51 protein-coding genes and 2 tRNA genes (2 of these 53 running past the window's edge) are annotated in these 56,810 nt (G+C 57.4%); 30 read left to right on the forward strand and 23 right to left on the reverse strand.

The window, feature by feature from the left end; genetic code table 11:
• On the reverse strand, window positions 1-97 hold the 5' portion of the coding sequence (locus tag Q0Y21_RS17830; RefSeq protein WP_008170311.1) for a 2Fe-2S iron-sulfur cluster-binding protein. Its footprint begins 224 nt before the window's first position; only the first 97 of its 321 coding nucleotides appear in the window; its start codon is at window positions 95-97; its stop codon lies off the left edge, out of view.
• Between the two features lie 129 nt (window positions 98-226).
• On the opposite strand from Q0Y21_RS17830, the gene Q0Y21_RS17835 reads away from it, so the two are divergent.
• The gene (locus Q0Y21_RS17835) at window positions 227-1,294 is read left to right on the forward strand and encodes an AraC family transcriptional regulator (protein WP_014422290.1); all 1,068 of its coding nucleotides are present in this window, start codon (window positions 227-229) and stop codon (window positions 1,292-1,294) included.
• Between the two features lie 45 nt (window positions 1,295-1,339).
• On the opposite strand, the gene Q0Y21_RS17840 is transcribed toward Q0Y21_RS17835, so the two are convergent.
• On the reverse strand, window positions 1,340-1,954 hold the full coding sequence (locus Q0Y21_RS17840) for a TetR/AcrR family transcriptional regulator (protein ID WP_014422289.1): 615 nt from the start codon (window positions 1,952-1,954) through the stop codon (window positions 1,340-1,342).
• A 258-nt stretch (window positions 1,955-2,212) separates the two neighbouring features.
• On the opposite strand from Q0Y21_RS17840, the gene Q0Y21_RS17845 reads away from it, so the two are divergent.
• The 5 genes from Q0Y21_RS17845 to Q0Y21_RS17865 are packed head-to-tail and all read left to right on the forward strand — an operon-like array spanning window position 2,213 to window position 8,203.
• A complete protein-coding gene (locus Q0Y21_RS17845) occupies window positions 2,213-2,698 on the forward strand; it encodes a PaaI family thioesterase (RefSeq protein ID WP_014422288.1) in 486 nt (161 codons plus the stop codon).
• Window positions 2,695-3,186 (forward strand): PaaI family thioesterase, encoded by a 492-nt coding sequence (locus Q0Y21_RS17850; protein ID WP_014422287.1) that lies wholly within the window; start codon window positions 2,695-2,697, stop codon window positions 3,184-3,186. Before Q0Y21_RS17845 ends, Q0Y21_RS17850 begins: the two co-directional genes overlap by 4 nt.
• Window positions 3,176-4,078, forward strand: coding sequence for an alpha/beta hydrolase (locus Q0Y21_RS17855; protein WP_014422286.1), 903 nt, complete (start codon window positions 3,176-3,178; stop codon window positions 4,076-4,078). Before Q0Y21_RS17850 ends, Q0Y21_RS17855 begins: the two co-directional genes overlap by 11 nt.
• 46 nt (window positions 4,079-4,124) lie before the next feature.
• A complete protein-coding gene (locus Q0Y21_RS17860; protein ID WP_227510245.1) occupies window positions 4,125-5,168 on the forward strand; it encodes an efflux RND transporter periplasmic adaptor subunit in 1,044 nt (347 codons plus the stop codon).
• Window positions 5,165-8,203, forward strand: coding sequence for an efflux RND transporter permease subunit (locus Q0Y21_RS17865; RefSeq protein WP_058091239.1), 3,039 nt, complete (start codon window positions 5,165-5,167; stop codon window positions 8,201-8,203). The genes Q0Y21_RS17860 and Q0Y21_RS17865 overlap by 4 nt, the downstream gene beginning before the upstream one ends.
• 281 nt (window positions 8,204-8,484) lie before the next feature.
• On the opposite strand, the gene Q0Y21_RS17870 is transcribed toward Q0Y21_RS17865, so the two are convergent.
• The 6 genes from Q0Y21_RS17870 to Q0Y21_RS17895 form a co-directional block, all read right to left on the reverse strand.
• The gene (locus Q0Y21_RS17870; protein ID WP_058091238.1) at window positions 8,485-9,570 is read right to left on the reverse strand and encodes an aldo/keto reductase; all 1,086 of its coding nucleotides are present in this window, start codon (window positions 9,568-9,570) and stop codon (window positions 8,485-8,487) included.
• Window positions 9,571-9,654: 84 nt separating this feature from the next.
• Complete coding sequence (locus tag Q0Y21_RS17875; RefSeq protein ID WP_008170335.1) at window positions 9,655-10,461, reverse strand: dienelactone hydrolase family protein; 807 nt, start codon at window positions 10,459-10,461, stop codon at window positions 9,655-9,657.
• Window positions 10,462-10,539: 78 nt separating this feature from the next.
• Window positions 10,540-11,106: a TetR/AcrR family transcriptional regulator gene (locus tag Q0Y21_RS17880; RefSeq protein ID WP_008170337.1), complete on the reverse strand. Its 567-nt coding sequence runs from the start codon at window positions 11,104-11,106 to the stop codon at window positions 10,540-10,542.
• Between the two features lie 43 nt (window positions 11,107-11,149).
• The gene (locus tag Q0Y21_RS17885; RefSeq protein WP_297798308.1) at window positions 11,150-11,818 is read right to left on the reverse strand and encodes a cupin domain-containing protein; all 669 of its coding nucleotides are present in this window, start codon (window positions 11,816-11,818) and stop codon (window positions 11,150-11,152) included.
• A gap of 63 nt (window positions 11,819-11,881) precedes the next feature.
• The gene (locus Q0Y21_RS17890) at window positions 11,882-12,502 is read right to left on the reverse strand and encodes a glutathione S-transferase (RefSeq protein ID WP_041654905.1); all 621 of its coding nucleotides are present in this window, start codon (window positions 12,500-12,502) and stop codon (window positions 11,882-11,884) included.
• Between the two features lie 316 nt (window positions 12,503-12,818).
• The gene (locus Q0Y21_RS17895) at window positions 12,819-13,817 is read right to left on the reverse strand and encodes a lipid A deacylase LpxR family protein (RefSeq protein WP_058091237.1); all 999 of its coding nucleotides are present in this window, start codon (window positions 13,815-13,817) and stop codon (window positions 12,819-12,821) included.
• Window positions 13,818-14,436: 619 nt separating this feature from the next.
• On the opposite strand from Q0Y21_RS17895, the gene Q0Y21_RS17900 reads away from it, so the two are divergent.
• Window positions 14,437-14,558, forward strand: a tRNA-OTHER gene (locus tag Q0Y21_RS17900).
• A gap of 263 nt (window positions 14,559-14,821) precedes the next feature.
• On the opposite strand, the gene Q0Y21_RS17905 is transcribed toward Q0Y21_RS17900, so the two are convergent.
• Both Q0Y21_RS17905 and Q0Y21_RS17910 read right to left on the reverse strand, forming a co-directional pair.
• Window positions 14,822-17,308, reverse strand: a complete 2,487-nt coding sequence (locus Q0Y21_RS17905) for a neutral/alkaline non-lysosomal ceramidase N-terminal domain-containing protein (protein WP_297798313.1) — start codon at window positions 17,306-17,308, stop codon at window positions 14,822-14,824.
• Between the two features lie 29 nt (window positions 17,309-17,337).
• Complete coding sequence (locus tag Q0Y21_RS17910) at window positions 17,338-18,645, reverse strand: hypothetical protein (RefSeq protein ID WP_297798315.1); 1,308 nt, start codon at window positions 18,643-18,645, stop codon at window positions 17,338-17,340.
• 213 nt (window positions 18,646-18,858) lie between these two features.
• Here Q0Y21_RS17910 and Q0Y21_RS17915 point away from each other — a divergent pair, with 213 nt between their 5' ends.
• From Q0Y21_RS17915 to Q0Y21_RS17960, 10 genes are all read left to right on the forward strand, one after another.
• Window positions 18,859-19,146 carry a HipA domain-containing protein gene (locus Q0Y21_RS17915; RefSeq protein WP_297798317.1) on the forward strand — a complete coding sequence of 96 codons (288 nt, stop codon included), beginning with the start codon at window positions 18,859-18,861 and terminating at the stop codon, window positions 19,144-19,146.
• A gap of 31 nt (window positions 19,147-19,177) precedes the next feature.
• Window positions 19,178-19,245 (forward strand) — tRNA-OTHER (locus tag Q0Y21_RS17920).
• A 191-nt stretch (window positions 19,246-19,436) separates the two neighbouring features.
• Window positions 19,437-20,444, forward strand: a complete 1,008-nt coding sequence (locus tag Q0Y21_RS17925) for an AraC family transcriptional regulator (protein WP_297798319.1) — start codon at window positions 19,437-19,439, stop codon at window positions 20,442-20,444.
• A gap of 49 nt (window positions 20,445-20,493) precedes the next feature.
• Window positions 20,494-21,816, forward strand: a complete 1,323-nt coding sequence (locus Q0Y21_RS17930) for an amidohydrolase (protein WP_297798321.1) — start codon at window positions 20,494-20,496, stop codon at window positions 21,814-21,816.
• A 241-nt stretch (window positions 21,817-22,057) separates the two neighbouring features.
• Window positions 22,058-23,575, forward strand: coding sequence for a malate dehydrogenase (quinone) (gene mqo / locus Q0Y21_RS17935; protein ID WP_297798323.1), 1,518 nt, complete (start codon window positions 22,058-22,060; stop codon window positions 23,573-23,575).
• Complete coding sequence (locus Q0Y21_RS17940; RefSeq protein WP_297798325.1) at window positions 23,572-24,741, forward strand: Re/Si-specific NAD(P)(+) transhydrogenase subunit alpha; 1,170 nt, start codon at window positions 23,572-23,574, stop codon at window positions 24,739-24,741. The genes mqo and Q0Y21_RS17940 overlap by 4 nt, the downstream gene beginning before the upstream one ends.
• Window positions 24,741-25,028 (forward strand): NAD(P) transhydrogenase subunit alpha, encoded by a 288-nt coding sequence (locus Q0Y21_RS17945; RefSeq protein ID WP_297798326.1) that lies wholly within the window; start codon window positions 24,741-24,743, stop codon window positions 25,026-25,028. Before Q0Y21_RS17940 ends, Q0Y21_RS17945 begins: the two co-directional genes overlap by 1 nt.
• Window positions 25,029-25,030: 2 nt before the next feature.
• The gene (locus tag Q0Y21_RS17950; RefSeq protein ID WP_297798328.1) at window positions 25,031-26,428 is read left to right on the forward strand and encodes an NAD(P)(+) transhydrogenase (Re/Si-specific) subunit beta; all 1,398 of its coding nucleotides are present in this window, start codon (window positions 25,031-25,033) and stop codon (window positions 26,426-26,428) included.
• Window positions 26,429-26,515: 87 nt separating this feature from the next.
• The gene (locus tag Q0Y21_RS17955; protein WP_297798330.1) at window positions 26,516-27,616 is read left to right on the forward strand and encodes a PilT/PilU family type 4a pilus ATPase; all 1,101 of its coding nucleotides are present in this window, start codon (window positions 26,516-26,518) and stop codon (window positions 27,614-27,616) included.
• Between the two features lie 152 nt (window positions 27,617-27,768).
• Window positions 27,769-29,364, forward strand: coding sequence for a choline dehydrogenase (locus tag Q0Y21_RS17960; protein WP_297798332.1), 1,596 nt, complete (start codon window positions 27,769-27,771; stop codon window positions 29,362-29,364).
• An 8-nt stretch (window positions 29,365-29,372) separates the two neighbouring features.
• On the opposite strand, the gene Q0Y21_RS17965 is transcribed toward Q0Y21_RS17960, so the two are convergent.
• The 5 genes from Q0Y21_RS17965 to Q0Y21_RS17985 all read right to left on the reverse strand — a co-directional run bounded on the left by Q0Y21_RS17965 (window position 29,373) and on the right by Q0Y21_RS17985 (window position 34,340).
• Window positions 29,373-30,683, reverse strand: coding sequence for a PAS domain-containing methyl-accepting chemotaxis protein (locus Q0Y21_RS17965; RefSeq protein ID WP_297798334.1), 1,311 nt, complete (start codon window positions 30,681-30,683; stop codon window positions 29,373-29,375).
• Between the two features lie 164 nt (window positions 30,684-30,847).
• On the reverse strand, window positions 30,848-31,552 hold the full coding sequence (locus Q0Y21_RS17970; protein ID WP_297798336.1) for a hypothetical protein: 705 nt from the start codon (window positions 31,550-31,552) through the stop codon (window positions 30,848-30,850).
• A complete protein-coding gene (locus Q0Y21_RS17975; RefSeq protein ID WP_297798338.1) occupies window positions 31,549-32,313 on the reverse strand; it encodes a hypothetical protein in 765 nt (254 codons plus the stop codon). The genes Q0Y21_RS17970 and Q0Y21_RS17975 overlap by 4 nt, the downstream gene beginning before the upstream one ends.
• 24 nt (window positions 32,314-32,337) lie before the next feature.
• A complete protein-coding gene (locus tag Q0Y21_RS17980) occupies window positions 32,338-33,561 on the reverse strand; it encodes a DUF445 family protein (protein WP_297798340.1) in 1,224 nt (407 codons plus the stop codon).
• Window positions 33,562-33,581: 20 nt separating this feature from the next.
• A complete protein-coding gene (locus tag Q0Y21_RS17985) occupies window positions 33,582-34,340 on the reverse strand; it encodes an Abi-alpha family protein (RefSeq protein ID WP_297798342.1) in 759 nt (252 codons plus the stop codon).
• 117 nt (window positions 34,341-34,457) lie between these two features.
• Here Q0Y21_RS17985 and Q0Y21_RS17990 point away from each other — a divergent pair, with 117 nt between their 5' ends.
• A complete protein-coding gene (locus Q0Y21_RS17990; protein ID WP_297798344.1) occupies window positions 34,458-34,664 on the forward strand; it encodes a hypothetical protein in 207 nt (68 codons plus the stop codon).
• 5 nt (window positions 34,665-34,669) lie between these two features.
• On the forward strand, window positions 34,670-36,112 hold the full coding sequence (locus Q0Y21_RS17995; protein ID WP_297798346.1) for a hypothetical protein: 1,443 nt from the start codon (window positions 34,670-34,672) through the stop codon (window positions 36,110-36,112).
• A gap of 4 nt (window positions 36,113-36,116) precedes the next feature.
• Here the strand turns inward: Q0Y21_RS17995 and Q0Y21_RS18000 are convergent, their stop codons facing one another.
• Genes Q0Y21_RS18000 through Q0Y21_RS18010 form a run of 3 tightly spaced genes read right to left on the reverse strand, consistent with a single transcriptional unit; the run spans window position 36,117 to window position 39,063 of the window.
• Window positions 36,117-36,788 (reverse strand): lactate utilization protein C, encoded by a 672-nt coding sequence (locus Q0Y21_RS18000; protein WP_297798348.1) that lies wholly within the window; start codon window positions 36,786-36,788, stop codon window positions 36,117-36,119.
• Window positions 36,785-38,245, reverse strand: coding sequence for a LutB/LldF family L-lactate oxidation iron-sulfur protein (locus Q0Y21_RS18005; RefSeq protein ID WP_297798350.1), 1,461 nt, complete (start codon window positions 38,243-38,245; stop codon window positions 36,785-36,787). Before Q0Y21_RS18005 ends, Q0Y21_RS18000 begins: the two co-directional genes overlap by 4 nt.
• Window positions 38,242-39,063, reverse strand: coding sequence for a (Fe-S)-binding protein (locus Q0Y21_RS18010; RefSeq protein ID WP_297798352.1), 822 nt, complete (start codon window positions 39,061-39,063; stop codon window positions 38,242-38,244). The genes Q0Y21_RS18005 and Q0Y21_RS18010 overlap by 4 nt, the downstream gene beginning before the upstream one ends.
• Before the next feature lie 210 nt (window positions 39,064-39,273).
• On the opposite strand from Q0Y21_RS18010, the gene Q0Y21_RS18015 reads away from it, so the two are divergent.
• Window positions 39,274-40,050: an FCD domain-containing protein gene (locus Q0Y21_RS18015; RefSeq protein ID WP_297798354.1), complete on the forward strand. Its 777-nt coding sequence runs from the start codon at window positions 39,274-39,276 to the stop codon at window positions 40,048-40,050.
• Between the two features lie 51 nt (window positions 40,051-40,101).
• Entirely contained in the window at window positions 40,102-40,878 is a 777-nt protein-coding gene (locus Q0Y21_RS18020; RefSeq protein ID WP_297798356.1) for a crotonase/enoyl-CoA hydratase family protein, read from the forward strand.
• Here the strand turns inward: Q0Y21_RS18020 and Q0Y21_RS18025 are convergent.
• On the reverse strand, window positions 40,844-41,716 hold the full coding sequence (locus Q0Y21_RS18025) for a hypothetical protein (RefSeq protein ID WP_297798358.1): 873 nt from the start codon (window positions 41,714-41,716) through the stop codon (window positions 40,844-40,846). The genes Q0Y21_RS18020 and Q0Y21_RS18025 overlap by 35 nt on opposite strands.
• A 103-nt stretch (window positions 41,717-41,819) precedes the next feature.
• On the opposite strand from Q0Y21_RS18025, the gene Q0Y21_RS18030 reads away from it, so the two are divergent.
• From Q0Y21_RS18030 to Q0Y21_RS18040, 3 genes are read left to right on the forward strand one after another with little or no spacing between them, the layout of a single operon-like run.
• Window positions 41,820-42,449, forward strand: coding sequence for a metallophosphatase domain-containing protein (locus Q0Y21_RS18030; RefSeq protein WP_297798360.1), 630 nt, complete (start codon window positions 41,820-41,822; stop codon window positions 42,447-42,449).
• Between the two features lie 30 nt (window positions 42,450-42,479).
• Entirely contained in the window at window positions 42,480-43,463 is a 984-nt protein-coding gene (locus Q0Y21_RS18035; RefSeq protein WP_297798362.1) for an LLM class flavin-dependent oxidoreductase, read from the forward strand.
• A gap of 36 nt (window positions 43,464-43,499) precedes the next feature.
• The gene (locus Q0Y21_RS18040; RefSeq protein WP_297798364.1) at window positions 43,500-44,024 is read left to right on the forward strand and encodes a YqiA/YcfP family alpha/beta fold hydrolase; all 525 of its coding nucleotides are present in this window, start codon (window positions 43,500-43,502) and stop codon (window positions 44,022-44,024) included.
• On the opposite strand, the gene Q0Y21_RS18045 is transcribed toward Q0Y21_RS18040, so the two are convergent.
• Window positions 44,008-44,457: an META domain-containing protein gene (locus Q0Y21_RS18045; RefSeq protein ID WP_297798366.1), complete on the reverse strand. Its 450-nt coding sequence runs from the start codon at window positions 44,455-44,457 to the stop codon at window positions 44,008-44,010. The two genes, Q0Y21_RS18040 and Q0Y21_RS18045, sit on opposite strands and share 17 nt — an antisense overlap.
• 169 nt (window positions 44,458-44,626) lie before the next feature.
• Here Q0Y21_RS18045 and dctP point away from each other — a divergent pair, with 169 nt between their 5' ends.
• From dctP to Q0Y21_RS18075, 6 genes are all read left to right on the forward strand, one after another.
• Window positions 44,627-45,655 (forward strand): TRAP transporter substrate-binding protein DctP, encoded by a 1,029-nt coding sequence (dctP, locus tag Q0Y21_RS18050; RefSeq protein WP_297798368.1) that lies wholly within the window; start codon window positions 44,627-44,629, stop codon window positions 45,653-45,655.
• Window positions 45,656-45,763: 108 nt separating this feature from the next.
• The gene (locus Q0Y21_RS18055) at window positions 45,764-46,357 is read left to right on the forward strand and encodes a TRAP transporter small permease (protein ID WP_297798370.1); all 594 of its coding nucleotides are present in this window, start codon (window positions 45,764-45,766) and stop codon (window positions 46,355-46,357) included.
• Between the two features lie 34 nt (window positions 46,358-46,391).
• Window positions 46,392-47,675 carry a TRAP transporter large permease gene (locus tag Q0Y21_RS18060; RefSeq protein ID WP_297798372.1) on the forward strand — a complete coding sequence of 428 codons (1,284 nt, stop codon included), beginning with the start codon at window positions 46,392-46,394 and terminating at the stop codon, window positions 47,673-47,675.
• Window positions 47,676-47,707: 32 nt separating this feature from the next.
• Window positions 47,708-48,148: a universal stress protein gene (locus tag Q0Y21_RS18065; RefSeq protein ID WP_297798373.1), complete on the forward strand. Its 441-nt coding sequence runs from the start codon at window positions 47,708-47,710 to the stop codon at window positions 48,146-48,148.
• 87 nt (window positions 48,149-48,235) lie between these two features.
• A complete protein-coding gene (locus Q0Y21_RS18070) occupies window positions 48,236-49,819 on the forward strand; it encodes a hypothetical protein (protein ID WP_297798375.1) in 1,584 nt (527 codons plus the stop codon).
• 118 nt (window positions 49,820-49,937) lie between these two features.
• Window positions 49,938-51,350, forward strand: coding sequence for a sodium:alanine symporter family protein (locus tag Q0Y21_RS18075; RefSeq protein ID WP_297798377.1), 1,413 nt, complete (start codon window positions 49,938-49,940; stop codon window positions 51,348-51,350).
• Between the two features lie 94 nt (window positions 51,351-51,444).
• Here the strand turns inward: Q0Y21_RS18075 and Q0Y21_RS18080 are convergent, their stop codons facing one another.
• From Q0Y21_RS18080 to Q0Y21_RS18090, 3 genes are all read right to left on the reverse strand, one after another.
• On the reverse strand, window positions 51,445-52,515 hold the full coding sequence (locus Q0Y21_RS18080) for a TRAP transporter substrate-binding protein (protein ID WP_297798521.1): 1,071 nt from the start codon (window positions 52,513-52,515) through the stop codon (window positions 51,445-51,447).
• Between the two features lie 123 nt (window positions 52,516-52,638).
• The gene (locus Q0Y21_RS18085) at window positions 52,639-55,125 is read right to left on the reverse strand and encodes a penicillin acylase family protein (RefSeq protein WP_297798379.1); all 2,487 of its coding nucleotides are present in this window, start codon (window positions 55,123-55,125) and stop codon (window positions 52,639-52,641) included.
• Between the two features lie 95 nt (window positions 55,126-55,220).
• Window positions 55,221-56,810, reverse strand: the 3' portion of a protein-coding gene (locus Q0Y21_RS18090) for a methyl-accepting chemotaxis protein (protein WP_297798381.1). 87 nt of this gene lie beyond the right edge of the window; 1,590 of the gene's 1,677 nt are visible here — the last part of the coding sequence; its start codon lies off the right edge, out of view — the gene reads right to left on this strand; its stop codon occupies window positions 55,221-55,223.

The raw sequence follows: 56,810 nt of genomic DNA on the forward strand, positions 1-56,810 counted from the left end.
TCAGATTGTCAACGGCGATTTGCATTACCGAGGAACCAGCTTTGAATTCAGCAACATGTTCAGTTTGATCATGTTCTATAAAAGTAATCTTGCCCATTATTGTTCTCCTGCCAGTAGTGTTCAGTAATAGATATTGTCTGTCTGACGACACTCCTGTCAGGTCATTTCTTGACAAGCTGAGGTCATTTAAAGACAAAATGACGATCATTTAGGACGGGGAAGATCGATGATGACGACGCAGAAGACGGGTGATTTGCAAAAATCCGGTCCCGGTATTCCATCGAATTACTCACGGCTCATTGCACGTGAGCTCGATTTAACAGCCAAACAACTGCCACGTCTGCTGCTCGGCACCGGGCTTGGTGTGACGCAATTCCTGAGCGAGGAAAGCCTGCTTACCGCAGCGCAGCAGGTGCGGATTCTGCGCAACGCACTGGATTTGTCCGGCCAGCCGGAATTAGGGTTATGGCTAGGCAAGCGACTGACCCCGGCAACCCATGGTGCGATGGGATTCGTGGCCTACAGCAGCCCCGACTTTCTCACTGCGCTGCAAGCGATTCATACTTTTCTGCCCACGCGCGCGAGCTTCATCCAACTGCATTTGCGGCAAGTCAACGAGCGCCTGGAATGTATTCTGGACTACCAGGAGTCGCTGGACGATGACATACAGCGGTGCCTGTCGGATGCGATGGTTAAGGCCCTTTTTGAATTTGGCGAGTTTATAATTGGTCGCCCTTTGCATGAGGCTGAAATATGCTTCGCTCATCCTGAACCCCCGTATCAGGCAATGTATGCCGATTTTTTGCCCGGGCAGATTCGCTTTGATTGCGACCAGTTAAAACTTACGTTGCCGATGTCGTTGTGTCAGGAACCGAATGCCTCCGCCAATCACGAAAACTATCGTCTGGCCTTGCAACAGTGTGAATCGATGCTTGCGCAACTTCAGTCGGATAAACCGAGCTATCAGACCCAGCTGAAGATGATGATGTTGTCCCGACCGCCCGGAACGCTCAGTGAAGACGAAGCAGCAGCCTCGTTGTTCATGAGCAAACGCACCCTGGCACGCAAACTCAAACAGGAACGCAGCGGTTTTCGGAAAGTTCGCGACGAGATTCTGTCCCAGCAGACAGCGACCTACTTGCGTGACAGCCAGCTGTCAATCGAGGCCATTGCCGCGTTGATGAACTATCACGACAGTGCCAATTTCAGACGCGCCTTCAAGCGCTGGTTTGACCAGTCGCCTGAGCAGTTCAGGCAAAATGTCAGATCACAAACCGTGCATCCGCATGATTAGCGATCATAAACAGAGGCTACTTGCTTGCGTTTGTGAAGCCAGAACCTATGCCTGCCCCCCTTTATTGATCACACCGTCCATAGCGATCTGCCAGATCAAGTCGCCAATGGTGTCGAGTGAATGAGCCCCGTTCGGGTCGAACCAGGTTGCAACCCAGTTGAGCGCCCCAAGGCCGATCAGGCGAAGCAGGCGGCCATCAATATTCTTGCGGACCACGCCCTGCGCAATCATTGTTTCGAGGATACCGGCCCACAGGGACTCGTACTGGTCACGCAGTTCGATGATTTCCTCGCGAGCCTCCGGGCCCAGCGCCCGCCATTCAAACAGCAGCACGTAAACCGCGTCCGAATCGACCAACAGGGCTCGCAGATGCGCGTTGATACAAAGACGTAAACGCTCAACCGGGTCATCCGAACTGGCGTAAGCCGACTCGACCTCTGCGGTAACCAGGTCCACCCCCCGGCGCATCAGCTCGACAAGCAGCGCTTCCTTGCTGTTGTAACGATAATACAGACTTCCGGGCAGCATATTGCAGGCCTCGGCAATCTCCTTGAGCGACGTCCTTTCAAAGCCTTTCTCACGAAAAAGCCTGGCTGCGTTAGACAAAACGTCGCCCTGGTCGCCCAGTTTGCTTGGAGGAGCCATCTGTCTGTTAACCATCGCTTAAGTATCTCCTCAGCAAGCCAGTTCGTTATTCATCAGAGCGGCCACCACCTGACTTGTTACACTGATCGTACGCCATTGCACGGGTGGCGTGCCATTTGCCTCAACAGATTCTTGACTTTTGGTTGGTTAACCAACCAAAATCCAGCAACAATGTTATTCGGAAGAAACTGACATGGCAATGACATATGACAATCAGCTGTTTCCCGCCACTTCCGCCCCTGTGCGAAATGCAAACCGGGGTGGGCAGATCTGATGACGGAGTCGAACAGAGCTCAGCACAGTGACGCTGTGACGACGGCGTGGCAGTTCACCGAACAGGTTCCCCACGGCAGGGATCTGGGTATGCAGGTTGTCTCTGTGAACGGAAACCAGGTCTGCATGCGCCTGACCCCACAGCCGTGGATGTTCGCCGAAGAGGATACAAAAGAAATCTGCACCAGCGTGCTCTACTCGCTGGCCGACTCCGCCGGAGGCTTGGCGGTATTCGCGGGGGCCCTGGAGTTGATGCCCATTGCCACGCTGGATCTGCGCATGGATTATCTGCGGCCCGCCATCGGCGACCGTGCCCTCTTGGCGGTGGCCACCTGTCGTCATTTAACGGACGAGGTCGCGTTCATCCATTGCGACATCCTCAGCGAGAGCGATAGTGCACTGTTAGCGACGGCAAACGCCACCTTCATGCGCAACACCCAGGGCCAGCGATTCCAGGCCGGTGGACGAAAAAAGGAGGGCGCATGAGCACGACTGGCGATTCGGCACAACCCATCTCAGGCCCTACCGAAAGCGGGAAAGAATGTTCCGACTGGCAGGCTCTGCTGGAGCGCATTCCCTACGCACGGCACCTTGGGCTTGAGGTTCAACGCGACGATGTAGGTCTAGTGGTTCATATGCCGTGTCGTGAAGCGCTCATTGGCAACTTTATGCTACCCGCCCTCCATGGCGGCGTGCTTGGCGCCCTGATCGAACTCACCGCGCGGGTCGCTGCGCAAAGCCAGGATACCGACAAACGTTGCCCACGCATTCTCGACAGCCACATTAACTACCTCCGTTCCGCGCAGGCCCGATCGACGTTCGCCAGCGCCGAAATTGTTCGACAAGGCAGGCGGAGCAGCCTGGTCCGGGTGACCTGCTGGCAGGGCGATAAGCGCAAACCGATCGCCAGCGGTCAGGTTCAGTTGTTGCTCCCGACAGTGGCGGCCAAAGAAGCAGATCTTCATGAACAATAAGCACAACAACCCTGAACGCGACCAATTCCAGGCGCCGGATGGCGCGGAGATCGCACTGTGGCGCTGGCCGCAATCCAAAGCGCGCCCCACGGTGCACTGGGCGCATGCAACGGGTTTCCATGGCCGCCTGTACCGCCCCCTCCTTGATGGGCTTGCCACGGACGTCAATGTCCTGGCCTGGGACATGCGGGGGCACGGGGCCAGCGCCGGTGCGGCGAACTTTTCGACATTCCGGGGCTGGGAAACCTACTATCGCGACATGACCGCTCTGCTGGGTAGCCTGGACGAGCCGGTCTGGCTCGCCGGCCATTCTATCGGTGCCACCACCAGCATCATGGCCGCTGCCCGACGGCCAGACAAAGTGCTGGGCCTGATTCTGGCGGAACCGGTGATCATGGATCCGGGGCAGGGCCTGAAGTTGTGGCTGGCCAAGCTGCTACGCCAGTCACATCGGTTGTCACTGGCCGCCGGAGCCGCACGTCGGCGCCGGGTATTCGACTCGCACGCTGCTGCGCTGGACAACTATCGGGGCCGCGGTGGCTTCAAGACCTGGCCCGATGCATGGCTGGAGGCCTACATCCAACACGCTTTTCTGCCGCAGGACGATCAAGTTCGCCTGGCGTGTGCGCCGGAGTGGGAGAGCACCACCTTTGCCCATACCGAACACAACCCCTGGCCCGGTATTCGTCAGTTGCGGTGCCCGGTTATCGCGCTGGCGGCGGAACGCGGGTCAACCTTCTCGCCGGCGGCGCAAAAACGTCTGCAGACCTTGTTGCCCTCGGCTGACGTGAGGGTTCTTGAGGGTACGACTCATTTTCTGCCCATGGAACAGAAGGAAGCCGTTCGCGATGCCATCCTGCAACTTGCTTTGTCCAGACACCGCGAGAACTGATACCCACACCTTGATTTTGCCAATCGGGACACCTGCCATGCGCTGTATGCTGACACTGTTTATCTCGCTGCTCATTCTGTCTGGTTGTCAGCAGTCTTCGGAACCGCCCCCAGAGGCCCGCGCCCCTATCCCCTGGGTAAAAACAGTTGAACTAAAGGACGCCGGCCCAACAACGCACAGATTTTCAGGAACCCTGCGAGGCCGCCACGAAGTTCCTCAGGCCTTTCAGATCGCCGGTCGGATTCAACATCGTTACATTGATGCCGGTCAACGCGTGGAAAAAGGCGACTTACTGTTCAAACTCGATACACGAGACCTTGTAGCAACGGCGGAGGGAGCCGCCGCGGATCTGAAGCGTGCAGAAGCGGCCCTGGCAATTACCACCAATGAGCTCCAGCGCCAACAGCAACTTGTGGGGCGTCAGTTTGTCAGCGAACAAACCCTGCAACGCCTTGAATTGGCAGAGCGTGAGGCGCGCAGCCAGGTGCAAACGGCTTCTGCACGCAATCAGCAGGCTCAGAATGCCCTGGGGTATGCGGAACTGAAAGCCGCCCATGCAGGCGTGGTCACTGAGGTCATCGTTGAACCCGGCCAGGTTGTGGGTGTCGGTCAAACCCTTGCCGTTCTGGCCGAAGATCAATCGCTGGAAGTCGAGGTTTTTTTGCCAGAGGGCAGTAGCCCGCCCAGGCGCGGTTATGTTCCTTTACCCAATGGCGAACAGCTTGCTGTGAGCCTGAGAGAGATTGCCGGGGCTGCCGACCCGGCAAGCCGGAGCTGGCGTGCCCGATACAGCCTGGAGGGGCCCTACCCCTCATCTTTAACCCTGGGTTCGGTGGTGAGTGTCCAGTTAGCACAGAAGCAAACCGCGCCCAGCCATCGCGTACCGCTGGGTGCCCTCGATGAGAGAGGGCAAACGCCGCAGGTCTGGTTGGTCTCCGATGGCACGGTGAAGCCCCTTGCGGTCGAGGTGATCGATCTGGGTGAAGAGTATGCGCAGATCAAGGCCGATATCAACGCGGGAACGCCCATCGTCGCGTTGGGGACACACCTGCTCACGCCTGGCATGGCGGTGCGGGAGCTGGCTCAATGAGCTTACCGAATCTTTCCGCGCTGGCAGTGCGCGAGCGTTCGGTCACCCTCTTTTTTCTTTTGCTGTCCGTTGTTGCCGGTTTCTACGCGTTCTCCTCCCTTGGTAGGGCGGAAGACCCTGCGTTCACCGTCCGGGCGATGGTGGTTTCTGTCGTCTGGCCAGGAGCAACCCCTGAGGTGCTGCAGAATCAGGTCGTGGATCGTCTGGAAAAGCGAGTTCAGGAGGTGGCGTATACCGATACCATTGAAACAACCATCCGGCCCGGGCAGGCCGCCATGGTTATCCGATTCCAGGATTCTACGCCCAGCGAAAAAGTGCCGGACCTCTTCTATCAAGTCCGCAAACGCATGCTCGATGAGAGGCCCAATCTGCCCCGGGGTGTGATCGGCCCCATCGTCAACGATGATTTCGCGGATGTGTATTTCTCCCTGCTGGCGCTGACGGCACCCGGGATGCCAATGCGTGAACTGACCCGAGAGGCAGAATCGATACGGGATCGCTTGCAACGGCTGCCCGGCTTGCAAAAAGCACAGCTCCTGGCGGAGCGTCCTGAGCGGGTGTATCTCGAATTTGATCAGGACCGGCTCAACAACCTCGGTTTGTCGGCAGAAGAGGTGTTGCAGGCGATAGAGGCCAACAACCGTCTTCAGCCTCTTGGCTTTGTTGATCTTGCCGGCCCGCGGGTTTATGTCCGCAGCAACATCGACCTGTCTGACCTTGAGCGCCTCACCTCAGTACCTCTGCGTATCGGAGACCAGCTTATCACCGTGTCTGATCTGGCCGAGGTGCGTTTAGGTTATGAAGATCCTTTGAGCTACATCGTCCGCTCCAACGGTGAGGATGCGATCCTGTTAGGTGTCGTCATGCGCGCGGGTGAAAATGGCCTGGAGTTTGGTGAGCGGCTGCGCGAGTTTGTCAGTGCCGAACAGGGCAGGCTGCCGCTGGGAATGTCAATACAGACCCTGACCGATCAGGCGGAAGCCATCACTCAGGCGGTTGATCTTTTTCAGGTCAAGTTTCTGGTTGCGTTGGTCGTGGTGATGGGGGTTAGCATACTGGCGATCGGTCTGCGCGCGGGTTTGGTGGTGGGCATTGCGATTCCTGTGACCCTCGGCCTGACTTTCTTGTTGATGAAAATGGCGGGCATAAACCTGGACCGCATCACCCTGGGTGCGTTGATTATCGCACTGGGTCTGTTAGTGGACGATGCGATCATCGCCATTGAAATGATGATTGTGAAGATGGAGAGCGGCTGGGACCGGGTACGGGCAGCCAGTCATGCCTGGAGCGTAACAGCCGCGCCCATGCTGTTTGGAACGCTGGTGACGGTGGCCGGATTTGTTCCCATCGGATTTGCCCAGTCCGGAGTGGGAGAATACACCGGCAACATCTTCTGGGTGCTCGCTTTTTCGTTGTTGATTTCCTGGGTGGTGGCGGTAACTTTTACGCCTTATCTGGGCGTCAAGCTCTTGCCCGATTACACCGGGCATACGGGCCAGGACCTCTACCAAAGCGCGTTTTATCAGCGGTTGCGTAGAGTGATCACAGCGTGTGTACAGTACCGGAAAACCGTCGTTTTTATCACAGTGGGTTTGCTGGCGATCAGTGCTTTCGGGATGGCAACCCAGGTGCAGAAGCAATTTTTCCCCAGTTCTGATCGCCCCGAAGTTCTGATCAGTGTCTACGCTCCGCAGGGGAGCGCTATTGCCACCACGGATCAAAGTGTCAGACGCCTGGAAGCGATTCTGATGGACATGCCGGAGGTGAAAAGCCTTTCCGCTTACATCGGTGCCGGTGCACCCCGATTCTTCGTATCGGCCAACCCCGAGCAGCCGGACCCGGCATTTGCCAAGTTGATTGCCATTGGGCAGGACGTTGAAGGGCGCGATCGCATCATCTCGGCGCTGGAAACCAGAATCGCGGCGGGTGAATTTCCGGAGGCACGAGTGCGGGTGACGCGTTTGCTGTACGGTCCCCCGGTGGTCTGGCCGGTCAGTTTTCGTGTGCTGGGTCCGGAATCCGATCAACTCAGAGAGATCGCGCACCAGATCCGCACTCTCATGACCGGGCATCCGAATATCGTCATGCCGCATCTCGAATGGGATGAGCGTGTGCCCACTCTCTATCTTGATATGGACCCGGAAAACCTGGGTTGGATGGGCCTGACCCCGGCGGAAGTTGCCCGGCAACTGCAGTTCCAACTCCGCGGAGTGGCCGTCACCGAACTGCGCCAGGGCATAAGGAGCGTTCAACTGGTGGCGCGTAATGCCCGTGGCGAAGTGATCATGCCGGAAGATCTTGAGATCAAAACCCGCGACGGCCGCAAACTTTCCGTACAGCAACTGGGCAAGTGGCAGGTTCGTTACGAGGACCCCGTCATAAAGCGTTACAACCGTGACCCCTTCCTGGCCGTTCAGGCCGATGTAGAAGGTGCCCAGCCACCGGATGTTACCAAGGAGATATGGAGTGCGATGACGGGCCTGCGCGAACAGTTGCCGGAGGGTTACCGTATTGAAATCGGCGGTACGGTGGAACAATCAGCCAAAGCCAATGCTTCAATCCAGACATTACAACCGGTGATGTTGGCGTTGATGCTGATCTTTATCATGCTTCAGATGCGTTCCTTTATCGGCACATTGACTGTTCTTGCCACCGCGCCACTGGGTCTGATCGGGGCTGTGCTGGCTTTGCTGCTGTTTAATCAACCCTTTGGCTTTACCGCGCTGCTGGGGCTGATTGGCCTGGGCGGCATCCTGATGCGAAATACCATGATTCTGACGCAGCAGGTGCAGGACAACTTCAAAGCAAGGATGGCTGCCCGGGAAGCCGTTGTCGAGGCGGCAGTCCAGCGTGCCCGACCCGTGGTACTCACCGCCCTGGCGGCCGTTCTGGCGTTTGTTCCTCTGACCTTTGACCTGTTCTGGGGGCCGCTGGCTTATGTCCTTATCGGTGGCGTGGCGGTCGGCACTCTGATCACGCTATTGTTTGTGCCGGCGCTTTATGCTCTTTGGTTTCGCTTACAGATGGAAGATTGAGGTAGGTTTGAATGAGCGCCAATTTTGTTAGCAATTACATTTCACTTAAGTCTTCCAGGAAGGTGATTGAGTTCTGAAATAACCCTTAGACACGACCTGTTTTGCCGCCAACACCAGAACCGGTAAAGTCAGGTGTTGAAGCAGCCAGGAGAGTCGTCGAAGTGGCCAGTAGGCACGGACGTCTAAGTTTTGACAGCATTAACGGTTTTTCCAGCATAGCGGCTGCGCCGTCGGGGCGCAGCACGATGTGAAGGTTGGGTTGGGTTGGGTCGGTTTTGGAATCAGGACTCGGTAGAGTTTCGGTACCCGGCCATCATTGCCATCATCCAGCCCGGGTACTCCTCGGGCAGGCGGCTGACTTCATCCAGGGCTATCAGTTCATCGTCGGACAAGCGGATTTGGGCCGCGCGGATATTGTCCCTGAGCTGCTCGGGCCGCTTGGCGCCAACGATGATGCTGGTCACAGGCTTCTGGTGTAGCAGCCATGACAGGGCAATCTGTGCCACATTGACCGGTTCGCCGTCGATCTGTTTGCCATCGGCAATCTCCCGCATAACCTTGATGACTTCGCTGCCCCGCTCGCGGTTGACGGGTGGAAAGTCAAACTTGGCGCGCCGGTTTTCTTCGGAAACGTCCGGCCCCTCGTATTTACCGGACAGGTAACCCCCGGCCAGTGGGCTCCACACCATCAGACCAACGTTCTCAGATTTCAGCATCGGAATAATATCCCGCTCCAGATCGCGACCTACGAGGGTGTAGTAGGCTTGCATGGATATGATCGGGCACAGGTTGCGGGCCCGGGTGATGCCGATGGCTTTCATCACTTGCCAGGCGGCCCAGTTGGACAGGCCCACGTAACGCACATGGCCTTGCTGCACCAGGGTGTTCAGTGCCTCCAGAGTTTCCTCGATCGGCGTGGCCGGGTCAAAACCGTGGATCTGGTACAGGTCAATATAATCCGTTTGCAGGCGCGCCAGGCTCGCCTTGCATTCGCTCATTATATGGCCGCGGGAAGCACCACGGGCATTGGGGCTTGCGCCCATGGGGCCGAGCACCTTGGTCGCCAGCACCACATCTTCGCGGCGAACGCCGAGATTCTTCAGGGACTGGCCGACGATGCGCTCACTGGCGCCGAAACCATAGATGTTGGCGGTATCGATAAAGTTGACCCCCGCCTCCAGGGCGATCTTCACGAGTTCGTCGGCCTGTTCCTGCTGCAACTGGCCGATCAGGCCCCAGATGTCCTCATCGCCGCCGAAGGTCATGGTGCCCAGGCACAGTTCGGATACGAACAGCCCCGAGTTGCCCAGCGACTTGTAGCCTGGACGATTGTCTCCATCGAACAGTGGTAAACTCTCAGTTGCCATGTTGCACCTCATCATGCTTTTCGGTTGGTGTTCCAGAATTCACTGTAAATACTGCCGGTTTCGGTTTGTTTGCACTCGCTTGTGTTACTGGGTGAAGATGGCCTTGTAGAAACGCATGGTGCCATCCCAGGAACGGCTGGCAGCCTCTTCATCATAACCAACCGGCATGCCGAACTCCTCGGCGATCTTGTCGGCGCCTGGGTTGGTGAATGAGTGCAGTACTCCGGGAAAGCTCACCAGTGTCAGGTCGACTTCGGCATCCTGCATCTCCTTGACCAGGCCCGCGACCTGATCCGAGGGGACCAGCTTGTCGGCACCGCCGGTGTACACCTGGATCCTGGCTTTCACGGACTCGGGTTCAGCCGTGAGGGGGCTGCCGAGCGCGCCGTGGAAGCTGACAACGCCGTCCAGATCGACGCCCATGCGCGCCATGTTGAGAACCACGGCGCCGCCAAAACAATAACCCTGTGCCGCAATTCGGGACGCATCAACACTTTCGTGGTTCTTCAGGATGTCCATCGCCTTCATGAAGCGCGCCTTGACCTGACTCATGTCCCGAGTGGCTTCCTGCATGAACTTCTGGGCGGTATCGGGATGGTCGGCTTGTTTGCCAGAGCCATACATATCCAGCGCAAACGCCGTATAGCCGGCCGAGGCAAGTCGTTCTGCCTGATTCCGGGCAAATTCATTGTGCCCCCACCATTCATGGACCACCAGAACCCCCGGACGCTTTTGCCCGAATTCATCATCCCAGGCCATGTAGCCGGTGAAGGTCTCGTCGCCGACTTGATACTCGATGGTTCTGGTTTGCGTTTCTGCCAGTACCTGCGTACTTGCAACAGTGAGTGACAGCGTGGCTGCTGCCAGTGCTGTTTTCAGGGTGCTCATCATCTGTTTGCTCCTTTTCGCTCGTTATGAGTCAATTTGCGTAGCGATTCTGTACATCAAAGCGCGATTCCTGTCCCGTCGTTACTGGCAGCGGGCGCGCAGCAGTCGCGTTGCGGCATCAAACACGGCGAGGTCTTCTTCGGTGCGCGCGGCAAGGTGGGCCCCTTCCAGCATCGCCAGGGTCGCCTGCGCTTCATCGGCGGGACCCAGGATGGCCGAGACGGATCCATCCCTTTGTCCCAGTTCAAACGTTGCCGTAATCCACTGCAGAACCATTGCGCGAACGGCGCCGACTCTGGCAATAACGGTGTCGGACAGGCTTTCGCGGCAGGTCGAAAAGGCAACGCACAGACACACGGTCTGGCCATCATGCAACGCCCCGCGGTACAGGGCAATGAGTGCCTTGAGGCGCGCGCCAGCGCTGGCATGGGCTGCGTCTATCTCGGTCAGACCCTGCTGCAGACTGGTCTGATAGCGCTCGATCAAGGCTTCGGAGAGCTTCGCCTTGGTGGGGAAATGATAATGGATCGAGGCCTTTCGAATGCCGATGGCCTCGGCCAGATCCGCGTAGCTGAACCCGTCAAAGCCCCGTGACCGGACGGTGTGCTCGGCAAGATCCATCAGGGCTGTTCTGGTATCACGGTTCATGGTTGTTCACCTGTCTGCCTTTTCAATCCCGCTATTGCCGGGCTTATACCCTCGGTGCCCCGGCAAATCGCAGGTGCCCCGTTTTCATCCAGATCTTGGCGCCGTCGTCCCCGGCCGTCACGGACAACCTGTGTCCTTCAGGGAGGCGCAGCCAGTCATGCCTGGCCAGCACCTCGCCATCCCTGATAGCCGAACCTTCGACCACCAGCAGTTCGATTCCGCCGGGCGCCTCAGAGGTCAGTGTCACCCCCGCATCGAGCTGGCTGTAGGTCACGATCTCACGATCGTCCTCATGCAGCTTTGCGGTGGCAACGCCGCCCACTGGGGCGCCCAGCTCGGCCTCCATATTCTTGCTGAACTGGGTGCGGTCGGCCAGGTCGAACTGCCACAGTTTCACAAATATCGTACAGCCCGTTTCAGAGCCCGGAATATGTGACGTGGTTGGGGGGTTGCGCACGTAGGTGCCAGCAGGGAAGTCACCGTGCTCGTCCTGGAACACGCCATCGAGTACGATGAATTCTTCTCCACCGGTATGGGTATGCGCCGAGAAATGACTGCCCGGCGCATAACGCACGATGGTCGTGGCGCGGGCAACTTCGTCCCCGATCCGGTCCAGCATGCGCCGCTCCACCCCTTTCATGGGCGAGGGCTGCCATTCAATCTGGTCGGAATGCATAACCACCGGTTTGGAGAAATCTGCATTAATCTCCATGATATTCCTCCCTTTTGTGCCCTTCATGTTTTCAGCGCTTGCATTAAATCCGAAGGTTTCGGATTACCCGGCAATTGAAGGACGGGCTGCGACTTTTGCGCGCCAGGCCTGGAGATTGGTCAGAGACTCGGGAATGTCAACCTTCGCGAAATCCGCAAACCCCAGGCCGGCAAAGGCGGTGATGTCTGCGACCGAGAAGCTGTCGCCTGCGAGAAACTCGTTGTCCGCCAGAACGCTGTCAAGGTAGGCCATGGTTGCGCTGGCAATTTCTTTCTGTTTATTACCCCACTCAGCGCATTGCCAGGTTTCCAGATCCGGACCAAGCCCCGGGGTCGCGTGGTGGAAATAGGCACCCACGGCGTTCATCAGACCGTTTTCTGCCCGCAGATTCATCATTGCGATACGGGCACGCTCCGCTGGGGTTGTACCCATAAGGGACGGACCATCAAAGACGCCGTCGATATATTCGGTGATGGCATTGCACTGGGCGATGCAGGTGCCGTCGTCAAGTTCCAGCATGGGCACGGTGGCATCCGGGTTTTTCGTCTTGAACGCCTCGGAACGGTGCTCGCCGCCCATGACATCGACCGGGACGAATTCCACCTGGTTTGTTGCGCCTTTTTCTGCCAGAGCGATGCGAACGCGGAGCGGGTTCGGGAAGCCTTCGATATCGTAGATTTTCATTGATTGCCTCTGTTGGTCATTAAACATGCGCCAATTAATCTACCTATTAGTAGGTAGATGTGCAAGAGGCAATTTGATTGTTCTGCTTTTCTTTGCGCTGTTGACAAGACATTCCAAACGCCAAGAACAGCCCGGGCCTTCTTGCAGTACATAGCCAAACCAAAAAGCCAGCTTCTCAGTTAGACGATTTGATAAATATCGAAGTGTTTTTGTTGAAAGAAGCGTGTGCGAAAGAGCAGCCGTGAATGTTCGCTTATGTTTAACAGCAGGAACAAGCGCCACCACATCCCGTAAGCAACGGTCAAAACCGACCTTTCTATATTGCCCAAGAAACTGACAGTGTTCCAAAGCTGAAGTTGTCTTTATGGCGCTCGTCTTCGCTGGTCGAGGCACGCAATGTGACCGCGGCCAGCAGGTGATCCCACTGCCAGGTAGCACCCAGACCAAGCTGACCAATCAGCGGCCCTTTGTCGAAACGGTAAGCCCCGGCATTGTCATCGATGTAGGAATAGCCTACATACTCCAGCCCCAGCCCCACATATACTGACCAGCTACTGCCTGAATCCTTGAACGAGCCCGGCAAAGCGATGGTTGAGGATGTACCAGCGTAGTCCGGCACAAAATTTATAGGAAGGTGTCTGCCAAGCTGCCAGACCAACCCGGTTTTAGCGGAAGTCCGAAAACTCGACAGTAGTCCGGATCCAACCACCGACACACGCTGTTCAATGTTGCCGCCCTGCCCGAGTTGCAGGAGTTTTCGGCCATGCGCAGCCTGTATGCCACCCACCACATCGGTTCCAAGCTGATTCCCCCACCCTTGCGGCTTGTCGCTTCCAGTGGCTTCGTGCACCCATTTCTGAACCGACTCGGCACCGCTTTCGGGCCCAATAACGCCAATGTGAGCACCAAAGCCGGTAATCGTATCGGCGTTCCAGCTCCAGAGAGTGCCGCTGAGCGACAGGTGGCCGGCATAGGGAATGTCGTCGAACTGCGGACCTTCAACCGTAATATCTTCAGGCGTAACCATGAATTGCCGCAAACTCAGGCTTACCGCCTGCTTTGAATCAGCAGTTCCAATACCTGGCAGAAAGCGCAGCTCATCACGCAGAATCCGGGCAAATCTTGCCGACTTTCCATCGTTCTCGTCAGCGGTGTCCGTCAGATACGAAAAGCGTACCCCGTTTGTATAGCCGCGATCGGTTCCGGTAAGCAGGTCGTTATCCCAGGACAGGTTCACGACTTCAGCCTTCAGGCTGGTTGGGAAAACACTAATGACGAAAAACAGCAGGAGGGCACATCCGCAGCGACAACTCAAATCCAGTCTCTCCGGTTGATACAAGAGTTAACAAGCATGGCCTATGTCGAGTCATACCGTTACAACGGCCACTCAATCAGATGTGCAGACTAAGTCGCTTTCCCTCGCTTTTCTAGCTCCCTCCCATCGACGCAGTCAGCTTTCCGGATTAACGTGCCGCCGGACGAGATAAGAACACCCGATTACTTGGAAAAGTTCAGCTGTAGTCAATCGACCTGACAGGTACTGGCTCTTTAGCTATTGGTAGTCTGAACGCTACACTAATCGCCCCGAGTGTCAGCTATGTGGTTGCCGAATCCCCCCGTTACTCTTGATAACCTCTGATGCGGCCAACCTTGACTGTTAACGAGTGCCGATGGGTGATACTCTCTCGCAAAATATAGCTTTCTACAGGCGGACTCTCGGACTACCCCGCTCGACAACTGTCCAATTTCGGACAGTTAAAACCAGACATTTTTTCTGAGCTTGAAGTTCGCATAGTAAACTGTGAAACTGGAAAATAAGCAGTTGGAGCAGCGGTCATTCTGTCCTGTTAGAGCCATCTCTAACCTGACAAGTGTGTGCCCAAACCTGGGATAAATCGTGTAACTAGCGGTGTTAAAAGAATTTTTTTGAGCTTCCGCCCGACCTGCAAGTTACTGACGAACAACGATTTAGACCCACCGACCTCACTCCAAACCGCCCCCAATCGGCGCCCTCCGGAGGCAAAGGTCTCAGGTTCGAATCCTGACGGGCGGGCCATCTTTCACAAAGGAGCCCCGCCATGCGCGGGGCTTTTTTGTGAAAGACGGTTTGACCGTTAGCTTTGGTGAGAACCTGCGTTCGACAAATCGCGAAAGCGATTTGGGCGCCGCAGCAAAGCGAAGGCGGGGCGAAGCCCCGAAGATCGCCCCCAAGGCGATCTGAGTCTATCCTGTAGTAGTTCAGCGATTCCGGACACCAACGCAGGTGGTAAAATCACCACCTTAAACGAAGTATCCGATTGCGAGCACCTCACAGCTCGCTCAAGGACATGTTGCCGGTGAGCCCGCCACTTCGAAGGCACCACTCGCACCTTCCCAGGCACCACCCGGGCTCGCTACACCTTTGGTCCTCAAGCGGTAGGTTCCGGGCGTCAGATTCCGTGGTAACGTCCAACTGACCGTTGCTTCTGAAGCTCCGGTATAGGGCAGCTCAGTGGCCAGGGGGGGCAGGAACTGGGGGTGCCAGGTGTACAGCAGGTCAGGTGAACGGTCTGTCGCCACAACCTGCCAGCTGCCGTCTTCCTGAAGCTGCTCGGCATACCCATAACTGTCGTTCAGCATCAGGTCATTCCGTGGGTGACTGGCCTGAAACCGAACAGCAACCTCATCGCCAGGAGCTACCACAGAGGGTGCCTCCTGAAGTACCGTGCCAAAGGCCTGCTCACCCGGGCTGTCACTGGGGATGTAGGGCGACCTGCGTAACACCGGAGTTACCTCGGGCAAATCCGGCCCCACCGCCAGTACTGTGCCCCGGGCCATTGAATCGGCAAGCTTTTTGAGCTCCTGGGTCACTGCAGCCAGGCTCCAGGGTCCAAAGACTGTTGAGGCCCCTTCATATTGCTGGCTGGCGTATTCTTCTCGCGTGGTCAGGTAGTGGATATAGCCATTCACAAGACCTGCAATGACGACGGTATCGACGCCCACCGGCGCCATCTCTTCAAGCACCATCTCACGCAGACGCCGGGCAGACATGGTCGTCACTTCCCAAGGCAGACCCACCAGGGCCAGGTTGCCAAGACGGAAAATCTGCAATGGGTGAATCGCCGGCTCGAAATTCGCCGTCACACCTGTCAGCTCCGTTAGCACATTCGGCACGCCATCGGCCGCTTCTCCGAGATTGGTTGGGAGCAGGACCGGTTTTTCGGCGTGACAGCCCATGCCCAGTAGCGGCAGCTGCTCCACATTGCACAGCAGAAGGTCGTTCACCAGATTCACCGGCAGCGCCATGTCCGTCAGTCCCGCGAAGTCAGCGGCGACACTGCTAAGCAAGTCGGGCGAAGCGCTACAGGTCAGCCCTTCCTCGCTGATGGGCCCGGGGCCATCTTCCGCGCCGGCAGGGAAAGAAACCCCGAGCGCCGCATTGCAGGTTTGTTTATTGGCGACATCCAGCTCTGGTGGATGCTCAAGCCCGGAAAGGACCTCGGGATCCGTAACTGTCACCTTGTTCATCTGCACATGCAGAAGCCGATAATCCACACTGCCGGTTAATGGCTGACCGCTCTGCCAAAGTTCCAGCGCTCGAGCCAGTTGTTTGGTGCCGGAGATGGCGTTCGAGTCGACAGGGGTCTCACCCCCGCCGCGGCGCGGATCCGGATGAGGAAATTCATTAATAAAGATGTTGGGGGATGCATCGCCCTCATCCGCTTGGGCAAAGGCCGCCACAAAACTGTCTTCGGCGGGGTCAGCCCGGTACTCCGTTGCCATGATGTCCTCGAAACCCAGCGAGGCAAATCCTTTGACATCGGAGCTGACGTAGGGAATTTCCGGCCCCATGACCGTTGGGTGCACGCCAAACCAGTTGATCACACCGACCGGGCTGCCACTCTTGCGACGCAGATTCAGTTGCACCACGGTTTTTACGACGTCAACCTCCTCGCCGCGAATATTCAGGTACTGCTCACGTTCATCCGCAGGGTTCATCGCATATGCAGGGCGCGAGCGATTGATGTTGGTGTTCAACAACTCTCCCGCCGCCATTTCGATAGGTGCTGTTTGGGGGTTGGCTTCAATATTCTGATGCGCGCGCACGATGGCATCGACGATGCCATTCACGATGGTGTTGTATACCAGAGCATCGAAACCCAGGTGCAGGGCGTTACCCGCTTCATGGTGTGCATAGCCTGCAGGCCCATTGTGGGTATGAGTTGCCGACAGCATGAGGTTTTCACCGGTATACGCTGCCGCCAGCTCAGGATTCTGCGCCAGGGCGTTGAGAACACCGTTGCGGATAGATCCCCACATCAAACCAATGTCTGCCGACACAAACATGACGCGTTTTCCGTTGCAGGGCGACTCAAGAGCAAACGCCCGGGCATATTGCCGTGTGTGAAGGCCGTGCATGACCTGCCCGGTATCTTCCCAGCCGGCGCCGCTTTTCAAGGCAACCGGGCCGGTAATATCCGATAACCCGCTGCCGAAACGGAACGCCCGGTTCTTCGCGCAGGCAGAATCTGCCGTCACTGATGAAACTGCATTAGCACTCCGGGTTTGATTGCGAGCAACGGAAGGCGCATCGAGACCACTGCCGACTTCCCGTAACGGGCTATCCATCACACACTGCGCCAGGTCCGGATTCGCAAAGGGGGCCGGGCTGGCTCCCCGTTCATCCGAAGGGCCACGGTCTTGCTGATCGTTTACCGGCGACGAAGCCTCACGCCCGCCTTGATCGCCGCCACAGGCAACCAACAACACACTGGCAAACACCAGGCCCAAACAATGGGAGGCAAAACGGTAGTTATTGTTGTTCATGACAATTCTCGTTGGTGGTGGTCCGGGTGTTAAAACGCAGCAGTCCAGCCATCCGGCACGCTACCTTCACGGATACGTTGTGGGTGGTCTCCCACATCAACCCGGACCACTTCCTCGGCCCGATCAATGTTGATCACCGACATTTGATCCGTCCCACTCCAGGACACGAAGCAGTTCTCGCCCGAGGTATCCCGGGTGATCCAGTAAGGCTTCTCACCCAGCCCTTCCAACAATTCATATTCGAACGTTTTACGGTCAACAATGGCCACATAGTCGCTCATGGTGCCGGCGACACACAGCTTCTCGTCATCGGCCCCCATTGAGATTCCGTGGTGCGCCGAGTCGTTCACGTAAAGCTCGACTGGCAGGTCCGGCACCAGGTTCGGAAGGTTGGCGACCCGGGTGATCTGGTCGTTTTCCATATCGTACTCAACGAACCCATGGAAGAACGAAAGCTGGAAGTAGAAGAACTTTTCATCCTCGGTGTGCGCCATGGGTCGAATGGCTGGGCTCATGTCCGGATAACCCGCTTCGGCCAGCTTTTCGCTGATATCAAAGCTTTTGATGTCTTCCCAGGTGTCTGTATCAACCACTTTGAAAATGCGCTCACCCTTGGTGTCGGTCAGTGCGCCACGGTCTGCCGGGGAGAACACATGACCGATACTGGCGTGGTAGATCTTCTTGCCGTCTTTCGAGTAAACATTTTCATGGGGTGAGTTACCGGTTGGGAAGCGCGCTTTTTCTTCGCCAGTCCAGACATCGAGAATATGCACCACGCTGCCTGTTGAGGCAGACACCGCAACTTCACTGCCGTCCGGAGATAGCGCCATATGGTCAGAGCGAATACCCTCCACTTCGAACCGCCACACAATGTCATTAGAGGCAATATCGATGGCGACGACATCCGCAAAACTGGGGCGCGAAACGATTAACAGCTCCCCGTTTCGGGTGCTATACATGTCGTCTACGTATTGGTTGTGGCCCTCCCCGATCAACAATGCAATGCCATGAAACGCGGCCAGTTTGATCGGATCAAGACGAATCTCATTCATCCGTTCTTCTTTGTCCGGAATGCCATTGATGCGGCCAATTTTTACGTAGCTTTCGCCATCAATTACATCAATGACGCCATCCCAGTTGCTACCGACAAACACCACAGGTTTGGCACCGTCCTCAACGGGAATCGTTGCCAGGGGCTCGTTATCCCGTTGTGTTTGTTCCGCAGGGTTCTGGGCCGAGGTATCGCTGTCTTTGTCACCAGCACTTTCACTCTCGCCCATGCAGCCGGACAAAATCAGCGCCATAAAAAAGGGGGTAAGGGATACTATTAAACGCATGAAAAGGGCTCCACATTGATATCTATTGTTTTTCTTTAATCACGCCACGACGAAAACGTGACATTTTGTTGTGAAACATTATGGATACGTAATCGCAGTTTCAGCTATGGCAGAATTGACAGAGCGATTGGCGGAACCGTCAACTCGGCCCGTATACGCCCTCTGAGTGACCCTACCCCGTTTCCAGGGACGGCATTAAAGCCGCAAGAACTGGTGGCGGATTACATTGCCCGGGACTTTTTGAATTTCGCGATCAGGAACAAGGACAATCACATTCGAAACACAGCGATCTTGAAGAGGGGCAGGGATATTGCGCTTGCGCCGGCGTTCGATGTGGCACCCATGGTTCTCGACCCCGAGGGGTTCGCACGAGAGGAAATCATCAAAGCCCTCGATCACGGGGAAATTGAGCTCGGGGAGGCGATTAAACGAATGCGCCTCGAATGGACTGGCCTGAACCAGACACTTTTTTTATCCACCACCTGCCCACCAAATTATTGACAAGCAACGATTTATACCCACCGACCTCACTCCAGCCCGTCCCCACTCGGTGCCCTCCGGAGGCAAAGGTCATAGGTTCGAATCCTATCGGGCGGGCCATATTTAGAAAGGACTTGCGTGAGAGCGCAGGTCCTTTTTGTTTTCTGCTACCCCGGAAAACCCACAGCCCAAATGGCGCCGATTGCACTTGCCCCCACACCTTCCCAAACGGTAATTTCTCCACACAGGATCTCAGGTGAGTTCCAGCCTGAGGCGACGGTCTGACGCCCGAACAACAAGACAAAAACACCATGCTCGAAGCGACTCCTGAATCATCGGTCTCCCGCGAACATTTCCTGACGACGGTCAAGGGATTGAGGCACGTTGTTGAGCCGGCAAAACTGGAAAAGTCCCTGAGCACGGTGATTGGCAGGCACTCGCACCTGGCTTCCGCCCGCATCCCCCTGGAACGCCTGCTGGAACTTCACGCCGCTGTCACCGATGGTCGCGATGACCCGCTCCTGTTGGCGAAGGCCTACAGTCACCTGAATTACGACCCCGGGTTTATGGGACGGACATTCCTGGCGGGTGCCCTGAGTCTGGACGAAGCCATCTCACTGCTCTGTCGTTACATGAAAGTGAATTCGGATCTTTGCAGCGTCACGCTGCAAACAAATCCTGAGTCAGCCACTCTTCGGATAACGCCGACAACCGGCTACTCGAGGGCTCACGAACAGCTTGATGCGATGGTTTATAGCTTTTCCCGAATTCTGGTGGCACTGGGCATTGAGTCCATTGATCTCATCAGGCTTAACCATGTGCCTCCCCTCGTCATTCAGGATCAGTACCATCGTCTGTTTCCTGCCCCAGTGCACTTTGGTGGTAGCGAGCCGGCGATTCAGTTTTCTCCGGAACAGCTCAATCGACAGCTGGGTTGGGAAGCCTGCCCGGTGGAAAAACTGGCGAAACGCGAACGCCGACTCAAACGATTACAGGGGCCACCCAATTGGCTGGAATCTGTCGAAATCCTGATTCCGCCGCTGTCCCGCCGCGGAGAGGCACACATCGACCGGTGCGCGAATCTGCTGGCGGTGAGCCCACGTTCCTTACAACGCCATATTCGCGCGGAGGGATCGACCTTCCGGGACATTCTCGATCAGAGTCGCCGCAAACTCGCCAGAAACTACCTTTCAAGGGGGTACTCCAACGAAGTAACGGCCTCGCTTCTAGGGTACAGACAGACGGCCCAATTCTATCGGGCATTTAAGGAGTGGTTTGGCTGCTCACCCTCGGAGTACCAACACTCCCCTCCCCCTTAGTCCACGTCGACACATCTAAAACATAAACAACAATCGCAAGGAGATACGCATGCGTAAAGCACTGCTACGGGCAACGCTCGCCTGTATGACTGTCACAACCCCATTTGCTATGGCAGATCAATCACTGACAGACCAGGTCATCCAGGGGGCTGACTCTGTTCACCAGCAAGCCATTGAATGGCGCCAGGACGTGCACCAACACCCCGAACTCGGCAATCAGGAACACCGAACCGCCAAGCTGGTCGCCGACCACCTCCGCAGGCTGGGAATGGAGGTTCAAACCGGTGTTGGGGGAACCGGTGTCGTCGGCATTCTCAAGGGCGGCCTTCCCGGACCGGTGGTGGGTCTCAGGGCGGACATGGATGCGTTGCCCGTCAAGGAACGTACGGGGCTGCCCTATGCGTCTGACGTTATCCAGAAATACCAGGGCGAGGACACTCACGTCATGCACGCCTGTGGGCACGACGCCCACGTCGCCATCCTGATGGCGGTTGCCCAGAACCTCTCCAATGTCCGCGATCAACTCCCGGGTACCGTGAAGTTCATTTTCCAGCCCGCTGAAGAGGGCACCAGTGACTACGTCTATAAAGGCGAACAACATTTTGGTGCTCGCCTGATGGTAGAGGAAGGGGTTCTCAAGAACCCGGATGTGGACGCGATTTTCGGGCTTCATGTGACGTCAAAAGCCCCCACCGGCATCATCAGTTACCGTAGCGGTCCCACCATGGCCAGCAGCTCGGACCTCTATATCACGGTGAAAGGTGAGCAAACCCACGGTGCACAACCCTGGGATGGCGTTGACCCCATCGTGACGAGCGCCCAGATCATCAACGGACTGCAAACGGTGGTCAGCCGCAAGACCAACATCATGCCGGCTCCGGCGGTTGTCACGATTGGCACCATTGACGGCGGCTCCCGCCACAACATCATTCCGGACTCCGTCAAAATGAGCGGAACCATCCGCACCTTTGATGACGATGTGCAGCAGCAGGTGAATGAACACGTGACCACAACGACGGAACATATTGCTCATGCTTCCGGCGCTGAAGCAGAGGTTTCTATCGTCAACAATTACGCCACAACAGTGAACGATCCGGCACTCACCCAACAGATGCTCCCCACCCTGAAGCGGGTAGCTCCAAAGCGGGTTTTCGAAGCGCCATTGGTCACTGGCTCCGAGGACTTCTCATATTATGCGAAGGAAGTTCCCGGGCTGTTCTTTTTCCTCGGTGTTACGCCCATGGAAAACATGAAAAATGCGGCTCCCAATCATTCGCCGGAGTTCTACGTGGATGACAAGGCACTGGTCACTGGCATCAAAGCATTGTCGGCGTTAACGAGCGATTACCTGCAAAGCCAGCCCTCTCGTTGAAATTGATAAGGTTTGGCAGGTAAGCCTTATTGCATCGTCGACCAGACGTGCCGCCCGGGGGTGAGTCCCCGGGCTCTTTTCCGCGGGGCGGCAGCTCAATAACCTTTCAGCCGCAGCGCCTGAATTTGCCACAAACATCGATTTTTTCGATCCTTACCTATCTTAAAATCTGTTTTTTTGCGATTCGTCATTCGACTAAGGTAGCAGCCCTTTCTTCGGGCACTACCCAATAGGTCATGATATGGCGAGTCACCACACTGACATCCTGATGATTGGCGGCGGCATCATGAGCGTTACCCTCGCTTCGCTGATCAACCGGCTTGATGGCACCCGGTCAATCACCGTGGCCGAGCAGTCCGGACAGCTTGGTGAAGAGAGCTCCGATGCCTGGAATAACGCGGGCACGGGTCATGCCGGTTACTGCGAGCTCAATTACACGCCTCAACAATCGGATGGCTCCATTGCCATCGAACGCGCACTGCAAATCAACGAACAGTTTGAGATGTCTTTGCAGTTCTGGAGTTCTCTGGTTGATCGCAATGTGCTTCCCCGGCCTGACTACTTTATCCGCAACGTCCCTCATTTAAGCTGGGTTCAGGGAACGGACGCGTGTCAGTACCTGAAGAAACGACATGCGGCCCTTCAGTCCCACCCACTATTCGCGGCCATGGAATTTTCCAACCGACCGTCCACCCTGTCGGACTGGCTGCCATTGGTGACGGGTTCACGGTCGTCCATTGCTCCCACCGCAGCCACCCGGGTTGCTCACGGCAGCGATGTGAATTTTGGGGCCCTGACCCGACTGCTCGGCCAGTCTCTTGCCCAGCAGAACGCCATCAACATCCGCCTCAAGACCCGAATTACCAATCTCGCGCGCAAGCAAAAGGCGTGGGTGGTCACGCTTCTGGATCTTGAGTCCGGGGAAACAACGGAGCTGACCGCCAATTTCGTGTTCGTTGGTGCCGGCGGTGCTGCACTGCATTTACTTCAGAAGTCCGGCGCGCCCGAAGCAAAGGGCTATGGCGGCTTCCCGGTTTCGGGGCTGTGGCTGGCCTGTGAGGATGAAGCGCTGGCGATGGCTCACAACGCCAAGGTCTACAGTCAGGCGCCGGTGGGCGCGCCACCGATGTCGGTACCGCACCTGGATACCCGTTTCATCGATGGCAAGCCGGCTCTGCTGTTCGGCCCCTTTGCCGGATTCACCACCCGCTTCCTGAAGGCAGGGAGCGCGTTCGACCTGGTCAAATCGGTTCGAAGCCACAACCTGCAGAACCTCATGGATGTGGCGGTGGCAAACTGGCCGCTGACCCGCTATCTGATCCGGGAAGCTCTCAGTTCCAGAGACTCCAGGCTGGATCAACTCCGTAAATTCCTGCCGGATATGCAACCGGAACAATGGCGCCTACGCCAGGCCGGCCAGCGTGTCCAGATCATCAAATCCAACAGCCGGAACCGCGGCACGCTGGAATTCGGCACCGAAGTACTCACAACGGCCGACCGATCAATGGCGGCCTTGCTCGGTGCATCCCCGGGCGCTTCCACCTGTGTCTCCGCGATGCTGAACGTGATCGAACGCTGCCTGCCAGAACTGGTCACCGGCAAGCATCTGGAAACCCTGCAAACACTGATCCCCAGTTACGGTCAGTCATTGCAGGAGGACACCGTGCTGCTGGAGAACGTTCGGCACTACACCTCCAACACTCTGGGCCTCGGGCCCGCCCATTCTCAATTCACCCCTGGACGGAGCATTTCCGCATGATGATTGGTATTCCCCGGGAGAAACTGGCCGGTGAAAACCGGGTCGCGATTATCCCCTCAGGCGTAACGCAGTTGATTGAATCCGGCTATGAGGTGGTCGTGGAGAGCGATGCAGGCCTGGCCGCTCACTTTACGGATGAAGAGTACCGCCATTGCGGAGCCATCATCGCCGATGACGCCGAGGCGCTCTATCGACAGGCTGAAATCATCCTGAAGGTGCGAGCCCCGGAACCGGAAGAAGCGGCCCTGATCCGGCCCGAATCCACGCTGATCTGCCTGCTCGACCCCTGGTTTAACCGGCCGCTCCTGGAGCAACTGGCCGACCGGTCCGTACAGGCCTTCGCACTGGATCTTGTGCCGCGTACCACCCGCGCACAGTCCATGGACGTGCTCAGTGCCATGGCCGGGATCACCGGCTACCGTGCAGTGCTTAGTGGCGCCATGGCCCTGCCGCGATACTTTCCGATGCTGATGACCGCCGCCGGCACTATCCACCCGGCCCGCGTCCTGGTGATCGGTGCCGGTGTGGCCGGCTTGATGGCCATTGCTACGGCCCGTCGCCTGGGTGCCGTGGTAGAGGCCTATGATCTGCGCCCCGAGGTCAAGGAACAGGTAAACAGCCTGGGCGCGGATTTTATAGAAATTGAAGTTCCGCAACCGGCGGCCTCGGGCAACGACGGTTACGCCAAGGCCCAGAATGCCGAATTCTACGCCGCCCAGCGTCAGCAGCTGGCCGATTGCGTGGCCCGGGCAGATCTGGTGATCACCACCGCATCGGTACCGGGAAAGGCGGCGCCAAAACTGATTGATCGCGACATGATCCACCGCATGAAAAGCGGTTCGGTGATTGTGGATCTGGCTGCTGACAAGGGTGGCAACGTCGAGGGTACGGTTCTGAACAAAAAGGTAGACCTGGACGGCGTTACCCTGGTGGGCCATGCCAACCACCCATCAAGGGTGCCGGTGCACGCCTCGCAGCTGCTCACTCGAAACATTACCGGCTTCCTGCTGAACATGACTCGTGAAGGGCATTTCGATCCGGACCCGGAGGATGACATCGTGACCGCGACCCGAGTCATCCACGAGGGTCGGATTACGCACGGCGAGGAACCCCGGAAAACGGTTGCTCCGGAAACCGCAGAAACGGACGTTGAGGAAACTGCCTGATGGAAATGTTTGTTCTTAGTTTCACTATTTTCATTCTTGCCCTGTTTGTCGGCGTCGAGCTGATCAACAAGGTGCCGCCCACCCTGCACACGCCGCTGATGAGCGGCACCAACGCCATCTCTGGCGTTGTCATTGTTGGCGCCATCATCAGCGCCGGCAGTACCGATCTGTCACCCAACGTGGCGGGGGTTCTCGGATTTGTGGCCGTTACCCTGGCCAGCATCAACATCGTGGCCGGCTTTCTGGTAACAGACCGGATGCTCAACATGTTCAAGCGCAAGGGATAATCATGTTTGCACTGATCAACTTCTCTTATCTGGCGGCTGCCGTTTGCTTCATCCTCGGCATCAAGGGCATGACCAAACCCAGTACCGCTGTCCGCGGTAACCAGCTCGCTGCTATCGGCATGCTCATTGCCGTCGTTGCCGCGCTGCTCCACAAGGAAATCATCAGTTACGCGACCATCATCGCCGGTATGCTGCTGGGCGCCGCCATTGGCGTCTGGCTGGCCAGGCGCACCGCCATGACCCAGATGCCGGAACTGGTGGCCAGCCTCAACGGTATCGGCGGTGCCGCTTCCGTCACGGTCGCCACCAGCACCTGGCTCCATGCCCTGGCTACCGACAACCTCGGCACCACAGGCTGGACCGTGGCGATTCTGGTATCCATTGTGATCGGCGCGGTCACTCTCTCCGGCTCGCTGGTTGCAGTGCTCAAGCTGCACGGCAGCATTGGCGACTCCGGCAGGAACCGAGCCTGGCAATCGGTCGCCCTGCTCACATTGGTCGCCGTTGTTGTCGGTAGCGTGCTGTTTGCCGCCGGCACTGGCGCGCAACCGCTGGCATTGGCCGCGCTGGTTGGGCTGTGTCTGCTGTTGGGCGTTGGCCTGGTGCAGCCAATCGGTGGCGCTGACATGCCCGTGGTTGTCGCCCTGCTGAACGCCTACTCAGGTCTGGCCGGCGCCGCCACCGGCTTTGTGTTGGGCAACCAGGGGCTGATCATCACCGGCTCACTGGTCGGTGCCTCCGGCCTGATTCTGACGGCGGTCATGTGTAAAGCGATGAACCGGTCACTGCCGAACGTGCTGTTTGGGGGCGCATTCGGTCAGAGCGGAGGCGACGCCAAAGCGCAGGATGAAGGGGATTTTTACGCTGGTAAGGTGAAATACGCCACCGCCGATGACCTGGCGTTGCTACTGGATAGCGCCCGCAAGGTGGTCATGGTCCCCGGCTACGGGTTGGCTGTGGCCCAGGCCCAGCATGCCGTTAAAGAACTGGCGTCCCAGCTTGAAAGCCGTGGTGCCAGCGTCAGCTACGCCATCCATCCTGTTGCAGGTCGGATGCCCGGACACATGAACGTACTGCTGGCTGAAGCCGAAATACCCTATGACCAGCTCAAGGACATGGATGCCATTAACCCGGAACTGCCCCAGGCCGATGTGGTCATCGTTCTCGGTGCCAACGACGTGGTCAATCCGGCCGCTGCCGAGGAGCCCAGCTCCCCCATCTACGGCATGCCTATACTCAACGTTCACAAGGCGAAAACCGTGGTCGTTGTGAAGCGCAGCCTCTCCCCCGGTTTTGCAGGCATTCCCAACAGCCTGTTCATCAAGGATAACAGCCTGATGCTGAAGGGAGACGCCAAGGACGTATTGCAGGCAACCACACGGGCCATCAAGGACCTGTAGATACGGGTCCCCTTGGCTTTGGTACGACGTTTACGGGTTACAATGAGCTATACTCCGGTCGATCACCCCGGCATCTCAGGAGACCCCATGGAACTGTCAACGTACCTCAAAGTCATGGCGGACAAAGGAGCTTCGGATATTTATCTGACCACCGGCGCTCCGATCATGATGAAGGTTGAGGGCCATACTGCCCCCATTACCGATACGCGTCTTTCGGAGGGGGCTGTAAAAGCGCTGGCTTACTCGATCATGAACGACAGGCAGCGGGCTGAATTCGAGAAGAACCTGGAGCTCGACATTGCCATTGGCGTCCACGACATCGGTCGGTTCCGGGTGAATGCATTCTGGCAGAGGGGCGAAGTCAGCCTGGTGATTCGACACCTGCGAACGGACATCCCCTCTATTCAGGCCCTGGGCCTGCCAAACCTGCTGGAACAGCTGATCATGGAACCCCGGGGACTGATCCTGGTGGTGGGCTCTACCGGCTCGGGAAAATCCACCACCCTGGCCTCGATGATCGACTACCGAAACAGCCACAGCACCGGCCACATTCTCACTATCGAAGATCCGATTGAATACACCCACAGCCACAAGCTCAGCGTAGTCAACCAGCGAGAGGTGGGTGTCGACACCCGCTCCTACACCGAGGCCCTGCGCCGGGCCATGCGCGAAGCGCCGGATGTCATCATGATCGGGGAAATTCGCGACCGGGAAACCATGAAGCAGGCACTGACTTACGCGGAAACCGGCCACCTGTGTATTTCCACCCTGCACGCCAGCAATGTGGACCAGGCCATGCGACGGATCGTCAACTTTTTCCCCGAGCATGCCCATAAAGAACTGTTTATGGACCTGAGCATGCATCTTAAAGCCGTAGTCGCGCAGCGCCTGTTGCGCGGCAGAGACGGTACACGGTCTCCCGCAGTCGAAGTCATGCGCTCCAGTCCCTACATCCGTGATCTGATTAACAAGGGCGAGATCGATGGCGTCAGCGAGATCATGGAGAAGAGTAACGAAATGGGCATGAAAACCTTTGACCAGGCCATTCTGGAACTTTATCACCAGGGGATAATCTCTCAGGAGGAAGCGCTGGGCAACGCCGATTCCCGCCACAACCTGGAAGTCAAAATCCGCCTGGAACATGGCGGGCTTGCGTCCGGAGGTGGGCTCAGCATCGATCGTGAATGATGAAAAGCCCAAACCAGCTCAGTGATCAGGGGTGGCCACAGAAAGTGGCCCAGAATCACCTTCAGTAATGTAGCGGAATCCCACACTCTGTCGATGCTGACAGGCTCTGTGAGCGCCCTCCCGGATAACAAGAATCTCAAAGGTGATCGTTAATGCAAACAGTGGATTATGTGATTGTAGGTGGTGGTTCCAGCGGTTGTGCGCTGGCCGGTCGGCTCAGCGAGGACGCCAATTCCACCGTTGCCCTGATTGAGGCCGGATCACGCAAGGGCGCCAGCTGGCTGATCCAGACACCAGCCGCGGTGGTCGCGATGGTGCCGAAGAACATCAACAACTGGGCGTTCGAGACAGTGCCGCAGCCGGGCCTGAACGGCCGGCGTGGCTACCAGCCCCGTGGCAAGGTGCTGGGTGGTTCGTCCGCCATCAATGCCATGGCGTACATTCGTGGCCACGCCAGTGACTATGACGACTGGGCAGCCCAGGGCAATGACGGATGGGCCTTCAAGGATGTTTTGCCCTACTTCAAGAAGTCCGAAGGTAATCAGACTCTGCAGGATGAATGGCATGGCACTGATGGGCCACTGAAAGTCAGCAACCTGCAAAGCGACAATCCTTTCCAGCAGCATTATCTGAGGGCGGCCGAACAGGTGGGCTACCCGCTGACCGACGATTTCAACGGCCCTCAGCAGGAAGGTATTGGCCTGTACCAGGTAACCCAGCTCAATGGTGAGCGCTGGAGCACCTACCGCGGTTATCTGCTACCCCATATCGACAGCCGTCCCAACCTGACCATCGAATCCGATGCGCTGGCACAACGCGTTCTGTTCGAGGGCAAGCGCGCGGTCGGTGTCGAATTCCTGCAAAACGGCCAGCTAAGACAGATTCGGGCACGGAAAGAAGTGGTGCTGAGCGCCGGCGCCTTCCAGTCACCGCAACTGCTGATGCTGTCCGGAGTGGGAGATACCGATGAGCTCAACGCCGCAGGCGTGCCTGTGGTGCATCATCTTCCCGGCGTGGGCAAAAACCTTCAGGACCACCCGGATTTCATCTTTGGCTATAAATCCAAGGATGCCAACCTGCTGGGCCTGTCATTGAAAGGCGGCCTGCACGGCATCCGTCAGTTTATGCGTTATCGCAAAGAGCGGCGCGGTTTGCTCGCCTCGAATTTCGCCGAGGGGGGCGGCTTCCTGAAAACCGATCCGCAGCAGAGCGCACCGGATATCCAACTGCATTTTGTGATTGCCCTGGTGGATGATCACGCCCGTACCCTGCATGGAGGCCACGGCTTCTCCTGTCACGTCTGCCTGTTGCGCCCGAAGAGCCGCGGCACTGTATCCATCAAGGACAACTCGGCACAGACCCCGCCGGTGATCGACCCGAAATTCTTTGACCACCCCGATGATATCGAAGCCATGGTCAAGGGCTACAAAATGACCGATCAGCTGATGAAGGCGCCGGCACTGGCCCGCTTCATCACCAAAGACCCGTTTACCGAAAACGTCACCACCGACGATGACATCCGCGAGGTGCTCCGGGCACGGACCGACACCGTGTATCACCCGGTGGGCACCTGCAAGATGGGCATCGACGACATGGCCGTGGTCGATCCGCAATTACGGGTTTATGGACTGGAGGGACTGCGGGTAGTGGACGCGTCCATAATGCCCAGCATCATTGGCGGCAACACCAATGCGCCGGCGGTGATGATCGCGGAGAAAGCGGCTGACCTGATGCGGGAAAGCGAGTGAGCGGGGGCTCACTTCTCCTCACTTGTCAGCCGGGCAACCACCGCCGCAAGATCGATCATGCCCTTCTCCACCTGCTGAATGCCGCTGGCAACCCCGGAAATTTCGCCGGAACTGCGGCGGGACAGCTCGGACACGCCGTCCATGCTGGAACGTAAGGACTCGATCAGGTGGCTGTTCCTGCCGACCACGGCGGAAATTTCTTCCAGCGAATGGGCGGTTTTTGCTGCCAGTTGACGCACCTCGTCCGCCACCACTGCGAAACCACGACCCGTTTCTCCGGCACGGGCGGCCTCGATGGCGGCATTCAGCGCCAGCAGGTTGGTCTGTTCTGCCACGGTACGAATCGTGCTGACAATGTTGCCGATCTGATCCGCCTGGGTTTCCAGATCCCGGCTGACCTCCGCCGCGCTGGCCACTTCCGCCAGGGTGGACTCCGAGGTTTCCACGGCTACCGCCAGTGCGCGGTTAGCCTCGGCGGCAATCTGTGAGGTTTCTTCGGACGTGGACGCGGCCACTTCGGCTGCCTCCCGGGCATTACTCACCCGGGCGGTGATGTCTGCGGCGAACTTGATCACCTTGTAAACCTGCCCCGTCGCATCCCGGACCGGACTGTAGGTCGCTTCCAGCCAGATACTCCGCCCGCTCTTGTCCTTGCGCTCAAACTGGCCCGCAAAGCTCTCTCCCCGGGACAGGCGACTCCAGAAGTCGGGATTATTCCGATAGAAGTCATCAAAACAGAACATCTTGTGATGCTGATGAAGGATTTCGTCCTTGCTGTAACCGGTAGTGGTGAGGAAATTATCATTGGCTTCGAGTATCTCGCCATCCGGCGTGAACTTGATCACCGCCATGTAGCGGTCAATCGCATCCAGCATGGCGCTGTCATCTGCTGCCTTGTCCTGAGCGGCAGTGGCGTCCCTGGCGATCTTGACCACCTTGAAGACGTCGCCATCATCATTGGTTACCGGGAAATAGGTGGCTTCCACCCACACCCGTCGACCATCCCTCGAGTAGCGGGGGAAGGTTCCCTGCTGCGAAATGCCACGTCCCAGCTCTTCCCAGAAGCGCTGATACTCGCTGGAGGAGGCGTAGTCCGCATCACACAATAACCGGTGGTGCTTACCAACCAGTTCCTGGCGCTGGTATCCCACCACAGACAGCAGGATATCGTTGGCCGCCTCGATGACCCCGGAACGACTAAATTCGATGTACCCGATCTGGGAGCTGATGGCGTCCAGGATTTGCCGCATCCTGGCGTAGTCACTCCGGGAAATCTCAAGCTCTTCTGTCAATTCCGCAATGCGATGGCGACCAAACATATCATGCCCTCCGTGATTGGATGGATGAATCCATTGATTCAAATATAACCAATCACTAAGGGAAACCACGTAGTTTAAAGTAGGTATAAGGAAAAGATTTGTAATTAACGGCTACACTTGTTGAGTGCTCTCTGATTGGCTCCAACTGCTCAGAACAGCCGTGCCTAGTGCTCACCGCCCACTCGGAAGAACCCCAAATCCTGTAACGGCAGCTCCAGAACCGAGTCGTCGAGGATAATGGGCACCGAGCGTTTATCGGGAATGACCGTGGCCGAGAACCGGTTTTTTACCGGTGACTCGATATCCAGGTCCAGATTCAGCGAGGTCGCCAATTCCGTATCCACAGACGGCCTCACCACCTGGTCAATGGCCGCCAGAACCTCGCCGTTGTACTGCAGACGCACCATCGTATCCACCGGCACGACAATATCCACGGGCAGATCAAACCGCACCGGCAACACGCCTCTGACAGGCAGCTCCGGCAGCCAGGAATAGATCATTCCAGTATCGGCGGAAACGTCCAGATCCGTCTCAACGGTTAATGTGTCCCGATAGCGGATCTCCATGCGAAGGGGGATCTGTGTGTCCAGATCAAGGTTCGTGCGGTACTGCCCTTTCAGGGGCAGTGGCAGGGCTTCGTGCCGGAAAGGAACACTGACATCCACCCGGCCCAGCAGAGTGAGCTCGGCATTCTCCTCGGTATGGGCGTCAACCCTCAGCTCCGCAGGCAGCCGCAACAGCGCGAACTGATCGGTCAGAGAGACCCCGATAATCACCCGTGTGTATAACAGGAACCCGACAACCAGTCCCAGCGCCAGCACCAGCAGAAACAGCCAGCCATACAGGATCCAGCGTCCAAGAGCACTCATTGCCGTGGCTGCTCCGAGGGTGTGTCGTCGTAGGGGTTCGGTTCCGATGTATCCTGCGGCGACCAGGAAAGTCCAATCTCGCGAATCGGCAGCTCCAGGTCCATTTCCGCCAGCAACGCATCGGCAGGCTCCAGGATGGTCGCGTAAGCATTGATACGTGACCGGACCGGTACAGACATCGCGGTTTTCAGCGGGATATCCGTGGCAATATCCACTTTCAGGGGCACCTTCAGAGATTCCAGCAGTTCAACCTGAGCGGGGGCGGTGAACTTCAGATCCACCATCTGGTCAATCGCGATCTGTTCGTCCAGGGGAATGGTTGCCTTGACTGGCAACTCACCGCGCAACGGCAATTCAAACCATTTGCCAAGCGCTTTGACTTCCACATTACCGTCCACTGCAATGGTCTGATCCAGCTCGATGTTCTGGCGCAGCGGCACCACCATCTGTATCGGTACGGCGCTGTCGAAAGTCACCGACACGTTCAGGGTGTCGCGAATCGGCAGCGTCAGGGTCTGGTCGATGGGCACCGTTGTGGAGAGCACGGTATCCAGTTCAATATCCAGACTGTCCAGAATGTCGATGCCCACGGCCATGGGCTCGGGAATGGACACCTTCGCCTGCTGGTCACGAAGCAACAGCTCCGCACCCAGATTCTTCCACAGCCAGTAGGCGCCGGTAGCCCCCAATGCGATAGCCAGAATCAGCAAGACTCCGGCAAGGGCCAACCATGTCTTGCGAACCGTAATCTGAATTGCCATAGCGGATTCCCTGAACCAGACCCGTTATCCGAACATGAAGGTAAGCTGAAATACCCCCACACAAAAGCCCAGTGCCGCACCGACGGCAATCAGTATCCACTCATCCTGCTCAAACGCCGGCCTCAGCATGCCCTCGAACTCCGTGGGTTTGAGGCTCTGCAAGCGGGTCGACAGGGTATGCTCCAGGTCCAGGGCCTCATCGGCATAATCTTCGATGTGTTTCAGCGTGGCTGGCAGCCGCTGAATCAGCCGTTTCACGGCACTGGACTTCATGTCACGATAATTCTGCGTGCCCACGGCAAAGGTGACGAAGGGCTTGGCCAGGTTGGTCTGCTCGTCGACCGCGCGCTGCACGTGGCGTCCGATCATATCGAACACCTTGTCCGCGTAGGGGCCCTTCAGAATGCCTTCGATGATATTCGACGGCGTCAGAACGTAGGAGGACACCAGACGACCGTAATCACTGGCCACTTCATTCTGACGCTTCATGAACAGCCCCTGAATATTGAACGGGCCGATGCGCATCAGCTCTTTGGGGTTGAAGATCATCTGCAGGGCGATGGCGTTGGTAGCATAGCCCACCAGCAGACCGAACGCCGGCAGGAGCCAGCCCTGCTGGAAGAACAGCCAGACACACATCTGGACCAGGCCGAACACAAAACCGAAATAAAGACCCGAGCGCCCGATAAAACGGAACTCGGCGGCGCCCACTTCCTGGAAGATCTTGTTCAACAAGGCCTTGTCACGGCTGAGGTTGGTAACCACCATATCTTCAAGGTCATACATCTGGGAAATGTTGACCTTAAGCTGATTCATGATGTCATTGATCAGTTTGGGAGCATCCCGCTTGACGCGCTTGTAGATCTGCCGTTTGACCATTTCCGGCAAGGATTCCCAGAGCCTCGGTTCGTACTCCAGCATCACCTGGTCGACGATTTCCTCGATCATGCCGTTCAACGCCGGCTCCAGCGCATTGGCCACTTTATCGGCGTCCAGGCGGGAAAAGATCTCTTCCTGGGTAATGAGATGAGTGGTGATGGTTTCCACCGAAATTGCGGCCATTTTCGCCGCCCGTCGGGGGATAATGCCCTGCCAGCCCAGGAAAGGAGGCTTGCCCACAAATTCCAGCGGCTGAAACATCATCTTGATGGCTATGACGTTGGTGACATAGCCGACAACACCGCTAATCACCGGCATCGACAGATACAGCCACAGGTTTGACACGAAGTCATTCACTACCGCTTCCATACTCGCAATTCCAACCGTTTTTATTGTTTGCCCGTCGCACCCGGTGACTCACCATTTTCACGGCAGTCGAGCGTTTTAGACCAAAGGGTTTTACCGAGATCCGAAATTGAAAAGGACAGCCGCTGAAAGCGCACTTTCATGCCGGCCTGACTCTCTATATCGGTAGTCAGAGCGCGTACCGCCAGACCGTTCTCGATACTCTCGTAATTCTGCACCAGCGTCTTGAACGAAGGTCCGGTTTCGATCAGTCCCAGCTGTATCAGGTGGTTTAAATAATAAGGCGCCCACTGGCCCAGCATCAGCCCCGACTCCTGGGCAATCCGGCTCAGATGCCCCCGCAGCCGATAAACCGGCTTCCCCAGCCGACCAATCACATCCATATGACACATGGCGTGGGGCTGTTCATCCGAGACCAGGGCCAATACCCGGAGTTCGTCAGGGACCAGTTGCTGCACAATGATGCGGATCAGGTCATCCGTAGCGGATTCTTTGGTCTGGTATATCGAACGATGATGCAGGTCCTGCAGAATGCCGGCGGTATCTGCCGTCACCAAAGTCGGCGTGATATCGTCAGAATTCCCATGGGACAAGCCATTACCATCCAGCCTCTGGAGCCGGTTTCTGAGCGCCAGAAGCAACTGGTTTTCAACTTCCGAAGCAACGGCCGCAGCACGCTGAACGGGCGGTAGCTCCCCGAGTGCTGACCGGAGACGCAGTAGGGTACGGTTGCCCGGCACGAAGGGCACCGGTAATCCTGACGTTAGCTTTCGCTTGTCCATCGCGCTCGCCTGACAATCTTATTGTTGTGAATGCTGACAATTTTCGTGACATATGTCACATTTTTAAAATAAGGTTGCAAGAACAAATTAACAAAAACAAACGTAAAAAGGCGCACAATGACACCCTCAGCAAAACTTTCCAGCGTTCTGAATACGCTGCCCGATGAGCTGGCAGAAGCCATAAGAAGCCATGCCGAGAGCGCATTGGTCACCCATCGCCAGAAAACGGAGCACGAGTTGGCGGAAGCTCGCCGTCACCTGTCCGCGCCATCGCGACTCGTTTTCAGCATGACCATTGGAAAAGACAACAAGGCGGGAGGCTGATCACTGTGACGATTTCCTCTCTACAGATGGTCGCCGAATTCGAAAAGCTGCAAGCACTGATCGGCGAACTACCGTCAACACAAAGGGATCTGTTCAATCGGTGTGATCCCCGCCAGATCCGCGAGGTAAGGGATGCAGTGCTCGATGACCTCCACAGCGATCAGGCATCGACTTTCAGACGCCTGAGCTGCCTGGTCCGGATGCTACCGGTAAAACGCGCGGCCAGACTCGCGACCGCTTGCGGCCCCGTGGTCGCTGCCCGCACCCTGCCCTTTCTTGACCCGTTGAAGGTCGGCAGGATTACCCGCCAGCTGCCGGTGGACTTCCTCACCGACATCACCCTGGAGGCAGACCCCAGGGCTCTAAGAACCCTGATCCGGCACATTCCAACGGATCAGATCGCGGCGGTAGCGGCAGCGCTCATTCAACAGCGGCATTACATTACCGCCGGCCAACTGGCGGATGCCCTGCCCTCCACCGCCATTCGTCAGGTGCTGACACTGATCAGCGACGACGTCGCCTTGCTGCGCACGGTTTTCTACATGGACGAGCCAGAACAGCTCGGAGACATCATCCGCTTGGTGGATAACGAGCGTCTCAACCAAATCATTCTCGCCGGCCTCGGCAACCGTGAGATCTGGCCCATTCTGATGTGGGTGATTGACCAGGTCGGTCGGGACATCAAGAGCCGCATCACCAATCTGATCGTGGAACGTGATCCCGAGACCCTGAACGAACTGATCAATGTGGCGAACAACCAGGCTCTTTGGGGGCCGATCCTCCGCTCGCTGGATACCATAAAAGATCGCCACCAGCGATCGCTCGTGCATTTGCAGGCCCTGCGGGACGAACAGGTTCTGGAAGGATTGATGAAAGCCGCCTACGACGAGGGCCTGATGGCCAACACCATCCCTCTGATTGAGGCGATGAATGGCGACTTGCAGGCCTTTGTCGCCAGGGTCGGCCTGCGTCAGGGCGCGGATATTCTGGAGGCCTTCATTCGCGACGCGGTCCGCCAGAATCATGCCGACGTCATCCTCACCCTTCTGAGCCGAATGACTGACGAAGAAGTGAAGGAACTGACCACCCTCGGGGTGTTCGACGATAACTTTATATTGCAGGCCATCGTGTCGGCCGGCATCAACACCGGACAGATCCATTCACTGATCCGTTTCGCCCGGCGTCTGCCCGGCAAGGGGCAGGAACTGATGGCGAGCCTGATGGCGGCTGATCACGGCGCCCTGCTGGAGCGACTGCTTAATCGCTCGGAACTGCTGGGGGACAGCGACTGGAACGAGCTGGTCACCCTCATTTCCAAAGCCCGGATACCGGATCAGGTGAAGGAAATTGCCGATGTTATCCGTTACCAGTCACACCAGACATCGCGCGCACTGAAAGCCCACGCAGAGAACATGGGTTCTGAGCTGTTCAAGACGCTGTTGAAATGAGCCCTCAAACGTCCTCAAGGATGAGGACAATCAGTTCCTTTGGTCCGTGGGCACCATAAGCCAGCACCTGCTCGATATCCGCCGTCTTGGAAGGCCCCGACACCAGCAACGCATTGGTCGGCAGGCCCGCTGCCCAATTCTGGTCAGTCATCATGTCGTACCAGTTATCGTGAATCCCACTGGCCTTGAGCAGGGCAATGTGCACCGGCGGCGCCAGACTCATCAGCCTCGGCTCATGCCGGTCTGGCCAAAGCACCAGCGACCCCGTCGCGGCAATGCCGCCAATGGTGCCCGTCACACTGGCCTGTACCTCATTGAAGAGCTGCGCTTTCCATTCTTCAATGGGACGGTCATAGACCCGCAATGCCGGCCTATCCGCTTCATCCTTCCAGGCCCTCGCTAACTGCTTGCCATGAGGCGTGGCCGGCGCGTACAGCAGATTGGTGATCTCCCGCTTTACCAGTAACTCCGCGACCAGTTCCGGCCAGTCACCCTCAGTGGTCTGATGCACTTCGGTGTGCACCGCTTCCATCAGTTCCCGTAACCGGGCAATCCGCTGCTCCGGAGGATAGCGCCAGGGGCCGGTCACCAGGGATTCGTCAAACTCGTCGGGGCGCGGCGTTGTGCCGGCCAGGCTGGTTCTGAGCTTGGTGAGGATATTGTTGCGAGCGCTCATGATTTCTCCCCCCGGATCGGTGAATTTTTCAGGTGATCCCGGGCGAGGTCATGGAGGGAGCGCGCAGCCGGCACCGGTGCACTGTGATTCTCGGTCCACGGGCCCGCTTTTTTTGGCGCAAGCGCCCTGAACCGGGTCGCCGCCCACAGGAAGAGCTTATAAAAGGCCGGACGGGTATTCAGCATGACCCAGGCCCGCCACATCATCCGCTCCTTGCGGGAGTATTTGCTGCCCGCCCCTCTCACGGCTGCCGGTTCATGATCCGGTGCCTGCACGTTTTCCTGCCGCAACCGCTGCAGCAACTCCGGAATGGGAATCTTCACCGGGCAGACTTCCCCGCAAGCACCACACAGGGAAGACGCACTGGGATGATCCGGCACCTTGTCGAGCCCCACCATATGGGGTGTGACAATCTTGCCAATCGGTCCCGGATAGACCTCCCCATAGGTATGGCCACCCACCCGGGTATAGACCGGGCAATGGTTCATGCAAGCACCGCAACGGATGCAGTTCAGGGTCTGGCGCATCTGGGCGTCGGCAAAGGCGCCGGTGCGGCCGTTATCCAGTAACACCAGATGCACTTCTTCCGGGCCGTCCAGTTCATCAGGCTTGCGCGGACCCGAGATCAGGTTCACATAGGTGGTGATGGGCTGCCCCAGGGCTGAGCGGGTCAGCAGGGACACCAGAGGCACCACATCCCGCAGGTTGGACACCACTTTTTCGATCCCGGTTACGGCAATATGGACCGGAGGCGACGTGGTGCTCATGCGGCCGTTGCCCTCGTTTTCCACCAGCAACAGAGTACCGGTTTCGGCGATGGCGAAGTTCACCCCGGACACCCCCACGTCCGCCTCCAGGAACTTGCGGCGCAGGATGCGACGCCCGGTCTGGATCAGCTCATCCACATCTTCGGAGACGTGTTCGCCGAGCTTTTCATTAAACAGCGCCGACACCTGACGGGCGTTCTTGTGAATCGCCGGCATGATGATGTGGGACGGTTTCTCATTATCGAGCTGGACGATGTACTCGCCCATATCCGATTCCAGGCATTCAATATCACGGTCGGCGAGATAGTCGTTCATCTCCATCTCTTCACTGACCATGGATTTGCCCTTCACCACCTGGCGACCGTCGTGAGCTTCAATAAGGCCGTGAACAATCTCGTTGGCTTCCTCAACCGTTTCTGCCCAATGCACCTTGATGCCGTTGGCGGTCAGCTTGGTTTCCAGTTGCTCCAGCAGGTCCGGCAGGTTGGAGAGCGAACGCGCTCGAATGTGGTTGCCCAGCTCCCGCAGGCCTTCCCGTTCATCTTCGTCACTGAATGCATCCGCCCGTTTGCGCATCAGCGAGTCCATGGCGGTGCGGAAGTTGGATCGTAGCTGTGAGTCGGCCAGCGCTTCCCGGGCGCGACCCTTGAAGTCACTGGCCAGTTCAGTCACCGGAATGCGCTGATTCATTGCTCACCTCCACACCGCTCCCAGAGGAAACTGGCCAGATGGCGTCCGCGGAAAGCCTGCTGCTGTTTTTCCAGGGCGCCGTTGATGTTCATCAGGCAACCACAGTCGGCGCTGATGGCTTCAGCGGCACCGGATTGGCGCAGGGCTGTGGTTTTGTCCAGCACCATGGCGCCGGAGATGTCCGGCATGCGCACGGAGAAAGTCCCGCCAAACCCACAGCACTCGCTTTCATGGTCGTGATCGATACGTTCGACGTTATCGAGCTGGGCCAGCAGTTCCCGTGCGTGCAGATGGGTATTCATTTCCCGGCGGGCGGTGCAGGAGGTGTGCAGGGCAATCTTGTGCTTCTCACCCCGGTCAACAAGCTGAACCTTGCAAACCTTGAGCAGGAACTCCGTCAGCTCGAAAGTGCGCCCGGCGAGATCCTCGGCACGCCTCAGATTTTCCGGCTCCTCAGCGAACAGTTCGAGGTAGTGATGACGAAACATGCCGGCACAGGAACCCGACGGCACCACCACCGGACGACCATCATCCAGAAGGTCCAGCTGTGCCAGGGCAACGGCCCTGGCCTCTTCCCGATAGCCGGACGTCCACGCGGGCTGGCCACAACAACTTTGCTGTTGGGGAAAGTGCACTCGAATGCCCTGCTGTTCCAGCAAGCGGATAGCATCCAGACCCGCCTCCGGGAAGAACAGGTCCACCACGCAGGTACCAAACAACGATACCTCCGCGGGCTTGTCAGGGTAGCGACGCTCCGTTTCCCGGGCCGGGGCTACCCGGGTAGCGTTCGGGGCTGCGTCATAGAACAGCTCGCTCATTGCTTAACGTCCTCCGGACGGGATGAGGCTAGTATAAATTGGTAATACCAATTTACCGATACAGTCTGATAAGGTATGTGAGTTGTTTATGGACTGTCAAAGTTAAACGCTAATACATTGGTCTGATAGCTATGGTAGAACGCCGCCTGAATTCGTCAAATGACAGCCAACGCGGCATTGGTCAGACCAATAACTAATCGCGGGAATAAAATGGCTATCGGTCAGATTTCACCAAAGCGTCTTGCAGACACTATTGTCGAGCAACTGGAAACCATGATTCTGGAAGGCACGCTGCAACCCGGGGAGCGATTACCGGCCGAGCGGGTACTGGCTGAGCAGTTCGGGGTATCCCGCCCTTCCCTCCGGGAAGCGGTTCAGCGGCTCGCGGCCAAGGGGCTTCTGGTCAGTCGTCAGGGGGGCGGGCATTATGTGGCTGAAACACTGGGCTCCAGTTTCAGCGACCCGCTGATCGGACTGCTGGAAAACCGCCCGGATGCCCACCGGGACCTGCTGGAGTTCCGCCGCACTCTGGAAGGCGACTGTGCCTATTACGCAGCTCAAAGAGCCACGGAAGTGGACAAGGCTCAACTCAGGGAAGCCTACGAAGCCCTGCAGGCCTGCTACAGCAATTGCAACAAGCAGGATGTCCATGCAGAGGGAGCCGCCGACGCCCGCTTCCATCTGGCCATCGCCGAAGCCAGCCACAACGTCATTCTGCTACACACCATTCGCGGGCTGTTCCACATGCTCAAGAACAGTGTCGTCAACAACATCGGTGGCATGTACGCGAAGACCGTGGAAACCCGCAATGGACTCATGGACCAACATCAACAGTTGTTCGACGCCATCATGGCAGGACGTGCCGAGGAGGCACGTGAAATAGCCGGGCAGCATATCCAGTACGTTCAGGGTGTGCTGTCAGAACAGTTCGAGAGCCATCGGAGGCTGGAGCGCTCACTGCGCAGAGACAAGCTGAGTCGCAGTTGAGATGCTACTTTGAACCGCAGACCAACGTTATCGGCTATACAGGACACACTCATGACTGACCAACCCGTGCTCACCTCCGTAGACGACGACATTCTGACCATCACCATCAACCGGCCCGACAAACGCAATGCCGTAGACAGACCGACAGCCAATGCCCTGCGACAGGCGTTTATGGAATTTGAACAGAACCATGCATTAAAAGTGGCCGTGCTTTGCGGTGCCGGTGGCAACTTCTGCGCAGGTGCGGACCTGACCGCAGTGGGTGATCCTGAGCGGCGCAATGAAATCGATCCCCATGGCACCGGTCACGGCCCCATGGGCCCCACCAGAATGGCGTTGTCGAAACCGGTTATAGCAGCTGTCTCCGGCTATGCGGTCGCCGGTGGACTGGAGCTGGCCTTGATGTGCGATCTACGGGTCGTGGAAGAATCCGCAGTGTTCGGCGTTTTCTGCCGGCGTTGGGGCGTGCCGCTGATCGATGGCGGCACCGTGCGTTTACCCCGCATTGTCGGCCACGGGCGCGCCATGGACATGATTCTCACCGGCCGGCCGGTTCAGGCCGATGAAGCACTGGATATAGGGCTGGCCAGCCGCAAGGTTGCCGATGGCACGGCGCTGGAAACAGCTCAAAAAATGGCCCGGGACATCGCTGGTTTTCCGCAAAAATGCATGCTGGCAGACCGGGCGTCCGCTATCCATCAATGGGACCTGGACATGCATGAGGCTCTGGTATCAGAGGGCGCGGCCGGCTACCCCGTGGTGTTCGAGGAAGCCGTGGAAGGCGCAAAGCGATTCAAGGATGGTGCCGGGCGTCACGGCCAGTTCTGAGCAGCCCTGCAACCCAGTCCGACACGTCAGGATAGACGCCCATATCCAGCACGAATTCCTGACCACGGGCGGCACAATCCAGATAGCAATACGGCGGCGCAAGCCGCCAGCGGTCAGGGCGGGTGTGGTAGCTCAACGCCGGCCTGCCATCGCCGGGGAAGAAACCGGATGGCAGCCGCCATTGGGTGGGCAGGCGTCCATCCGGATCGCTCAGCACCAGCGGCGCATCGAGATGGGTAAACACTCCGCTGCCCGGAAACGGCTTCTTTTCATCTGCCAGGGAAAAGCGGTCAGAAGACACATACAGCGTATTACCAGTATCTGGCTCACCATGAAAATGCGGATGATAACCGGCCCAGGGCAAGGCGCCAGGTGCCAGGTCGTCAATCCGGTGAACGTCCCCGATGTGAAGCCAACCCCAGATGGCATGAAATGGCCGCGAGCCCGGGACAAAGCGCCAGCGTCGCTGCCAAACCTCCGCCCTGCGGAACACACCAAAGAACAGAAACAGGTCCCCGGCACTCACGCCCTGATTACGCAAATGGCCCTGGGCGGAGCCCGTCTGCCCCAACACCGGACGCCAACCTTCTGCACGGGGAAAAGCGTCAGCCACCAGGTCCGGATCCAGATGGGCGCCGTGGTTGCCACGGATTCTTCCCCTGGTCAGATCCCGGGCAATCTTTCCCAGTCTGCGCTCGCCATGGGTTACATCATCGTAGCGAATTCGGGACTGGCTATCGGGAATGGGAAGCACACACAGGGAGCCGTCCGGCAGCACCGGGCTCGGACACCCGCCGGCGGAGGAATCAAACCCTTTTCGGCTCAGAATCAGGCGCATGGACTCACTGCAAAATCATGGATGACATATCGGGGGGCAATGCTATCTTAGATTCCGGGTGGTTGCCCGCATCAACGTCCAACTCTCAGCCGGATAACGAACCATGAGACTTGTCTGTATTTCCGATACCCACAGCATGCACCGACAGATCCAGGTGCCCGATGGCGACATCCTGATCCACTCCGGTGACTGTCTCGGTGTGGGGTCGCTGGATGAGCTGGAAGACCTGGACAACTGGTTCGCCGAACAACCCCACCCGCACAAGATTCTGATTGCCGGCAATCACGACTGGTGTTTTCAGGACGAACCACAGGTCGCCCGGGCCCTTGTCAGACATGCCCATTACCTGCAGGACAGCAGCCTCGAACTGGAAGGCCTGAAATTCTGGGGCAGCCCATGGACACCCGCGTTCTTTAACTGGGCCTTCAATCTTGAACGCGGGGCGGAACTGGCTCAGCGCTGGGCCAGAATTCCACGGGACACCGACGTCCTGATTACTCACGGACCACCCGCGGGCATCCTCGATACAGTACCAACCGGAACCGGCTCGCTGAGCGTCGGCTGTGAGGATCTCGCCAGCATGGTTGAAACCCTCGATCTCAGGCTCCATATCTTCGGGCACATCCACGAGGGATACGGCCAACAACAGATTGGTCAACGCCGGTATATCAACGCAAGTACCTGTACCGGCAGCTTCAAACCCCTGAACCCACCCATCGTGATCGATCTTTAGTCCAAAGATTCGATGTATTCGGAGCAAGATATGCCACAACGCCCGCCATTTTCGCTGCTGGAACTGGCTTCCGTTCGCGACGGCGACTCCGTCGGCACCACCCTGGCCAACAGCGTGGCCTATGCCCAGCACGGGGAAAAGCTGGGGTTCAAACGATTCTGGCTAGCCGAACACCACAACATGGAGGGCATCAGCAGTTCGGCTACGTCCGTGCTGGTTGGCCATATTGCCGGCAAGACCTCATCCATACGAGTCGGCTCTGGTGGCGTGATGCTGCCCAACCACCCGCCGCTGGTGATTGCCGAACAGTTTGGCACACTCGCCTGCCTGTATCCGGACCGCATCGACCTGGGTCTTGGGCGTGCACCGGGCACCGATCCGATCACCAGCCGGGCACTGAGGCGTGACGGACTGGGAGCCGAACAGTTTCCGGAAGATGTGGCACGCCTGCAGACTCTGTTGGGACCATTGCAACCCGGCCAACCGGTCAAGGCGATTCCGGGAGCCGGCACCAACGTACCAATCTGGCTGCTGGGGTCCAGCCTTTACAGCGCGCAACTGGCTGCCATGCGGGGACTGCCCTACGCCTTCGCCGGGCATTTCGCTCCGCGGCTGTACCGCGAGGCGCTCAAAGTCTATCGCGACCACTTCCAGCCTTCGGAGCAGCTGCAAACGCCCTACGCCATGCTCGCGGTGCCCGCTATTGCTGCGGACACGGACGACGAGGCGCAATGGCTGGCCACCACCAGTTACCAGCGCATCCTGGCGCTGTTTCGTGGTCAGCCACTGTGGATGAAACCACCGGTGGATACCATGGAAGGGCTGTGGAATGCGGGCGAAGAAGCCAGCGTCCGGGATTTCCTGGGATTGCAGGTACTCGGTGGCCCGTCATCCGTACGGGATCAACTGGACCGCCTGCTGGACACCGTGGACGTGGATGAACTCATGTTCACCGTCGATATCTATGACCCGGAAAAACGGCGTCATGCCCTGGATATTCTCAGCCGGGCCTGACGCCCCTCAGACAACATAAAGGATGGACTCCGGAAAATGGCAGCAAAGACCACCCACGTATTTCTCTCCCACGGTCTCGAAAGCGGCCCGGGAAGCACCAAAATTCAAGCCATGAAACAGGCAGCGGAAGCCTTTCCCGGGGTTGTCGCTATCGCAGTCGATCACCGCATCAGCAAAGATCCCGCTACCCGTCTGGAACAGATGAAGGATGCAATGGAGAAGGCAGGAGCCGTTCCGGAACGTACTGTCCTGGCTGGCTCCAGCATGGGCGGCTGGGTCTGTGCGCAAACCAGTGCCCACCAGCGGGTTCTGGGTTGCTTCCTGCTGGCGCCGGCACTTGCCCTCCCCGGCTACCCACAATCACGCCCGGTCATTCAGGCTGACCACATACAGCTCATTCACGGCTGGGATGACGACGTGGTTCCGGCCATGCCTGTGATAGAGCTCGCGGAACACCAGAAACTACCCATCCTTATGGTGCCGGACGGCCACCGCCTGGAGAACAGCCTGGAACGGGTGGTTTCCGAGTTCCGCCAGTTTCTCATCAGGGCTGGCTTATAGCTTCGAATTCCGCCAGCGCCTGGCCGTCAGTGTCCAGTAATCGCAAGTAACGAGCCTCCATCTGGACTCCGGCGGTGTTCTCCAGCGCCCGGAAAAATGCCGGCTCAGGAATATCGGCATTCTGGCAGGCGCGGCGGGTACTGGCCATGCGGCTGAATACCAGATTCCGGTTGTTGATGACCTCGTATTCGCCACGGAAGGCATTACAGCCGCTGAAGCCGTTTACAACCCCATCGTCCCGCAGAATCAGGTGCGCTTCACTGGCCGCCCCGGAATCCGGTGTCGGCACACCCGCCAACGCCTGAAGCTTCCAGTATGTATTGGTCAACGGCACTTCACCTCCGCCCATCATGGGTTGTGACATACACCCAGCCAATACCATCAGGCAGCCGGCTAAAACCGGCAACCGCCATGCCATCCACGATTTTTTCATCCTATTCCCTCTCTTGGACACGATGCACTGCAATCATTTTCCATTTCACTTCAATACGATACCGCCCAGCAATCTAAATTGGCCATTTTCTTGCGAAAATCACGTTGTTTTGCCAGTCTTTAATAATGCAGCAAGTGTTTGGAGTAAAAAACTAAATGGAGACAACACGATGAGCAGCTTAAGCAAGTTCAAGAAACTGGCTGGAATTTCAGCGATCGCGTTCGCGGCCATGACAGCCGCCAACTCAGTAAACGCTGCTAACTGGCGCTATGCGCATGAAGAATACGAAGGCGACGTCCAGGACGTATTCGCCTACAAGTTCAAAGAATACATTGAAGAGAACTCTGACCATACCCTGCAGGTTTATCGCTTCGGTGAACTGGGCGAGTCCGACGACATCATGGAACAGACCCAGGCTGGCATCCTCAACTTTGTAAACCAGTCACCAGGCTTTACCGGCTCCCTGATCCCGGAAGCGCAGATCTTCTTCATTCCCTACCTGATGCCCACCGACATGGAAACGGTCATCGAGTTTTTCCGTGAGAGTGAAGCGATCAATGAGGACTTCCCCAAGCTCTACGCGGAAAAAGGGCTTGAGCTTCTGCAGATGTACCCGGAAGGCGAAATGGTCGTCACCGTCGACGAACCAGTCACCAAGCCGGAAGATTTCAATAACAAGAAGATCCGGGTAATGACCAACCCGCTGTTGTCTGAAACCTATGACGCCTTCGGTGCGACCCCGACGCCTCTGCCCTGGGGTGAAGTCTACGGCGCCCTGCAGACCAACATGATTCAGGGTCAGGAAAATCCGATCTTCTGGATTGAGTCCGGCGGACTGTATGAAGTATCCCCGAACCTCGTCTTTACAGCCCACGGCTGGTTCACCACTGCCATGATGGCCAACCAGAACTTCTATGAAGGTCTGTCCGACGAGGACAAGCAGCTGGTACAGGATGCCGCGGATTTTGCCTTCGAGGAGATCCTCGTTCATATCGACGGCCTGGCCGAAGAGTCACTGGCAAAAATTCAAAAGGCCAGCGACGAGGTTACAGTCACCCGCCTGAACGATGAACAGATCGAAGCCTTCAAGGCCCGTGCGCCCCAGGTGGAGAAAAAGTTCATCGAGATGACCGGCGAAAGTGGCAAAGAACTGCTGGAGCAGTTCAAGGAAGATCTGAAAGAAGTTCAGAACGACTGAACCTGAAGGAACCTTTCCCGCCGGCGCCGCCCGGCGGGAAACTGTATTAACCCCGCCCCGCCGGGGACCTCCTACCGGCCGGGGGCGATCTGTTCTGGAGCAGAACCCATGTCCGAGAACTCCCCGGATCTAGAAGACGATACCGGCACCTACGAGTCCGGCCTGCCCGGGTTTCTGGGAACCATCGACGAAATCATTGCCAAGACAGAGGCCGTCATGCTTGCGGTTGGCGTGATGCTGATGGCTGTCAACACGTGCGTCAACGTTATTGCACGATTTGTCTTTGGTGAAGGCCTGTTTTTCTCCGGTGAGATCAACCGGATCCTTATTATCCTGATCACCTTTGCAGGTATTGGCTACGCGGCCCGCCATGGCCGTCACATCCGTATGTCTGCGGTTTACGATACGATTCCGCCCAAAGGAAGAAAAGTACTGATGATTTTCATTGCCCTGTTTACATCCCTGGTCATGTTCTTCCTCTGCTACTACTCCTTCGAATACGTCCAAACCCTTTACGGCCGTGGTCGAATTCTGCCAGCGCTGGGGTTTGAGATCTGGTGGATTTACGTCTGGGCTCCTATCGGCTTTGCGATCACTGGCATTCAGTATCTCCTCACTGCCATCAAGAACTTCACCAGTAAGGATATATACCTCTCGACCGGTGTGATCGACGGATACTCGGACAGTGAATCGGAAGTCTGAACCCTGCAGCCGCTTTAACAAAGGATAGAAACTCATGGCAACTATAATGATGGTGATCATGATCGGGCTGCTACTGCTGGGCTTCCCGATGATGGTTCCGCTGATTACCGGTGCGGTGGTCGGTTTTGTAATGATGTTCGATGGCTTCGGCCAGATGGGCACTTTCATCCAGCAAATGATGGGGGGCATCCGCCCCGCCTCGCTCATTGCCGTGCCCATGTTCATTCTGGCGGCGGATATCATGACTCGCGGCCAGTCCGCCGATCGTCTGATTCATATGGTGATGGCGTTCATCGGACACATAAAAGGCGGGCTGGCAATCAGTACCGCCACGTCGTGTACCCTCTTCGGTGCGGTTTCCGGCTCAACCCAGGCGACGGTTGTCGCGGTCGGCTCTCCACTGCGGCCCAAACTCCTCAAAGCCGGCTATTCCGACTCGTTTTCACTGGCGCTGATCATCAATTCCAGTGACATCGCTTTTCTGATCCCCCCCAGTATCGGCTTCATTATTTACGGGGTTATATCCGGGACCTCCATTGCAGAGCTGTTTATTGCCGGCATTGGCCCCGGCGTCATGATTCTGTTCATGTTTTCAATTTACTGCCTGATCTATGCCTACATTAACAAGGTTCCCACCGAGGAGAAGGCTGGCTGGAGAGAGCGGGGGGTCGCCGTCCGCGAAGCGCTGTGGCCTCTGTTCTTCCCGGTTATCATTGTGGGCGGTATCTACGGCGGCATATTCAGTCCGACCGAGGCTGCAGCCGTCTGTGTGCTTTATGCCTTCTTGCTGGAATTCGCGGTTTTCCGCTCGCTGAAACTGCCGGACATCTATCGGATCGCCAAATCCACCGGCCTGATTACCGCTGTGGTATTCATACTGGTGGCTGTCGGCAACGGCTTTTCGTGGATTATCTCCTTTGCACAGATTCCCCAATCTATACTGGAGGCTGTCGGCGTTAACGAGGCCGGACCGGTCGGCGTGCTGATTGCGATCTGCATTGCCTTTTTCGTCGCCTGTATGTTTGTCGACCCGATTGTGGTCATCCTGGTGCTGACGCCGATCTTTGCACCGGCAATAGAAGCCACCGGTCTGGACCCGGTGCTTGTCGGGGTGCTGATTACGCTTCAGGTGGCGATTGGCTCCGCAACGCCACCCTTCGGGTGTGACATATTCACCGCCATTGCCATATTCAAACGCCCATACTGGGAAGTGATTCGCGGAACGCCACCGTTTGTCTTCATGCTGGTCGCAGCAGCGGGACTGATTATCGCCTTCCCGCAAATCGCGCTGTTCCTGCGTGACGTCGCGTTCCGCTGAAGACAGTAAAGAGCAATTTCAGGGAGAAGAGCATGTTCAAAAGAATCCTGGTGGCTGTTGACGGATCCAAGTCTTCTTTCAAGGCCATGGACAAGGCCATTGCGCTGCAGAAGCTCACGGAAGCCGAGATTTATCTGCTCTGCGTTTACAAGCACCACAGCCTGTTTGAGGCATCCCTGTCCATCGGGCGTCCCGAAGGCATGGATATCCCTGACAAGGTGTTGTCGGAGTACGCCAGGGATGTGGTCAACCACGCCAAGGAGCATGCAATAGAGCTGGGTGCCGTAAAAGTACGTGGCTTCGTCAAGGCCGGGCGCCCCTCCAGCGTCATCGTGAAGTTTGCCAAGGAAAAAGAGGCAGACCTGATCGTGGTCGGCTCCCGGGGCACACACAGTGACAAGGACGGCATGCTGCTTGGCAGCGTGTCCCACCGGGTAGCATCCCGCGCCAAGTGCCCGGTACTGGTGGTGTAATTTTCTGAGTTTCCACACACAGATCCGTCATTAAAGCGTCATCTGTTTGCGTTAAAAAAGATCCGACATTTTTTTGGAGCTGTATCAATGTCGGATCAATCCTCCCTTCTTGTTGAAAAACTCTGGCAACTCAAGCGACGGATCGATAAGGGCGAGTGCCCGGACATCGCTTTCGTTCACCTGAACAACCTGCTGCGGGAACCCGGCTACCGCAGTGATGTGTTGCGACGCGTTGAGTCGTCTGGTTCCGAACGCCTGAAACGGCTTGCTGAAGATATCCGAGCCCTGGACTCCGGGGGCCCATTGATGGCGACAACAGCGGCTGAAACCATTGAATCACGACAACCAGCGACACAGCAGAAACCTCAATCCTGGCTTCGCCGGAACCTGATCTGGATGATGCCGTCTACTGCGGCTGCCGCCATCGCCGCGTTTGGCTTTACTGCGTTTGAACCCCAAACCATCCGGGTACACGAAGACATCGTTTCAGACGCGGTCTGGGAATCGGGCAAGACATACGTTCTGGAGAAATCGATCTTTGTCGAGGGCGCTGACCTGACCCTTGAGAGTGGCGTCACGGTAAAGGGCGACAACGGATCTGCACTCATTGTCACCAGGGGCAGCAAACTGTTTTCCCGCGGTCGCCCCGACAGCCCGGTAGTCTTCACCAGCAACCAACCCGAGGGGCAACGCGCCCGTGGTGACTGGGGCGGCGTGGTCGTCCTCGGCAAGGCTCCGGTCAACCAACCCGATGCAGGTATTGAGGGCATCTCCGCCAACGATTCCAGGGGCGCCTTTGGCGGCAACGACGCTCGTTACAGCTGCGGCGTCATCGAATACACCCGTATTGAATTCGCCGGTTTCGAGGTCTACAAAAACAATGAACTCAATGGTCTCACCCTTGGCGGCTGCGGTAGCGATACCATTGTCCGCAACGTACAGGTGCATCGTGCCCTGGATGATGGCATCGAAATGTTTGGAGGCTCTGTAGACCTCAAGAACATTGTTGTGACTGGCGCTGCGGATGACAGCATTGACTGGGATTGGGGCTGGACCGGCCGCGTACAGTTCCTTGTTGTCCAGCAACACCCGGATGTGGGTGATAACGCCTTTGAGGGCGACAACAACGGTAATGACCATCAGGCGCGGCCACGCTCAGAACCGTGGTTCTACAACGTCACCCTCGTCGGCACCGGACAGACCGCGAAAAAGCATCGGGGCATGGTCCTTCGAGAAGGCACTGGCGGGCACTTCCACAACATGATCATCGACAGTTATGGCATTGAAGCCGTCGACCTGAGGGACGAAATCTCATCGCTGATTGGCAACGGCAGGCTGACCTTCTCCAACAATCTGATTGCCAATACCGGCAAGCTCGGCAAAAGCACCGATGAGTCGGGGTCAGATAATGACGACTTTGGCTTCAGCGAAGGACAATGGCTGGCAGCCGCGGACCAGGATAACGTGAGACGCCTGGACAGCGCGTTGCACGTGACAGCCAGGGACCCGGTCGATCCTGACTTCCAGACACGGGTGCAAATGCGCCAGATGAAAGCCACACAACCTCCAAAATCGGAGTTCTTCGACGAGTCAGCGAATTACGCAGGGGCCCTGAACCCACGCCTGCAATCCAGCTGGCTGGACAGCTGGACAGCCTACCCTGAGAGCTGACCCCGCATCTGCGGATGTCCGAGTCAACTTCGGATATCCGCAAGTTTCCTCAGAATACGCCATGCTAGACTCCCGCCCCCACTCTTAAATTCAAATCCCAGAGTCACAAGGCGTCACCATGACTGCAATTGTCGATTTCCTGAACTCTATTCTATGGGGCTACGTCCTCGTCTATGGCCTACTGGCCGTGGGTGTTTTTTTCACGATTCGCCTGGGCTTTCTCCAGTTCGTCAACTTTGGTGAGATGGTTCGCGCAATCCGCGGTTCGCGGGAGAGCGACGTTCATGGCATCTCCCCCTTCCAGGCCCTCTGTACCAGCCTGGCGTCCCGGGTCGGTACGGGCAACCTTGCCGGGGTTGCCGTTGCCTTGTACCTGGGCGGATCCGGTGCGATTTTCTGGATGTGGATGGTTGCCCTCGTGGGCATGGCCACGGGATATGCTGAAAGCACCCTGGCACAGCTGTATAAAGTGCGTGACGGCAAGGGGCAATACCGGGGCGGCCCTGCGGTCTACATTGCCAAAGGTCTGAAAGCGCCCTGGGCAGCCGCCATTTTCGCGGTCTGCCTGATTCTATCCTTTGGATTAATATTCAACGCGGTACAGGCCAACTCCATTGCCGACGCCATGCAAGGCGCGTTCGGGGCACCAAAACTCGGTGTTGGTGTGGTGATCGCAATACTCGCTGGCATCGTGATCTTTGGCGGTCTGCGCAAGATCGTACGCTTTGCGGAGTTTGTCGTGCCTTTCATGGCCGGCGCCTACGTCCTGCTGGCACTGATCATCATGGCCATGAACATTACAGAAGTGCCTGGTGTGCTGGCCATGATTGTGAAAAGCGCTTTCGGTCTGGAAGAAGCCGCAGGCGGTGCGGCCGGATCCATTACCGCGGCCATGCTGAACGGTATCAAGCGCGGTCTGTTCTCCAACGAGGCGGGCATGGGGTCCGCACCCAACATTGCCGCCACTGCCACCCCGGCCCCCCACCATCCCTCTTCCCAGGGACTGGTTCAGGCATTCGGGGTTTTCGTGGATACCATCATCATCTGCACAGCTACAGCCGTGATGATCTTGCTGGCCGGCGTTCTTGAACCCGGGTCGGGGGTGACCGGCACTCAGCTGACCCAGCAGGCCATGGAGGCTCACCTGGGTGAATTCGGTAGCTACTTTATAGCCGTTGCCATTCTGTTCTTCGCCTTCACGTCCATCGTGGCAAACTATACCTATGCGGAAAATGCCCTGATCTATCTCAAGGGCGGCAATACCCTGGGACTGACACTGCTGCGCCTGGCAGCACTGGCGATGGTCATCTGGGGTGGCTACGAAGCGGTGATCACCGTCTTCAACGCCGCCGATGCGTCCATGGGGCTGATGGCAACCATCAACCTGATTGCCATTGTGCTGCTATCAGGCACGGTCGTGAAGCTGACCAGGGACTATTTGGCACAACGAAAGCAGGGTGACGTGCCTCATTTCAAGTCCAGGGATTACCCCGAACTGCACGAGAAGATCGACAGCAATATCTGGCACTGATCCTTACTGCCTGCACACCGCTATGTCGGTGTGCAGGAGGGCCACTTCTATTTCGTCCCGCCCCTGTGCCCTATACGGTTTCATCCGAACGGTATCAGTCGGTGGAGATACTGTTCAGGTAGGCCTTGTCTGAAATGTTGGTCCACTTGCGGACTTGCTTCAGGTACTCGCGCTGGGAAGTGATGATCTCCTTGGCCAGCGGATCCTTCTCGGCCGCTTCGGCCAGCAGCTTATCGGTCGTATTCCGGAGTGCTTCGATCACCTCCGGCGGGAAGGTCTTGTGGGTCACGTTGGGATAGTCTTCCTTCATGCGATCCCAGGCCTCACCGCTTTCATGCATGGTCTGGATGTACATGTCGTAGGCGGCGGTGCGCATGGCCACCCGCAGGATCTCCTGGAGGTCTTCGGGCAGGCTGTCCCAGGTTTTCTGGTTGATCAGGAACTGCACTTCCGCGCCCGGCTCGTGCCAGCCAGAGTAGTAATAATCGGCAATCTGGTGGAAGCCCATGGGCAGATCCAGCGCCGGCCCGACCCACTCAAGGGCATCGATGGTGCCACGTTCCAGAGCTGTGTATAGCTCCCCGGGAGGGATATTGGTAACGGCCACACCCAGCTCGGCCATGACCTCGCCAGCAAAACCTGGCGTTCGCATTTTCAGGCCCTTCAGGTCGTCCAGGGACGTGATTTCCTCACGGAACCAACCGCCCATCTGATTACCGGTATTGCCGCCGGGGAACGACAACAAACCGTGTGGTTTGTAGACCTTTTCCATCAGTTCCATGCCACCACCATAGTAGAACCAGGCGTACTGCTCCGCGGCCAGCATGCCAAATGGCACCGTGGTGAAGTACATGGCATTGGGGATCGAGCCCTTATAGTAATAAGACGCGGTATGGCCCATGTCGTACTGGCCCTGACGCACCAGGTCGAAAATGCCAAACGGCGCTTTGTGCTTGTTGGAGGAGTCAATACGAAACTTCAGACGTCCATTGGACATCTTTTCAGCCATGGCGGCCATACTGCGGGGTGTCTCTCCCAGAATGGGCGAACCTGGCCCCCAGGTTTCAGCCAGTCGAATGGTGTAGGTTTTCTCGGCCATCAGCGAAGTGCTGACCAGCGACAGCATCAGCGCAAATGCCGCAAGGAACGGTTTGCGAAAAGTCATTGTTGGCATCGTCTTACTCGTTATCGGTTATTGTCTGATAATCCCGACAATAGTAGCGTGCCAAATACCGCTTAGCCAATGCAGCGGGCACCTATCCCTGTGCCCACTGGATTGAGTTCTTTACTAACGTGCCAGTTCTACCAGGCGATACTCTACGAGCCCCGGATCACTGTCGATTTCTTCCTGAGTGTAGGGGAAGCGTATCCATTGTTTGCCGGAGTAGGCCTCGGTCATATCCTTGTAATAGGGCGATGCCGGATCAGTGGACTGGGAATAGGTCACAAAGCCTTCCGCAACGGGCTGGCCCTCGTCATCCCACGTCACGGTCTGGATATAGCTGTTGCCATAATTTACGTCGTATCGGCCATCGCTGATATCGTGTGGCCGCGAACTGGCGATGGTAAACGCCCCTTCGAACCCTTCACCACCGAACACCGGGATCACGGTATCGTGAATACCGGAAACCTGAAGGTCCCCCATGGCGGCGTCCATCGCCATCGGCGAGTCCTGGATGGCTTTCACCCCATCGGCAAAAGCCGCCTGCACCAGAGGACTGGCGACATTGAGCATCGCCGGCGTATTGACCGGGTCGGAAGAATCAAACGGGGTTCGCCATTTGTCCGGGGATTCCACGGGCAACGGATCAATGTTGCGCCAGAACTCCCGCCAGATATGACCGCCGACCGATCCCAGGTTATGAGTGCCATCCCAGGCCTGCAGAATAGAACAGGCTTCTGAAATGTCCACCGGCTGCCCGCCACTGCTCAACAAAGTGCCGATCGGGCAATAGGCACTCAGCACATCTTCACGCGCCAGTTGCTCTGACTGTAGCGAGCTGTCCAGCACGATATCCTGCAGGTTGGCCAGGTCAAAACCCGTGCTGCCCGGTTTGCCATCGGAACCATCGAGACGCTGGATCACCTGCTGCATACATTTACGGGTACGCAAGGTACGCGGAGTTTCTTCATCCCCAATAATGGCGGCGAAGCCGGTCAGCGGCTCAGCGGGGTTGGTGACCCAGTAACTGTCATTGCAGTTGTGGACCCAGTCATCCCGCTGCAGGGAAGGAAGATTGGCACGCCCAAATACACCTTCTGCAGGGGCATCCGCGTCCGTATCCCACTGACAGTCGGCACGGGAACCATCCATCAGCGGCAGGCCCGGAGACAGCAGATCAAATACCGGAGACAGCGCCGTTGCACAGGCTTGTGCCTTGGCATCCGGTACATTGGGCACCACCGTCAGGTCACCGTAATACGCCGGTTTACCCGGCCCGGTTGCCACTGTATTGACCCAGGGCACACCCAGCACGCTGCCATGCAGCTCCACAAACTCCTCGAAACTGTCAGCCTGGTTCCAGCGGAAAAACTGGTTCAGCAGGCGATCATTCTCGGCGTTGGCATCACGCAGGGTGTAAGCCTTGGCGTTCGACCAGTTCAGTATCGGCACACCCGCCGCTTCAAAGGTCAGCATGGGTCCGTAACGGGAGTTGTAGAGCGTACGGGTAACGTCACTCACCTCGCCGTTGTCATCCATCGCCTGTACCGTAATCTCCGTGGCCTCCATATCCACAAACTCACCCTCGTACAGATACTGGGTGGGATCGGCGGGGTTCAGGGTCAGCTCATAAAAGCTGAAACGAAAAGCAGTAGAAACAGTGTGGCTCCAGGCAAACTGATCATTGAAACCGATCAGTACTGCGGGCAGACCATAGAGTGCCGCCCCCATAATCTCGGCCTGATCCCCGACTTTGATGTGCGCCAGGTAAAGGCGTTCGGTCTTCTCCCACGGGAAATGGGGATTGCCAAACAACATGGACTCACCGGAGCGGCTGGCTCCCGCCGACAACCCATACATGTTACTGCCGATCGGCAACTCATCCGCAAACGGGAAGGGCAGGTCTTCACTGCCCTCAATGCCAGCATCCGCAAGGGCATCGAGAATCTGGTCCGTGGACAGTTCCGGCACGTCCGTAGCCGGCGGCTGGGCCGTAGCTACACCCTCAACAAAGACCGACGAGGACGCCAGAACCGCGAGGCGGAAGTAGCGCCGATACATGTCATCCTCTTCCATCGGCATCAGCCAGGGCTCATCGCGACAGGCTTCATGCCGTCCAGGGTGCTGACCGTTCCGAAGTTCCCGCAGGTAGCGATTAAAACCGGCAACATAACCACTGGAGGCCTCCAGGACTTCCGGATCACTGCCGGTTTTGAACGGCGCGATGGCTTCGTCCGTTGCAGCTGTCCGCCAGAAAAAGTCGGCGTTGAGATTGGTTGTCGTCGCACCGTTGGATGGGATCTGATAGGTTCCATCGGCCCCGAGAAAACGGGCCCGCAATCCACGAACGGTCAGGGTATCCTCTGCCAGCAGGCAAAGATTATCTTCCGCCTGGGCATAACCGTAGGCGTATCCCATACTGGCAAAGTCATCAGCTTCGATGTGGGGAATACCAAAAGCGGTGCGTTTGAGGGTTGCCTTGAACAGTTTCTGTTCACCACCAACGACAGGCGCCGGGGCGTTTGCATCGTCACTTCCGCCACTGCTGCTCAGGCAGCCGGAAAGCAGGATTGCCGTCAGGGCAACCCCGCCCAGTTTTTTTGTATGTATCATTGTCTCTTCCGTCGTTGTTATTGTTGGTCACAAAGCTGACGCCCTGTCACCAACTCACGAACAACGACGAAAAAGGGTTCCAATATCCGGTCAATTTAAACCTTGAACTGACCAACCAGTGACCGCAGGCTCTCACCGAGGCGCGCCAGCTCTTCGCTTGCCTCATTCGTCTGGGTCACACCGGTATCGCTGCGCTGTGCTGCATCCACGATGCGCACCACGTTCTGGTTGATTTCTTCGGCGACCTGGCTTTGCTGCTCAGCCGCCGTTGCGATCTGGGTGACCTGATCGTGGATCTGGCCAACGGATTTTTCAATGGTGCCCAACGCACTGGTCGCATGGTTGATCCGCTCAACCGTTTCGGTGGAATGATCACGGGAGGCGTTCATACGATCAACCGCTGCCCGCGACTCACTGACAAAGCCACCGATCATCTCGCGAATCTGATCGGCCGATTCTGCGCTGCGCTTGGCCAGCTGACGGACCTCATCGGCCACCACCGAGAACCCGCGACCATGTTCCCCGGCCCGAGCAGCTTCAATCGCGGCGTTCAGCGCCAACAGGTTGGTTTGCTCGGTGACCGCATGAATGACGTCCAGCACCTGTTGAATGTCATCGGACTTCTCTGCCAGCGAATTGATGCTTCGAGCGGTCTCTTCAATTTCACCGGAAAGCCGGTTCACCGCAGCCTGGGCATTAGTGATGGTCTCACCTCCATCACGGGCCATGCGGTCTGCATCCGAAGCAGCACTCTCGACCTCATTGGCGTTGCCGGAAATCTGCTGGATCGTTGCCGCCATTTCATTGATGGCGGACGCAATCTGATCGGTTTCCGAGCCCTGCTCCTGGACTGACGTACGGGTTTCATTTGCCACCCGACTCAGCTCTTCAGCAGCCGACGCTACCTGATCCGTGGTGCTTCCCACTTCACGCATGGTGTTCTGGATCTTGATCACGAAGTTGTTAAATCGTCGGCCCAACTCTGCCAATTCATCGGTGCCCTCGTCCGGCAGCCGCTGACGCAGATCGCCCTCACCGTCGGCGATTTCCTGCATCATGTCACTGACGGCTTTCAGGGGTTTGGTCACCGTGCGACCGACAAACAGACCAATGAACAGGGCCACCAGGACCACAATGACCGTATCAATCAGGATAGCGCCCAAGGTGGCCCGTATGTTCTTTTCAATATCCAGGCGAGCCTCGCTGACCACGGCGTCTATATCGGTCACGTACACACCGGCACCGACCAACCAATCCCAGCCCGGGATAATGACCGCGTAGGACACCTTGGGTTCCTCATTGCCGGAGGCAGGATTCATCCAGTCATACCCGTAAAAGCCGTCACCCTGAGCCGCCTCGAACAGGTTACCAATCAGATCCCGGACCGTCGGATTATCCGTAGGACCTTCCCTTGAAGGATCAGGTGCATAAGCCAGGTTGTAGACGTCTCGGGTATAGGCAAATACGTAGTTGGTTTCGTCGAAACGAATCGAACGCAACCGATCCGCCGCAACCTCCTTGGCTTCCTGCTCCGTCAGATCCGGATCGTTCTTCGCTTCAAGCACCACCGCACGGGCCGCCTCGACCAGATTCTTCAGCCCGGCTTTGCGAGCTTCCAGCAGACTCTCGTCCAGACGCTCCAGTTCTTCCGCTTCGTTCGCACGAAATTCACTGAATGCAACCCA

The organism is uncultured Marinobacter sp. (assembly GCF_947259545.1).
Classification (GTDB): Bacteria; Pseudomonadota; Gammaproteobacteria; order Pseudomonadales; family Oleiphilaceae; genus Marinobacter.

Bases quoted from the DNA above. Each gene is read 5' to 3' on its own strand.
- Q0Y21_RS18025 (WP_297798358.1), bottom strand. From the start codon at position 41,716: ATGCGCCTGATTCTGAGCCGAAAAGGGTTTGATTCCTCCGCCGGCGGG.
- Q0Y21_RS17940 (WP_297798325.1), top strand. From the start codon at position 23,572: ATGATGATTGGTATTCCCCGGGAGAAACTGGCCGGTGAAAACCGGGTC.
- Q0Y21_RS17950 (WP_297798328.1), top strand. From the start codon at position 25,031: ATGTTTGCACTGATCAACTTCTCTTATCTGGCGGCTGCCGTTTGCTTC.
- Q0Y21_RS17835 (WP_014422290.1), top strand. From the start codon at position 227: ATGATGACGACGCAGAAGACGGGTGATTTGCAAAAATCCGGTCCCGGT.
- Q0Y21_RS18030 (WP_297798360.1), top strand. From the start codon at position 41,820: ATGAGACTTGTCTGTATTTCCGATACCCACAGCATGCACCGACAGATC.
- Q0Y21_RS18040 (WP_297798364.1), top strand. From the start codon at position 43,500: ATGGCAGCAAAGACCACCCACGTATTTCTCTCCCACGGTCTCGAAAGC.
- Q0Y21_RS17970 (WP_297798336.1), bottom strand. From the start codon at position 31,552: ATGAGTGCTCTTGGACGCTGGATCCTGTATGGCTGGCTGTTTCTGCTG.
- dctP (WP_297798368.1), top strand. From the start codon at position 44,627: ATGAGCAGCTTAAGCAAGTTCAAGAAACTGGCTGGAATTTCAGCGATC.
- Q0Y21_RS18080 (WP_297798521.1), bottom strand. From the start codon at position 52,515: ATGACTTTTCGCAAACCGTTCCTTGCGGCATTTGCGCTGATGCTGTCG.
- Q0Y21_RS17960 (WP_297798332.1), top strand. From the start codon at position 27,769: ATGCAAACAGTGGATTATGTGATTGTAGGTGGTGGTTCCAGCGGTTGT.
- Q0Y21_RS18045 (WP_297798366.1), bottom strand. From the start codon at position 44,457: ATGAAAAAATCGTGGATGGCATGGCGGTTGCCGGTTTTAGCCGGCTGC.
- Q0Y21_RS18085 (WP_297798379.1), bottom strand. From the start codon at position 55,125: ATGATACATACAAAAAAACTGGGCGGGGTTGCCCTGACGGCAATCCTG.
- Q0Y21_RS17985 (WP_297798342.1), bottom strand. From the start codon at position 34,340: ATGGACAAGCGAAAGCTAACGTCAGGATTACCGGTGCCCTTCGTGCCG.
- Q0Y21_RS17945 (WP_297798326.1), top strand. From the start codon at position 24,741: ATGGAAATGTTTGTTCTTAGTTTCACTATTTTCATTCTTGCCCTGTTT.
- Q0Y21_RS18005 (WP_297798350.1), bottom strand. From the start codon at position 38,245: ATGAATCAGCGCATTCCGGTGACTGAACTGGCCAGTGACTTCAAGGGT.
- Q0Y21_RS18055 (WP_297798370.1), top strand. From the start codon at position 45,764: ATGTCCGAGAACTCCCCGGATCTAGAAGACGATACCGGCACCTACGAG.
- Q0Y21_RS17880 (WP_008170337.1), bottom strand. From the start codon at position 11,106: ATGAACCGTGATACCAGAACAGCCCTGATGGATCTTGCCGAGCACACC.
- Q0Y21_RS18060 (WP_297798372.1), top strand. From the start codon at position 46,392: ATGGCAACTATAATGATGGTGATCATGATCGGGCTGCTACTGCTGGGC.
- Q0Y21_RS17975 (WP_297798338.1), bottom strand. From the start codon at position 32,313: ATGGCAATTCAGATTACGGTTCGCAAGACATGGTTGGCCCTTGCCGGA.
- Q0Y21_RS18070 (WP_297798375.1), top strand. From the start codon at position 48,236: ATGTCGGATCAATCCTCCCTTCTTGTTGAAAAACTCTGGCAACTCAAG.
- Q0Y21_RS17850 (WP_014422287.1), top strand. From the start codon at position 2,695: ATGAGCACGACTGGCGATTCGGCACAACCCATCTCAGGCCCTACCGAA.
- Q0Y21_RS17840 (WP_014422289.1), bottom strand. From the start codon at position 1,954: ATGGTTAACAGACAGATGGCTCCTCCAAGCAAACTGGGCGACCAGGGC.
- Q0Y21_RS17955 (WP_297798330.1), top strand. From the start codon at position 26,516: ATGGAACTGTCAACGTACCTCAAAGTCATGGCGGACAAAGGAGCTTCG.
- Q0Y21_RS17990 (WP_297798344.1), top strand. From the start codon at position 34,458: ATGACACCCTCAGCAAAACTTTCCAGCGTTCTGAATACGCTGCCCGAT.
- Q0Y21_RS18065 (WP_297798373.1), top strand. From the start codon at position 47,708: ATGTTCAAAAGAATCCTGGTGGCTGTTGACGGATCCAAGTCTTCTTTC.
- Q0Y21_RS17930 (WP_297798321.1), top strand. From the start codon at position 20,494: ATGCGTAAAGCACTGCTACGGGCAACGCTCGCCTGTATGACTGTCACA.
- Q0Y21_RS18035 (WP_297798362.1), top strand. From the start codon at position 42,480: ATGCCACAACGCCCGCCATTTTCGCTGCTGGAACTGGCTTCCGTTCGC.
- Q0Y21_RS17860 (WP_227510245.1), top strand. From the start codon at position 4,125: ATGCTGACACTGTTTATCTCGCTGCTCATTCTGTCTGGTTGTCAGCAG.
- mqo (WP_297798323.1), top strand. From the start codon at position 22,058: ATGGCGAGTCACCACACTGACATCCTGATGATTGGCGGCGGCATCATG.
- Q0Y21_RS17905 (WP_297798313.1), bottom strand. From the start codon at position 17,308: ATGAACAACAATAACTACCGTTTTGCCTCCCATTGTTTGGGCCTGGTG.
- Q0Y21_RS17870 (WP_058091238.1), bottom strand. From the start codon at position 9,570: ATGGCAACTGAGAGTTTACCACTGTTCGATGGAGACAATCGTCCAGGC.
- Q0Y21_RS18010 (WP_297798352.1), bottom strand. From the start codon at position 39,063: ATGAGCGAGCTGTTCTATGACGCAGCCCCGAACGCTACCCGGGTAGCC.
- Q0Y21_RS17980 (WP_297798340.1), bottom strand. From the start codon at position 33,561: ATGGAAGCGGTAGTGAATGACTTCGTGTCAAACCTGTGGCTGTATCTG.
- Q0Y21_RS17875 (WP_008170335.1), bottom strand. From the start codon at position 10,461: ATGATGAGCACCCTGAAAACAGCACTGGCAGCAGCCACGCTGTCACTC.
- Q0Y21_RS17890 (WP_041654905.1), bottom strand. From the start codon at position 12,502: ATGAAAATCTACGATATCGAAGGCTTCCCGAACCCGCTCCGCGTTCGC.
- Q0Y21_RS17910 (WP_297798315.1), bottom strand. From the start codon at position 18,645: ATGCGTTTAATAGTATCCCTTACCCCCTTTTTTATGGCGCTGATTTTG.
- Q0Y21_RS17925 (WP_297798319.1), top strand. From the start codon at position 19,437: ATGCTCGAAGCGACTCCTGAATCATCGGTCTCCCGCGAACATTTCCTG.
- Q0Y21_RS17885 (WP_297798308.1), bottom strand. From the start codon at position 11,818: ATGGAGATTAATGCAGATTTCTCCAAACCGGTGGTTATGCATTCCGAC.
- Q0Y21_RS17865 (WP_058091239.1), top strand. From the start codon at position 5,165: ATGAGCTTACCGAATCTTTCCGCGCTGGCAGTGCGCGAGCGTTCGGTC.
- Q0Y21_RS17845 (WP_014422288.1), top strand. From the start codon at position 2,213: ATGACGGAGTCGAACAGAGCTCAGCACAGTGACGCTGTGACGACGGCG.
- Q0Y21_RS17855 (WP_014422286.1), top strand. From the start codon at position 3,176: ATGAACAATAAGCACAACAACCCTGAACGCGACCAATTCCAGGCGCCG.
- Q0Y21_RS18075 (WP_297798377.1), top strand. From the start codon at position 49,938: ATGACTGCAATTGTCGATTTCCTGAACTCTATTCTATGGGGCTACGTC.
- Q0Y21_RS18015 (WP_297798354.1), top strand. From the start codon at position 39,274: ATGGCTATCGGTCAGATTTCACCAAAGCGTCTTGCAGACACTATTGTC.
- Q0Y21_RS18020 (WP_297798356.1), top strand. From the start codon at position 40,102: ATGACTGACCAACCCGTGCTCACCTCCGTAGACGACGACATTCTGACC.
- Q0Y21_RS17965 (WP_297798334.1), bottom strand. From the start codon at position 30,683: ATGTTTGGTCGCCATCGCATTGCGGAATTGACAGAAGAGCTTGAGATT.
- Q0Y21_RS18000 (WP_297798348.1), bottom strand. From the start codon at position 36,788: ATGAGCGCTCGCAACAATATCCTCACCAAGCTCAGAACCAGCCTGGCC.